64 protein-coding genes (2 of these 64 only partly in view) are annotated in these 57671 nt (G+C 31.1%); 36 read left to right on the top strand and 28 right to left on the bottom strand.

What is annotated here, in order from left to right; all coding sequences use genetic code 11:
- From TX50_RS02580 to TX50_RS02600, 5 genes are all read left to right on the top strand, one after another.
- Positions 1 to 901, top strand: the 3' portion of a protein-coding gene (locus TX50_RS02580) for a phosphotransacetylase family protein (protein WP_011132114.1). It extends 209 nt beyond the left edge of the window; the window shows 901 of its 1110 coding nt (coding positions 210–1110); its start codon lies beyond the left edge, outside the window; it ends in the stop codon at positions 899 to 901.
- A gap of 25 nt (positions 902 to 926) precedes the next feature.
- Positions 927 to 1439, top strand: coding sequence for a hypothetical protein (locus TX50_RS02585; protein ID WP_011132115.1), 513 nt, complete (start codon positions 927 to 929; stop codon positions 1437 to 1439).
- Between the two features lie 67 nt (positions 1440 to 1506).
- Complete coding sequence (locus TX50_RS02590) at positions 1507 to 2004, top strand: YajQ family cyclic di-GMP-binding protein (protein ID WP_011132116.1); 498 nt, start codon at positions 1507 to 1509, stop codon at positions 2002 to 2004.
- 24 nt (positions 2005 to 2028) lie between these two features.
- Complete coding sequence (locus TX50_RS02595; protein ID WP_036930899.1) at positions 2029 to 2232, top strand: hypothetical protein; 204 nt, start codon at positions 2029 to 2031, stop codon at positions 2230 to 2232.
- 117 nt (positions 2233 to 2349) lie between these two features.
- Positions 2350 to 3156: a prohibitin family protein gene (locus tag TX50_RS02600; RefSeq protein WP_011132117.1), complete on the top strand. Its 807-nt coding sequence runs from the start codon at positions 2350 to 2352 to the stop codon at positions 3154 to 3156.
- A 4-nt stretch (positions 3157 to 3160) separates the two neighbouring features.
- On the opposite strand, the gene hemL is transcribed toward TX50_RS02600, so the two are convergent.
- Both hemL and xth read right to left on the bottom strand, forming a co-directional pair.
- The gene (gene hemL / locus TX50_RS02605; protein WP_011132118.1) at positions 3161 to 4462 is read right to left on the bottom strand and encodes a glutamate-1-semialdehyde 2,1-aminomutase; all 1302 of its coding nucleotides are present in this window, start codon (positions 4460 to 4462) and stop codon (positions 3161 to 3163) included.
- Between the two features lie 227 nt (positions 4463 to 4689).
- Positions 4690 to 5535 (bottom strand): exodeoxyribonuclease III, encoded by an 846-nt coding sequence (gene xth, locus TX50_RS02610; RefSeq protein WP_011132119.1) that lies wholly within the window; start codon positions 5533 to 5535, stop codon positions 4690 to 4692.
- Positions 5536 to 5607: 72 nt separating this feature from the next.
- Here xth and TX50_RS02615 point away from each other — a divergent pair, with 72 nt between their 5' ends.
- The 4 genes from TX50_RS02615 (at position 5608) to TX50_RS02630 (ending at position 8792) form a co-directional block, all read left to right on the top strand.
- Positions 5608 to 5904, top strand: a complete 297-nt coding sequence (locus TX50_RS02615; protein WP_011132120.1) for a hypothetical protein — start codon at positions 5608 to 5610, stop codon at positions 5902 to 5904.
- 45 nt (positions 5905 to 5949) lie between these two features.
- On the top strand, positions 5950 to 6549 hold the full coding sequence (locus tag TX50_RS02620) for a hypothetical protein (protein WP_011132121.1): 600 nt from the start codon (positions 5950 to 5952) through the stop codon (positions 6547 to 6549).
- 66 nt (positions 6550 to 6615) lie between these two features.
- On the top strand, positions 6616 to 7839 hold the full coding sequence (gene larC, locus TX50_RS02625; protein ID WP_011132122.1) for a nickel pincer cofactor biosynthesis protein LarC: 1224 nt from the start codon (positions 6616 to 6618) through the stop codon (positions 7837 to 7839).
- A gap of 8 nt (positions 7840 to 7847) precedes the next feature.
- On the top strand, positions 7848 to 8792 hold the full coding sequence (locus tag TX50_RS02630; RefSeq protein WP_011132123.1) for a lysylphosphatidylglycerol synthase domain-containing protein: 945 nt from the start codon (positions 7848 to 7850) through the stop codon (positions 8790 to 8792).
- On the opposite strand, the gene TX50_RS02635 is transcribed toward TX50_RS02630, so the two are convergent.
- From TX50_RS02635 to TX50_RS02650, 4 genes are read right to left on the bottom strand one after another with little or no spacing between them, the layout of a single operon-like run.
- Positions 8789 to 10384, bottom strand: coding sequence for an ABC transporter permease (locus tag TX50_RS02635; protein ID WP_011132124.1), 1596 nt, complete (start codon positions 10382 to 10384; stop codon positions 8789 to 8791). The two genes, TX50_RS02630 and TX50_RS02635, sit on opposite strands and share 4 nt — an antisense overlap.
- Complete coding sequence (locus TX50_RS02640; RefSeq protein WP_011132125.1) at positions 10347 to 11441, bottom strand: CobW family GTP-binding protein; 1095 nt, start codon at positions 11439 to 11441, stop codon at positions 10347 to 10349. The genes TX50_RS02635 and TX50_RS02640 overlap by 38 nt, the downstream gene beginning before the upstream one ends.
- Before the next feature lie 45 nt (positions 11442 to 11486).
- Complete coding sequence (locus TX50_RS02645; RefSeq protein ID WP_011132126.1) at positions 11487 to 11777, bottom strand: 4a-hydroxytetrahydrobiopterin dehydratase; 291 nt, start codon at positions 11775 to 11777, stop codon at positions 11487 to 11489.
- Positions 11778 to 11783: 6 nt separating this feature from the next.
- Positions 11784 to 12269, bottom strand: a complete 486-nt coding sequence (locus tag TX50_RS02650) for a secondary thiamine-phosphate synthase enzyme YjbQ (RefSeq protein WP_011132127.1) — start codon at positions 12267 to 12269, stop codon at positions 11784 to 11786.
- Positions 12270 to 12378: 109 nt separating this feature from the next.
- Between TX50_RS02650 and TX50_RS02655 the strand changes: the two genes are divergently transcribed.
- The gene (locus tag TX50_RS02655; protein ID WP_011132128.1) at positions 12379 to 13884 is read left to right on the top strand and encodes a carboxypeptidase M32; all 1506 of its coding nucleotides are present in this window, start codon (positions 12379 to 12381) and stop codon (positions 13882 to 13884) included.
- A gap of 62 nt (positions 13885 to 13946) precedes the next feature.
- Complete coding sequence (locus tag TX50_RS02660; RefSeq protein ID WP_011132129.1) at positions 13947 to 14534, top strand: inorganic diphosphatase; 588 nt, start codon at positions 13947 to 13949, stop codon at positions 14532 to 14534.
- Positions 14535 to 14540: 6 nt separating this feature from the next.
- On the opposite strand, the gene hemC is transcribed toward TX50_RS02660, so the two are convergent.
- Both hemC and rpoD read right to left on the bottom strand, forming a co-directional pair.
- Positions 14541 to 15491, bottom strand: coding sequence for a hydroxymethylbilane synthase (hemC, locus tag TX50_RS02665; RefSeq protein ID WP_011132130.1), 951 nt, complete (start codon positions 15489 to 15491; stop codon positions 14541 to 14543).
- 94 nt (positions 15492 to 15585) lie between these two features.
- Positions 15586 to 16776 carry an RNA polymerase sigma factor RpoD gene (rpoD, locus tag TX50_RS02670; protein WP_011132131.1) on the bottom strand — a complete coding sequence of 397 codons (1191 nt, stop codon included), beginning with the start codon at positions 16774 to 16776 and terminating at the stop codon, positions 15586 to 15588.
- 328 nt (positions 16777 to 17104) lie between these two features.
- Between rpoD and priA the strand changes: the two genes are divergently transcribed.
- The gene (gene priA, locus TX50_RS02675; protein WP_011132132.1) at positions 17105 to 19381 is read left to right on the top strand and encodes a replication restart helicase PriA; all 2277 of its coding nucleotides are present in this window, start codon (positions 17105 to 17107) and stop codon (positions 19379 to 19381) included.
- Here priA and TX50_RS02680 read toward each other — a convergent pair whose 3' ends face one another.
- Genes TX50_RS02680 through TX50_RS02690 form a run of 3 tightly spaced genes read right to left on the bottom strand, consistent with a single transcriptional unit; the run spans position 19382 to position 21887 of the window.
- Positions 19382 to 20488, bottom strand: a complete 1107-nt coding sequence (locus TX50_RS02680; protein WP_011132133.1) for a DUF3153 domain-containing protein — start codon at positions 20486 to 20488, stop codon at positions 19382 to 19384.
- 2 nt (positions 20489 to 20490) lie between these two features.
- On the bottom strand, positions 20491 to 21342 hold the full coding sequence (gene argB, locus TX50_RS02685) for an acetylglutamate kinase (protein ID WP_036930895.1): 852 nt from the start codon (positions 21340 to 21342) through the stop codon (positions 20491 to 20493).
- 14 nt (positions 21343 to 21356) lie between these two features.
- Positions 21357 to 21887: a DUF2854 domain-containing protein gene (locus TX50_RS02690; protein WP_011132135.1), complete on the bottom strand. Its 531-nt coding sequence runs from the start codon at positions 21885 to 21887 to the stop codon at positions 21357 to 21359.
- A gap of 30 nt (positions 21888 to 21917) precedes the next feature.
- Here TX50_RS02690 and TX50_RS02695 point away from each other — a divergent pair, with 30 nt between their 5' ends.
- Positions 21918 to 22100: a hypothetical protein gene (locus tag TX50_RS02695; protein ID WP_011132136.1), complete on the top strand. Its 183-nt coding sequence runs from the start codon at positions 21918 to 21920 to the stop codon at positions 22098 to 22100.
- A gap of 2 nt (positions 22101 to 22102) precedes the next feature.
- Here TX50_RS02695 and TX50_RS02700 read toward each other — a convergent pair whose 3' ends face one another.
- The gene (locus tag TX50_RS02700) at positions 22103 to 22552 is read right to left on the bottom strand and encodes a single-stranded DNA-binding protein (RefSeq protein WP_011132137.1); all 450 of its coding nucleotides are present in this window, start codon (positions 22550 to 22552) and stop codon (positions 22103 to 22105) included.
- A gap of 29 nt (positions 22553 to 22581) precedes the next feature.
- Between TX50_RS02700 and TX50_RS02705 the strand changes: the two genes are divergently transcribed.
- Both TX50_RS02705 and cutA read left to right on the top strand, forming a co-directional pair.
- The gene (locus TX50_RS02705; RefSeq protein ID WP_011132138.1) at positions 22582 to 23391 is read left to right on the top strand and encodes a precorrin-6A/cobalt-precorrin-6A reductase; all 810 of its coding nucleotides are present in this window, start codon (positions 22582 to 22584) and stop codon (positions 23389 to 23391) included.
- Positions 23388 to 23714 carry a divalent cation tolerance protein CutA gene (gene cutA / locus TX50_RS02710; RefSeq protein WP_011132139.1) on the top strand — a complete coding sequence of 109 codons (327 nt, stop codon included), beginning with the start codon at positions 23388 to 23390 and terminating at the stop codon, positions 23712 to 23714. The genes TX50_RS02705 and cutA overlap by 4 nt, the downstream gene beginning before the upstream one ends.
- Here cutA and TX50_RS02715 read toward each other — a convergent pair.
- The 4 genes from TX50_RS02715 to TX50_RS02730 all read right to left on the bottom strand — a co-directional run bounded on the left by TX50_RS02715 (position 23694) and on the right by TX50_RS02730 (position 28387).
- Positions 23694 to 24710 (bottom strand): adenosine kinase, encoded by a 1017-nt coding sequence (locus TX50_RS02715; RefSeq protein ID WP_011132140.1) that lies wholly within the window; start codon positions 24708 to 24710, stop codon positions 23694 to 23696. The two genes, cutA and TX50_RS02715, sit on opposite strands and share 21 nt — an antisense overlap.
- 18 nt (positions 24711 to 24728) lie before the next feature.
- Positions 24729 to 26039 (bottom strand): adenylosuccinate synthase, encoded by a 1311-nt coding sequence (locus TX50_RS02720; RefSeq protein ID WP_011132141.1) that lies wholly within the window; start codon positions 26037 to 26039, stop codon positions 24729 to 24731.
- 81 nt (positions 26040 to 26120) lie between these two features.
- Positions 26121 to 26558 carry a photosystem II protein Psb27 gene (gene psb27 / locus TX50_RS02725; protein ID WP_011132142.1) on the bottom strand — a complete coding sequence of 146 codons (438 nt, stop codon included), beginning with the start codon at positions 26556 to 26558 and terminating at the stop codon, positions 26121 to 26123.
- A gap of 26 nt (positions 26559 to 26584) precedes the next feature.
- Entirely contained in the window at positions 26585 to 28387 is a 1803-nt protein-coding gene (locus TX50_RS02730) for a proline--tRNA ligase (RefSeq protein ID WP_011132143.1), read from the bottom strand.
- A 176-nt stretch (positions 28388 to 28563) separates the two neighbouring features.
- On the opposite strand from TX50_RS02730, the gene TX50_RS02735 reads away from it, so the two are divergent.
- The 5 genes from TX50_RS02735 (at position 28564) to lepB (ending at position 30867) form a co-directional block, all read left to right on the top strand.
- Positions 28564 to 28914 carry a hypothetical protein gene (locus TX50_RS02735; RefSeq protein ID WP_011132144.1) on the top strand — a complete coding sequence of 117 codons (351 nt, stop codon included), beginning with the start codon at positions 28564 to 28566 and terminating at the stop codon, positions 28912 to 28914.
- 86 nt (positions 28915 to 29000) lie between these two features.
- Entirely contained in the window at positions 29001 to 29255 is a 255-nt protein-coding gene (locus TX50_RS02740) for a hypothetical protein (protein ID WP_011132145.1), read from the top strand.
- Entirely contained in the window at positions 29245 to 29793 is a 549-nt protein-coding gene (locus tag TX50_RS02745; RefSeq protein ID WP_011132146.1) for an inorganic diphosphatase, read from the top strand. Before TX50_RS02740 ends, TX50_RS02745 begins: the two co-directional genes overlap by 11 nt.
- A gap of 1 nt (position 29794) precedes the next feature.
- Positions 29795 to 30151: an arsenate reductase family protein gene (locus TX50_RS02750; RefSeq protein WP_036930971.1), complete on the top strand. Its 357-nt coding sequence runs from the start codon at positions 29795 to 29797 to the stop codon at positions 30149 to 30151.
- A 29-nt stretch (positions 30152 to 30180) separates the two neighbouring features.
- Positions 30181 to 30867, top strand: a complete 687-nt coding sequence (lepB, locus tag TX50_RS02755) for a signal peptidase I (protein ID WP_011132148.1) — start codon at positions 30181 to 30183, stop codon at positions 30865 to 30867.
- Here lepB and TX50_RS02760 read toward each other — a convergent pair.
- The gene (locus tag TX50_RS02760) at positions 30830 to 32083 is read right to left on the bottom strand and encodes a dihydroorotase (protein ID WP_011132149.1); all 1254 of its coding nucleotides are present in this window, start codon (positions 32081 to 32083) and stop codon (positions 30830 to 30832) included. The genes lepB and TX50_RS02760 overlap by 38 nt on opposite strands.
- 2 nt (positions 32084 to 32085) lie before the next feature.
- On the bottom strand, positions 32086 to 33414 hold the full coding sequence (locus tag TX50_RS02765; RefSeq protein ID WP_011132150.1) for a histidine phosphatase family protein: 1329 nt from the start codon (positions 33412 to 33414) through the stop codon (positions 32086 to 32088).
- A gap of 117 nt (positions 33415 to 33531) precedes the next feature.
- On the opposite strand from TX50_RS02765, the gene TX50_RS02770 reads away from it, so the two are divergent.
- From TX50_RS02770 to tal, 4 genes are all read left to right on the top strand, one after another.
- A complete protein-coding gene (locus tag TX50_RS02770) occupies positions 33532 to 34890 on the top strand; it encodes a CPBP family intramembrane glutamic endopeptidase (protein WP_011132151.1) in 1359 nt (452 codons plus the stop codon).
- 85 nt (positions 34891 to 34975) lie between these two features.
- Positions 34976 to 35407 (top strand): hypothetical protein, encoded by a 432-nt coding sequence (locus tag TX50_RS02775; RefSeq protein ID WP_011132152.1) that lies wholly within the window; start codon positions 34976 to 34978, stop codon positions 35405 to 35407.
- Positions 35407 to 37158 carry a peptidoglycan D,D-transpeptidase FtsI family protein gene (locus TX50_RS02780; protein WP_011132153.1) on the top strand — a complete coding sequence of 584 codons (1752 nt, stop codon included), beginning with the start codon at positions 35407 to 35409 and terminating at the stop codon, positions 37156 to 37158. The genes TX50_RS02775 and TX50_RS02780 overlap by 1 nt, the downstream gene beginning before the upstream one ends.
- 90 nt (positions 37159 to 37248) lie before the next feature.
- Complete coding sequence (gene tal, locus TX50_RS02785) at positions 37249 to 38250, top strand: transaldolase (protein WP_011132154.1); 1002 nt, start codon at positions 37249 to 37251, stop codon at positions 38248 to 38250.
- A 25-nt stretch (positions 38251 to 38275) separates the two neighbouring features.
- On the opposite strand, the gene TX50_RS02790 is transcribed toward tal, so the two are convergent.
- The 5 genes from TX50_RS02790 to TX50_RS02810 form a co-directional block, all read right to left on the bottom strand.
- The gene (locus tag TX50_RS02790) at positions 38276 to 39409 is read right to left on the bottom strand and encodes an NAD(P)/FAD-dependent oxidoreductase (RefSeq protein ID WP_011132155.1); all 1134 of its coding nucleotides are present in this window, start codon (positions 39407 to 39409) and stop codon (positions 38276 to 38278) included.
- Complete coding sequence (gene frr, locus TX50_RS02795) at positions 39406 to 39954, bottom strand: ribosome recycling factor (RefSeq protein WP_011132156.1); 549 nt, start codon at positions 39952 to 39954, stop codon at positions 39406 to 39408. Before frr ends, TX50_RS02790 begins: the two co-directional genes overlap by 4 nt.
- A gap of 28 nt (positions 39955 to 39982) precedes the next feature.
- Positions 39983 to 40687, bottom strand: a complete 705-nt coding sequence (gene pyrH, locus TX50_RS02800; protein WP_011132157.1) for a UMP kinase — start codon at positions 40685 to 40687, stop codon at positions 39983 to 39985.
- Between the two features lie 129 nt (positions 40688 to 40816).
- The gene (cobO, locus tag TX50_RS02805; protein ID WP_011132158.1) at positions 40817 to 41512 is read right to left on the bottom strand and encodes a cob(I)yrinic acid a,c-diamide adenosyltransferase; all 696 of its coding nucleotides are present in this window, start codon (positions 41510 to 41512) and stop codon (positions 40817 to 40819) included.
- Positions 41513 to 41542: 30 nt separating this feature from the next.
- Complete coding sequence (locus tag TX50_RS02810; protein ID WP_011132159.1) at positions 41543 to 42712, bottom strand: site-specific integrase; 1170 nt, start codon at positions 42710 to 42712, stop codon at positions 41543 to 41545.
- 65 nt (positions 42713 to 42777) lie between these two features.
- On the opposite strand from TX50_RS02810, the gene hemH reads away from it, so the two are divergent.
- The 3 genes from hemH to TX50_RS02825 all read left to right on the top strand — a co-directional run bounded on the left by hemH (position 42778) and on the right by TX50_RS02825 (position 46262).
- Complete coding sequence (gene hemH / locus TX50_RS02815) at positions 42778 to 43953, top strand: ferrochelatase (RefSeq protein WP_011132160.1); 1176 nt, start codon at positions 42778 to 42780, stop codon at positions 43951 to 43953.
- Positions 43954 to 44087: 134 nt separating this feature from the next.
- Complete coding sequence (gene ilvB / locus TX50_RS02820) at positions 44088 to 45851, top strand: biosynthetic-type acetolactate synthase large subunit (RefSeq protein ID WP_011132161.1); 1764 nt, start codon at positions 44088 to 44090, stop codon at positions 45849 to 45851.
- A gap of 57 nt (positions 45852 to 45908) precedes the next feature.
- Positions 45909 to 46262, top strand: coding sequence for a hypothetical protein (locus tag TX50_RS02825; RefSeq protein ID WP_011132162.1), 354 nt, complete (start codon positions 45909 to 45911; stop codon positions 46260 to 46262).
- Positions 46263 to 46268: 6 nt separating this feature from the next.
- Here the strand turns inward: TX50_RS02825 and pgeF are convergent, their stop codons facing one another.
- From pgeF to TX50_RS02840, 3 genes are read right to left on the bottom strand one after another with little or no spacing between them, the layout of a single operon-like run.
- Positions 46269 to 47051: a peptidoglycan editing factor PgeF gene (pgeF, locus tag TX50_RS02830; RefSeq protein WP_011132163.1), complete on the bottom strand. Its 783-nt coding sequence runs from the start codon at positions 47049 to 47051 to the stop codon at positions 46269 to 46271.
- Between the two features lie 10 nt (positions 47052 to 47061).
- Positions 47062 to 47967 (bottom strand): Tab2 family RNA-binding protein, encoded by a 906-nt coding sequence (locus TX50_RS02835; protein ID WP_011132164.1) that lies wholly within the window; start codon positions 47965 to 47967, stop codon positions 47062 to 47064.
- A complete protein-coding gene (locus TX50_RS02840; RefSeq protein ID WP_011132165.1) occupies positions 47964 to 49181 on the bottom strand; it encodes a S1 RNA-binding domain-containing protein in 1218 nt (405 codons plus the stop codon). The genes TX50_RS02835 and TX50_RS02840 overlap by 4 nt, the downstream gene beginning before the upstream one ends.
- Positions 49182 to 49244: 63 nt before the next feature.
- On the opposite strand from TX50_RS02840, the gene TX50_RS02845 reads away from it, so the two are divergent.
- The 6 genes from TX50_RS02845 (at position 49245) to folE (ending at position 54635) form a co-directional block, all read left to right on the top strand.
- The gene (locus TX50_RS02845) at positions 49245 to 50042 is read left to right on the top strand and encodes a creatininase family protein (RefSeq protein WP_011132166.1); all 798 of its coding nucleotides are present in this window, start codon (positions 49245 to 49247) and stop codon (positions 50040 to 50042) included.
- 111 nt (positions 50043 to 50153) lie between these two features.
- The gene (locus tag TX50_RS02850) at positions 50154 to 50870 is read left to right on the top strand and encodes an aldehyde oxygenase (deformylating) (RefSeq protein ID WP_011132167.1); all 717 of its coding nucleotides are present in this window, start codon (positions 50154 to 50156) and stop codon (positions 50868 to 50870) included.
- A gap of 109 nt (positions 50871 to 50979) precedes the next feature.
- Positions 50980 to 52020, top strand: a complete 1041-nt coding sequence (locus TX50_RS02855) for a long-chain acyl-[acyl-carrier-protein] reductase (RefSeq protein ID WP_011132168.1) — start codon at positions 50980 to 50982, stop codon at positions 52018 to 52020.
- Between the two features lie 3 nt (positions 52021 to 52023).
- Complete coding sequence (locus TX50_RS02860) at positions 52024 to 53031, top strand: acetyl-CoA carboxylase carboxyltransferase subunit alpha (protein ID WP_011132169.1); 1008 nt, start codon at positions 52024 to 52026, stop codon at positions 53029 to 53031.
- Position 53032: 1 nt separating this feature from the next.
- Entirely contained in the window at positions 53033 to 53740 is a 708-nt protein-coding gene (locus TX50_RS02865; protein ID WP_011132170.1) for an SDR family oxidoreductase, read from the top strand.
- A 154-nt stretch (positions 53741 to 53894) separates the two neighbouring features.
- Positions 53895 to 54635 (top strand): GTP cyclohydrolase I, encoded by a 741-nt coding sequence (gene folE, locus TX50_RS02870; protein ID WP_011132171.1) that lies wholly within the window; start codon positions 53895 to 53897, stop codon positions 54633 to 54635.
- Here folE and TX50_RS02875 read toward each other — a convergent pair.
- A complete protein-coding gene (locus TX50_RS02875) occupies positions 54632 to 55294 on the bottom strand; it encodes a phosphoribosylanthranilate isomerase (RefSeq protein ID WP_011132172.1) in 663 nt (220 codons plus the stop codon). The genes folE and TX50_RS02875 overlap by 4 nt on opposite strands.
- A 64-nt stretch (positions 55295 to 55358) precedes the next feature.
- On the opposite strand from TX50_RS02875, the gene TX50_RS02880 reads away from it, so the two are divergent.
- On the top strand, positions 55359 to 56576 hold the full coding sequence (locus TX50_RS02880; RefSeq protein ID WP_225866769.1) for a site-2 protease family protein: 1218 nt from the start codon (positions 55359 to 55361) through the stop codon (positions 56574 to 56576).
- A gap of 7 nt (positions 56577 to 56583) precedes the next feature.
- On the opposite strand, the gene TX50_RS02885 is transcribed toward TX50_RS02880, so the two are convergent.
- Positions 56584 to 57255 carry a lipoyl protein ligase domain-containing protein gene (locus TX50_RS02885; protein ID WP_011132174.1) on the bottom strand — a complete coding sequence of 224 codons (672 nt, stop codon included), beginning with the start codon at positions 57253 to 57255 and terminating at the stop codon, positions 56584 to 56586.
- A gap of 133 nt (positions 57256 to 57388) precedes the next feature.
- Between TX50_RS02885 and psaM the strand changes: the two genes are divergently transcribed.
- Both psaM and TX50_RS02895 read left to right on the top strand, forming a co-directional pair.
- A complete protein-coding gene (gene psaM, locus TX50_RS02890; protein ID WP_011132175.1) occupies positions 57389 to 57493 on the top strand; it encodes a photosystem I reaction center subunit XII in 105 nt (34 codons plus the stop codon).
- 89 nt (positions 57494 to 57582) lie between these two features.
- Positions 57583 to 57671, top strand: the beginning of a protein-coding gene (locus tag TX50_RS02895; protein WP_011132176.1) for a hypothetical protein. The gene runs 259 nt beyond the window's last position; the window shows 89 of its 348 coding nt (coding positions 1–89); its start codon is at positions 57583 to 57585; its stop codon lies off the right edge, out of view.

The following is a 57671-nucleotide window of genomic DNA, read 5'->3' on the forward strand; positions in this document are numbered from 1 at the left end:
TCTTCAAGAAGAAAACTTAATTCCTTCAGTAGGATTGTTAGATAATATATCTGCTGAGAAAAGAATTTCGAATAAAGATTTAAGTCCAGGTAAGGGGTTCGAACAAATAGAGGCATTAGTAAATGACGATTTTGATGGGTTAAATATTCTTGAAGCTGCAGGTAGCCTCAATGAAGGAATGATTTATGGTTTGAGTCTTCCACAACTTGCTAAACATTTAAATGCAAAAGTCCTAATTGTTAATCTATGGGAGGATAGTAAAAGTGTAGATGCTTTACTAGACGCAAAAAAACAATTAGGAGATCATTTCGCAGGAGCCATATTGAATGCTGTTATTCCTGAGGAAGTTGAAAAAATAAAAAATAAAATAATACCCTCTCTCCAGGAGATGAACATTAAAGTATTTGGGGTGATGCCCAAATCTCCTTTACTCAGAAGTGTAACTGTAAGGGAACTTATAAGAAGGTTAGATGCAAAAGTAATTTGCTGTCCTGAAAAAGAACAATTACTCGTTGAAACATTAAGTATTGGTGCTATGGGAGTCAATTCTGCGATGGAATTTTTTAGAAGAAGGAGAAATATGGCTGTCGTAACAGGAGCCGAAAGAACTGATATTCAACTTGCAGCTTTAGAAGCATCTACCCAATGTTTGATTCTAACTGGTTTAGGTGAACCTCTATTACAACTGATCCATAGAGCGGAGGAGTTAGAAGTGCCAATTTTAAAAGTAGACTTAGATACTCTTGCTTCAGTGGAAATTATTGAACAAGCTTTTGGACATGTCAGGATACATGAATCAATAAAGGCATCATATGCTGTTCAATTAGTTCAAGAACATGTAAATCTAAAAAATATTCTTGAAACTATAGATTTTCCCTGCAATTTTTCAAATAAATGCTAATTTCAAATGTAGTAACCGTTTTATTTTGAGTCGTTCTTTAGACCTACCCTCAACAGAAGGTGTTGATACCTTAGCTCAGGAACTTGCAAAACTTCAGGATAACGGGAAAAGAAGGATTGCTTTTTTGGGTAGTAGACATGTACCTGTAGTTGACATTCACTTGATCGAACTAATCGCAAGATCATTAGCGGAAGAAGGGCATACTATCCTTACGTCAGGATCTCAGGGAGTTAATGCCGCAGTAATAAGAGCTGTTTTAGGTATTAATCCGTCATTGCTGACTGTTCTTTTACCACAGAGCCTAGATAAACAATTACCTGAAATTAAAAACCAACTAGAGAGCGTTATTCATTTGGTTGAGAAAAGCGAAAATGATGAATTACCTTTGCCAATGGCAAGTAGTCTTTGTAATCAAGAAATTATCAATAGATGTGATCAATTAATTTGTTTCGCTTTTCACGATAGTGAAACTTTATTAAATAGTTGTAGATGCGCTGAAGAAATGGGTAAGGTTGTTAGTTTGTTATTTTTTGATTAAATTAACTCCTTTTATTTTTTTTTAAGTTTATTTGGGGTGATAATTAAATTAATTTAAGAATTAAGTAATGGCAGAAAATTTTTCATTTGATGTGGTTTCTGATTTTGATAGACAAGAATTAGTCAATGCTTTGGATCAAGTGAAGAGAGAGATTTCTCAAAGATATGATCTTAAAGGAACAGATACCTCCTTAGATTTAGAAAAAGACAACATTTTTATAACTACAAATAGTGAATTAACTCTAAATTCAGTGATTGATATTATTAGACAAAAGGCAATAAAAAGAAAACTCTCTATAAAAATTTTTGATTTCAATAGCATTGAAGTAGTAAGCGGAAATAAAGTAAAGCAAACCATTACTTTAAAGAAAGGTCTAAATCAGGAAATTGCAAAAAAAATTAGTAAAAATATTAGAGATGAAATTAAAAAGATTAATGTAAGCATTAATGGAGAAACATTAAGAGTAATGAGCAAAAGCAAGAATGATCTTCAATTGGCAATTAAGTTACTTGAGAATTTGGAGGAGACATATAAAATACCTCTGCAAACTAATAATTATCGATAAGATATTAATAATTAAGGCCTTATAATGACTGGTTATTCAAAATCTCTTCTTGATTCATTGTGCTTAAAAATAAAAGATTATCCACGTTTTTCGTTAACAGAAATCGAGAAATTTTGTTGGATGGCTGCCCATGAGCATAAGCATGGAGTCTTACCTTCTGAATACGATATAAGGGAAATAGATGAGGATCTTTATTTACAATTATTGCAGAAATTTAAAGCAGAGTAATTTATAAAATTCATTTGTTAATTACGTAAACTAATTATTAAAAAAATATTTTAATTAAATACTTAATCAATGCATTAATTAATTTCTTTAAATATAATTAACAAAAAACATATTTAAATGTCAACATCTTTCAAAAATGTCACCCCAACTGGTCCAGGAGGAACAGCTACGTTACTAATTGTTTTATCTTTTACCGGATTTCTTTTACTCACTCAATCTTTATTTGTTGTGCCTTCTGGACAAGTAGCTGTAGTGACTACTTTAGGGAAAGTAAGTGGTGGTTCAAGAAGAGCAGGTTTGAACTTTAAAGTCCCCTTCGTTCAGTCGGTTTTCCCCTTTGATATAAAAACTCAAGTTCAACCTGAGAAATTTGAAACCTTAACAAAAGATCTTCAAGTTATTAGAGCAACAGCTACTGTCAAATATTCTGTTAAGCCAAATGAAGCAGGTAGAATTTTTGCCACAATTGCTAGTAGAAATAGTGATGTTTATCAAAAAATAGTTCAGCCTTCTTTACTTAAAGCTCTAAAATCTGTTTTCTCACAATATGAATTAGAAACAATAGCAACTGAATTTAATGTTATTTCTGAAAAAGTCGCTTCTACCGTAGCTGAGGAATTGAATTCCTTCGATTACGTAGATGTTAAAAGCTTAGATCTTACTGGATTAGAAATTGCCGAGGAATATAGAGCAGCAATTGAACAGAAACAAATTGCAGGACAGCTACTTTTGAGAGCTAAAACAGAAGTTGAAATTGCTGGACAAGAAGCTTTAAGATACGAAACTCTAAACAAAGGCTTAAATGATCAAGTCCTCTTTAAACTATTTTTAGATAAATGGGATGGAAGTACTCAAGTGGTTCCTGGCCTTCCTGGAACTAGTGGATCAATGCCTCCGGTTATCGTAGGCGGACAAAGTAGATAATATATTAGTTTTTTATGACGCTAAATGATTGATCGAAGGCTTCTAGTGTTCGATCAATTTCTTCTTCACTATGAGCTAATGAAGTAAATCCAGCTTCAAAAGGACTTGGAGCTAAGTACACACCTCTTTTGAGCATTTCCCTATGGAGTTTGCCAAAGAGTTCTGAATTATTTGTTTTAGCTTCTTCGAAATTTCTTACCGGTCCTTCACATAAGAAAAATCCGAACATTGCACTTACGCTCCCACCATTTATTGCAATACCATTATTTTCAGCAGATTGAATAATACCCTCAATTAGTCTAGAGGTTGTTGACTCAAGTTTTTCGTAAGTACCTTCTTGTTTAAGTAACTCAAGAGTTTTAATTCCTGCTGTCATTGCTAGAGGATTTCCACTTAAAGTCCCAGCTTGATATACAGGTCCAGATGGTGCGACCATTGACATTATTTCTTTTTTCCCACCATATGCTCCTACAGGTAAACCTCCCCCAATCACTTTACCGAGAGTTGTTAAATCAGGCGTAACTCCGAACTTTTCTTGCGCTCCTCCATAGCTAATTCTGAAACCAGTCATTACTTCATCAAAAACTAGTAAAGATCCATTTTCAGTTGTTAACTCTCTCAATCCTTCAAGGAAACCAGGTTCAGGAGTAATAAATCCGGCATTACCAACTATAGGCTCAAGAATTACTCCTGATATTGCATCAGGATTCTCAGAAAATAATTTTTTTACGGCTTCAAGATCGTTGTAAGGAGCAGTTAGAGTGTTAGCTGTTGTAGTTCTTGGAACTCCTGGGGAATCTGGCAAGCCTAAAGTAGCTACTCCAGAACCAGCTTTTACCAAAAACATATCAGCATGACCGTGATAGCACCCATCAAATTTTATTACTTTATCTCTCCCTGTAAATGCTCTCATTAGCCTTAAAACTGCCATACAGGCTTCCGTACCACTGTTTACAAATCTAACCATTTCAACCGATGGAACAGCATCTATTACCATTTCTGCAAGTTTATTCTCTAATACACAAGGTGCTCCAAAACTAGTACCTTTTTCAATTGCTTCTTGCAATGCTGTAATCACTTCGGGATGAGCGTGTCCACAAATAGCTGGACCCCAACTACCTATGTAATCAATATACCTATTCCCATCAATGTCCCAAGCATAGGGGCCTTTTACTCTATCAAAAACGATTGGCTGACCACCAACAGACTTAAATGCTCTCACTGGGGAACTAACCCCTCCTGGCATTAGTTCTAAAGCTGAAGAGAATACTTCTTCAGAATAAGTAGTTTTTAATATGTCAGTCAAAATTTAAATGAGTGTAGTTTTGAGAAAATCTCATGATGTTCTAACTTATAAATAAGTAAAAATTTTGTCAATTAGGTAAAAATTCTACATCATGATATTTTTACTGCGATACTTTGGAATGTAAATAATTAATTTTGAGGAAAATTTGAAATAAAGTTGGTTTGTTTTTACATTACTCTTTAATATTAAGCGTTTTGAGGGTTATAAAAAATTAAGATCTTTTGTAATTATATTTCGAAAAGATCATCATCAACATCTAAGTAGTCTTCATAGTGACTATCGATCTCTAAATTAATTAATACTGGAGCATGATCACTAGGTTGTAAATTTTCTCTTTGATTCCTTTCTATTACACAACTTTTAAGTTTTGATGAAAGATTTTTACTGATATAAATATGGTCTATTCTCCAACCTTTATTTAGCTCATACGCATTATTACGGTAATCCCACCAACTCCAATGCCCAGTATTCTTCTCGAAAATCCGAAAAGAATCAATAAATCTTCCTTTAAGAACATTATTGAGTGCTTCTCTTTCAATCTTTGAAGCCATTATTCCCCCTTCGTATTTTTGAGGGGTATGTATATCTATTTCGCTTGGAGCTATATTAAAATCACCTACCAAACAGACTAAATCATCATTTTTTACCTGATCATCTAAGAATGCTGATAAATAATTTAACCATTGAATCTTATAATCGTATTTCTCAGAATCTATTGAAGAACCGTTTGGAACATAAACATTTATTATTTTTAACCCATTGATTTCTGCAGAAATTAACCGTTTTTGCTCATTAATGTCGATAGAAATCCCTCCTGTCTTATTCTCATTAGTAAATCCTTTCTTTACATTTTCAATCTTAAACTTACTTATTATTGCAACCCCATTGTAAGATTTTTGCCCATGGATAATAACTTCATAACCTAATTCTTCAAAATGCGATGAAGGGAAAGCATCGTCTATAACTTTAGTTTCTTGTAGACAAAGGATATCTGGATTTACCTCTTTAATCCAATTAATAATTTGAGAAAGCCTTGTTCTTACAGAGTTTACATTCCAAGTTGCTATTAACAATTTTTTACCAAATTATGTAAAATTAAGATAGCAAATAATTTTAAATCTTAAATTATTTTGAAATTAAACAAAATGAAATTCAAATTAAACAAAAAGATATCAAGTTTAGTGAAAATTTGCATTTTATTTGTTTCATTCATTAATATCAAATCGACTAAATTAAATGCAGAAGAGTCATACCTTAACGAAATTGAATTTGATAGCTCTACAAAAATTGACACAGATAGTTCAGCTTTACCTACTAACCCATTCGAATTAGTTGAGATGATTAGAAGGGCTAATAGTATGAATGATGCGACTAAACCATCTGATGCTATAGATGATGCATTAAAATTATTTAATAAGATTGAAGTAAAAGAAACCCCTTAATCCAGGAAATATCTTATTAAAAACATTTCTCAAACATAACTAAATATGATTAAAAATCCTATCCAAGAAGTTACAAATAAATTACAGTACAGGGCAATAGGTATTGTTAAAGGTATTTATAAGCCAAATAATATTGATCAATTAAATAGAGGAACATTAACTGATAAGGAAGGAAAAATAATTGAAACAGTTATTCTTGGTAAAGCTATAGCGCTGATAAAAAAATATATCAATTTAGAGAAGGATTATTTTTGGATTGTTTATCCCAGAAATAAAAACATTAATAATCTACATTTACAGGTAGCTGGTATATGGGATCCTTATCAGTTAAATCAATTTGATAAAAATAATTCTGAAAAGGATCCTAATCAGTTATTAGAAGAATTAAATTTAAATAATAATTATTTTTCAATAAGAGGAGAATTGGTCTATGTAAATATAAAAAAGAAAGAGATTGTTATCAAAATTTGTTCTTCTCCACCTTCAAAGAGGTCAAAATATTTAACTTTTAAAATTATTATTGAAGGAGAGATCCCTCTTCAATTTCTGAATAACTTTGTAAGCCTCGATGTGATAAGAGATGGAAATACTCTGAGAATGGCTAAGTACGAAATTATCGAAAAAATAAAACCTGAAAAAGTATAGAATTGATTATTATTGTCAATTTCTAATCACTTGAATTCTTATTTATTCAAAAATTTATAAAGGATTATGGAAGAAATTTTAATTGAGTGTTCTCCTGGGGTCTCTGGAGATATGTTATTGGGCGCTTTTTATGATTTGGGGGTGCCAAAAGATGAAATTGAGAAAAAACTCGCATGTTTTGGATTAGAAAATTTATATTATTTAAACTTTAGAGAATCTCAAAATTGTTCAATTCGAGGAATAAAGGTTGATGTTGAGAAATTTGATCAAAGTACTAAAAGAGATTGGAAAAGTATTAAAAATTTAATTCTGAAGACTCAATTAGAAGAACAATTAAAAAAAAGAATTTATGAAGTTTTCGAGTCTTTAGCTTTAGCAGAAGGAAGAGTTCATGGTATTAACCCAGAAGAAGTTCATTTTCATGAGATAGGTGCAATCGATTCCTTAGTAGATATTATTGGAGTCTGTACTTCAATTGAATATTTAAAGCCAAAGAAGGTTTTTTGTAATGAACCTACTTTAGGGAGAGGTTTTATTAAGGCTGATCATGGCAAATTATCAGTACCATCTCCTGCGGTAATAGAGTTATTAAGAAAAAAAAATATTAAGGTGATCTCAAATATTGATTCTATAGAGGGCGAATTGTCTACTCCAACGGGAATAGCTTTACTTTGTAATTTAGTTGAATCTTTCCAAATTCCTTATAAATATTCTATTGATTCCTATGGAGTAGGTCTTGGGAATTTAAATCTTCCATGCCCAAATTTGGTTAGGGTTTTAAAAATTAATTCTAGTGATGAGAATTTGATAGATCAAAAAATTAGTCCAAGATATGAGGAGATTTGTGTTCAAGAGGCATGGATTGATGATCAAACGTCTGAAGAACTAGCTAATTTAATTGAGCGATTTAGAAAAGAAGGAGCTTATGATGTTTCGTCTCAGTCTATTAATATGAAAAAAAACCGAATAGGTTTTTCTATCCAAGTTATCTTGCCTATTAAAAAGCAGGAGTATTTTAGGAAATTATGGTTTGAATTTTCTACTACTATAGGTTTGAGAGAAAGAATACAAGCGAGGTGGGTTTTACTGAGAAGAAAGGGGGAGTGTCTAACAACTTTTGGAAAAGTTAAATTTAAACAATCAATGAAACCTAACGGAACTATTTATATGAAACCAGAGAATGATGAAATTTTTAGATTGCAAATTGAGAATAATAAAACAGCTGAAGAAGTAAGAACTATCATTACAGAAACATGCAAGGAATTTAAAGCTTTTGAAGATTGGAAATAAGAATTAATATGCAAAAAGTTTATTTTATAAATCTTTTAAAGAATATTGACTTTGTAATCCTGAAGAAACTTTTTTTTCTTTTGAGTATATCTTATTTCTCTTTTTACTTTTTTAAAAGTTTTGATCAAATTTCATTAAATATTGATTTTGATAGAAATGGAAATTATATATTTTTATCATTTTTATTTTGTATATTAAGTATTTATTTTAATGGACTAGCTTGGAAAAATATAGTTGCTTGGTTTGGTAAAACCAAGATTAAAGAGAGTTTAATTTCCTTTTATGTCCTGACGAATATTCTTAAATATGTGCCAGGAGGTATTTGGCATTTCTTTGAAAGATATAACTTTCTAAAAGATATTAGTAATCCTCAATTAGCTTTTTATTCGACACTAATTGAACCTTATTTTATGTTGTGTGCATCTTTCTTATTGGCTTCAGTTGGTATGATTTTTTCCCCATTTTATTTTTTATTACTCATACCCTTAATATTTCTGAATAGAAAATTAATTTTCCATATTTTAGAAAGGTTAGAAACCTTAAAAGGTAAAACCATTAAATCTTTAAAAATTAACAATGAAAAGTATCGATTTGAGGAAAGAATAAAAATAATTTCTTTCTTTCCTGCGAGAGCTTTTTTGATTGAGATTCTTTTTGTATTATCAAAATTTATTGGATTTATTATTTGCTTTTATATAGTTAATTTAGATAATCAATATAGTATTTTTTATTTATTGGTAATTTTTTGTTTGTCCTGGGCTATTGGATTAATAGTACCTGCTGCCCCAGGAGGGGTAGGGGTATTTGAGGCTTGTTTTCTCTTTTTTTGTGGAAAAAATATTCCACACAATATAATTTTTCCAAGTTTAATTTATTTTAGATTGATATCTACCTCGGCAGATTTATTTTTAGGTCTTCCATTCTTATTAAGAAAATTTTTAAAGAAAATTTAGTCCTTTTTTTCTAAGCTTGGAATTAATGTACTTGATGCAATTAGACCCAAGACTGTTATAAAGAATGCAGGTAATAAGGCTTCTGCCATTCGCTCATCTCCAGCATATTGATATATCCTTACAGATAAAGTATCAAAGTCGAAAGGTCTAAGAATAAATGTAATTGGTAACTCCTTAATGGTGTCTACAAATACTAAAAGTGATCCAACAAAGATTGGACCTTTTAATAGTGGAATATGTATCTTCTTGATAACACCAAACCAATTAGAGCCTAGTCCCTTTGCGGCCTCATCAAGGGTTGGAGATATTCTTTCAAATCCAGAATCAAGAGAACCTTTTGAAATAGTTAAAAATCGAACTACGTAACCCCAGATCAGAAGGAATATAGGAATAAAATAGAACTTTGAATTGGAAATACTTATTAATGAGATAGCTAATACAGTTCCTGGGATTGCATATCCAATACCTGCTGGGAATGTTATTAATCTCATAAGTAAATTCTTATTCTGACGATTAGATAGCGTTAATATTAAAGAGAAAATTAACGCTACTAATGCAGCAATTATTCCAAGGCTAATAGTTCTTAAAGTAAGAGATATTAATTCTGTTGTGAATCCTTTTTTTAACTGATCAATATTTAATAGAAACCAAGAAAATGGAATTCCAATAGCAAATAATGGGGGTAATGAAGTAAATAAATATGCTATGTAAGACCTATTTCCTTTTAACTTAAATCCCAGAGAACTTAATGAGGCAGGATTTTCACTCCAACTCTTTGTCTTCCTTCTTGAAAGTTTTTCAAACAAAATTAAAGTAAAAACTATTATTAAAGCAACTAATGATAATCCAATAGCGCTCTTAGGATTACCTTCAATGATCCAATTTTCAGTAATACCTTTAGAAATACTTGGAATATTTAGTAACTCAACTGTCCCTAAATCATTCATAACTTCCATACACATAAGGCTGATTCCAGTTATTAATGCTGGGAAAGCCATTGGAAGAGCAATTTTAAAAAAGCTGCCCCATGGTCCAACTCCTAATCCTCTACTAGCATTAATTTGATTAACTCCAAATTTATTAAAACTTTCGTTAGCAAGTAAGAAAACATAAGGGTAAGTAGTAATTGAGAGTATAAGAACTCCCCACCAGAAACCACTTATTTGGTAACCTAAAATACTTCCTAAATCCTGCAATACTGCAGTTAACAAATATGCAGGAGTTGCTAGTGGAATTAGTTGAAAAATACGAAGAGTTTTCCTTAATCTAAATTCGCAATTTGATAGTAACCAGCCATTTAAGGTCCCTAAACCACCTCCTAGAAAACTAGTAAGTATTAAAAGTTTTAATGTGCCAAGTATTTCTTTTCTTCCAGAAATACCTAAAGAAAAATTACCACCTAAAATAAAATCTATTCCTTCAATTAAGAAATTAAAAATAGGTATTATAAGTGTAAATGCAACTATTAAAGAAGCAATATTTAAAGGTTTTAAATCTGATATTAAATTCTTTGTTTGTTTAATAAAAATTTTTCTAATATTAAATTGTACTTTATTATGCTTCTTCTCTATAATTAAATCTACAACAATCAAGCTGATTCTTAATAGTTTGATGATCTAAATCTTTTCCTATTAGAACAATTTTATTTGATTTTTTATTTTCCCATTCACAGTCATCAAGAGAAAAACGTTTACCAGATAAATGAAAAATATGTTTTCTTTCGCTTTCCATAAACCATAAAATGCCTTTAGCTCTAAATACATTTTGTGAGATTTGATTATCTAAGAAGTTTTGAAACTTTCTTAAAGAAAATGGTTCATTCGTCTTAAAAGAAATAGATGTAAATCCTTCTATGTTATTTATTAAATCATGAGAATGGGAAGAGTGATCATGAGAATGGGAAGAGTGATCATGAGAATGGGAAGAGTGATCATGAGAATGGGAAGAGTGATCATGAGAATGGGAAGAGTGATCATGAGAATGGGAAGAGTGATCATGAGAATCTTGATTACTAATCATTTTCTCTTTAAATTGAAAAGTATCTGTTTCGAAAAGTCCCACACTCATTATTGTTTGCAAACCAACTTCACTATTAATCGATCTCAAAATTCTTGGTTCTTTTTTTATCCCATTAATGTATTGTTCTATCTTTTTCAAATGTGTATCAGTTACTAAATCACATTTATTTAGTAGTAAAATATCACCATATAGAATTTGTGAGTAGGCAACATTAGAGTTTTTTAAATCAAAATCAAAGTTATCTGCATCAATAATAGTAATAATGGAATCTAATCTTACTTTTTCTCTAAGATCACCCCCGGCAAAAGTCATTGCTACAGGGAGTGGATCTGCAAGTCCAGTAGTCTCAACAATTAAATAATCTATTTTTTCAGGTCTATCTAATATCTTAGAAACAGTGTTTAATAATTCTCCGTTTATTGTGCAACAAATGCATCCGTTATTTAATTCGATCATATCTTCAGCAGTTTTTATAATTAATTCATTATCAATACCTATCTCTCCAAATTCATTAACTAAAACAGCCGTTTTAATTCCAACTTGATTTTTTAAAATATGATTTAAAAGTGTAGTTTTACCTGAACCCAAGAATCCACTAATAATCGTAATAGGGAGTAAATTTTCTGCCATTTTGATGGTTATTTTGAAACTAATATAGTTTTTATGAATTGTAAATTATTTTTCGAAAATATCATTAATTTCTGAAGCGATTGTTTGATCTAAATTAGTAATTCCGCCTAAATCATGAGTACTTAGTTTAATTATTACTTTTGAATAAACATTTTCCCAATTTGGATGATGGTTATGTTTCTCGCAAATTAAAGCAATCTTTGTCATAAAGGAGAAGGCTTCTACAAAATTACTAAAATTGAATTCTCTTTCAATATGATTTGTCATAATTCTCCATCCTCCTATTTTTGCAGATAGTTCTTTTAATTCCTCATGTTCTAAAAGGTATGGTTTCATAACTATTTATTGTGACTGTTTACTACTATAGATACTTGATTTTTTTTTTCCAATAATATGAACACTTATACTTCTTTTTTTTGTACTAAATCGATGTTCCCATAAATAAATTGCTTGCCAAGTGCCAAGTATGAGTCTACCTTTTTGAAAGCTTAAAGACAAATTAGTATTTGTTAAAGCAGTTTTAATATGAGCTGGCATATCGTCCTCTCCTTCTTGAAAATGTTCATAATATATCTCCTCTCTTTCTTTTGATAACGAGGTATAACAGTTGTACGGAACTATAGATTTAATGAACTTTTCTAGATCTTTAAGAACATTTGGATCTGCATTTTCATTAATAGTCAAACTACAACTTGTGTGTAGTGAGGTTAAGCAAAAAATTCCTGAATCAAAATTACTTTTTTGTATGAATAAATTTAAATCATCAGTAATATCAGTGAAACCCTCCCCGTTGGTTATAAAGTTTAATTTTGAGAAAATTTGTTCCATAAATATTTAAAGTCCTAATAAGCAATATCCTATTATGAATATAGTTTGAAAATTTTATACTTAGAAAAATATTTTGTCTTAAAATAATAAATAATTAAGTTAAATATTTTTGTCTGAAAAAGAATGGAATAAGCTTGGAGCTTATTTAAAAGAAACTCAAATATTAGGCTCAATACAGAGTACTCTATATTGGGATCAAAATACGGGTATGCCCAAAAAAGGAGCGTCTTGGAGATCTGAACAACTTACGTATATCGCAAAAATACTGCATAAGAGAAATTCCTCTGAAGAGTTTTCAGATTTAATTAAGGCTGCTCAGGATGAGTTTAGAGGTGGCTTAGACAAATCATTAAATCAAGAAATTATTCGAAGTAAAAAAAGAAACCTTGAATTATTAATCAAGGAATTTAATAGGCAAAAAAATTTAGATGCTAAACTAGTTGAAGCACTTGCTAAAGCTAAATCAAAAGGTTATGAAAGTTGGCAAGAAGCCAAAAGAAAATCCGATTTTGAGATTTTCTTACCAATTTTTAAAAATTTGATCGAATTACGTATTGAAGAGACAAAACAAATATCAGATAAATACACACCTTGGGAAACTTTAGCTCAACCTTTTGAGCCGGATTTAACTCTGGAGTGGTTAAATAAAATTTTCCAGCCACTTAAAGAAACTATCCCATCTCTAATAAGTGATCTCAATAAATCAGAAAAGTACCACTGGGATTTAAGTCCTAAATCTCAGCAAAATTTATGTTCTAAATTACTTGATGAGTTTGGGAGAGATGAAGATCTAGTAGTTGTTGCAAAATCTCCCCATCCTTTTTCTATTACTTTAGGCCCAGATGACTATAGGATTACTACTAGAGTTGTAGAAGGGGAACCCTTATCAAGTTTTCTAGCTACTGCGCATGAGTGGGGACATTCGATTTATGAGCAGGGTTTGCCATCTCAGAGTCATCAATGGTTTGCGTGGCCTTTGGGTCAAGCAACATCAATGGGTGTTCATGAAAGCCAATCTTTATTTTGGGAAAATAGGATAGTTAAATCAAAATCTTTTTCCAAAAGGTTTTTCAAACATTTTGTTTCTGAGGGTTGTTCTTTAAATAACCATTTAGAACTTTGGAAATCTATTAACCATTTGAAAGCAGGTTTAAATAGAGTTGAGGCAGATGAATTAAGCTATGGGTTGCATATTTTAATTAGAACTGAACTTGAAATAGATTTAATTGAAGGAGGTCTAGAAGCGAAAGATGTTCCATCAGAATGGAACAAAAGATATGAGGAACTTTTAGGGATTAGACCATCAAATGATGCTGAGGGTTGTTTGCAAGATGTTCATTGGAGTGAAGGAGCATTTGGATATTTCCCTTCGTACTTATTAGGGCATCTTATAAGTGCACAAATCTCTTCGCAAATGGAAAAGGAAATAGGATTAATTGATAATTTAGTTGAAGATGGGGAATATGAAAAAATAATTTTATGGTTAAAAAATAATATTCACAACTATGGAAGATCTGTTAACTCTATGAAACTAGTGAGAAATGTCACTGGAGAAGAACTAACATCAAAGTACTTTGTTAATCATTTGAGATCGAAAATAAAAGATTTCTGCTAAAAATTTACGTTTTAGAATTTGATTGAGTGTGAGGATGTAGGATAAATAAAAATAATTTTTTGATGGCAAACCTTAATCAACCCCCAAGTAGAGTTACCCCAAATTTATTGCATATTTTAGATGCTTTTACAGACAATACAAAATCAATCGTTAATACAATAGTTGAGTTAAATTCTAATACTATAAATAAGTATGAGTTAATTACTGAAACGGGACATTTGAAACTTGATAGAGTTGGTTATTCATCACTTGCATACCCTTTTGCTTATGGATGTATTCCAAGAACTTGGGATGAGGATGGTGATCCTCTTGATATTGAAATAGTTGGTGTTACAGAACCACTAGTGCCAGGTTCAATCGTAGAGTCAAGGATAATTGGAGTGATGAAATTTGATGATGGAGGAGAAGTTGATGACAAAGTAATTGCTGTCCTATCAGATGATAAGAGAATGGATCATATTCATACTTTTGAGGATCTTGGGGAACATTGGCTTAATGAGACCAAGTATTATTGGGAACATTATAAAGATCTAAAAAAACCAGGGACATGTACTGTTAATGGCTTTTATGGAATTGAAGAAGCTGTTAAAGTAATTCAAGATTGTGAATCTAGATACCAAAAAGAAATTGAACCTAAATTAGTTGATTAACAAAAATTACTTATCTCTAAATTGTTCAAATATTTCCGAAAGAATTTTATCAGCCCCCTGAAGTTTTAGCTTTTCAGCTAATTTCTTACCAACTTCCTCTGGATATTTAATATTTCCTATCGATTCATTTTTAATAAGTCTTTTCCCATCGATAGATGCGACCATTCCTATTAGGGCTATTTCATCATTTTGAATACTACTATTAACTCCTATAGGAACTTGACATCCCCCTTCAAGTTCTCTTAAAAAAGATCTTTCTGCTAAACATCTTTGGCTCGAAACCTTATCTTCTAGGACACTTATAATTTTAAGAACTTCTTTATCATCAGATTTACATTCAATTCCTAAAGCACCTTGGCCAACGGCATGAAGGGAAATCTCATTAGGAATAATTTGGTGAACTCTTGATTCAAATCCTAATCTTTTTAAACCCGCTGCAGCTAGAATAATACAGTCAAATTCTCCTGAATCTAGTTTTTCTATTCTTGTAATAACGTTACCCCTAATATCTTTGAAGTCAAGATGCGGAAATTTATATCTTAATTGAGCAAGTCTCCTTAAAGAACTTGTTCCAACGATTGAACCTGGAGGTAAACTTTCTAATTGATAAATTTTATTTTTTTTGTTAACTACTAAAGCATCTGAAGGGTCTTCTCTTTTTGTAATACATCCTAATGTGAGTCCATCAGGTAAATTAGTAGGCAAATCTTTCAAGGAATGCACTGCAATATCTGCATGTCCCACAAGCATTTGAGCTTCTAGTTCTTTTGTGAAAAGTCCTTTATCTCCTATTTTGGCTAAGGCGACATCAAGAATTTTGTCACCTTGAGTTGCCATGGCCTCTATCGATACTTCCAAGTCAGGAATATTTTTTTCTAATTGCTCTTTAACCCATAATGTTTGAACCATAGCTAATTTACTTCTTCTACTAGCTATCTTTAATTTAAATTTAGTCATTAAATATTGGTTTGATTAGTTTAAGATAAAGTCGCATTTATTTTAAACTAATAGTTGCTAACTTTTCAAAGCCGAAAAATTATATTTAACTTTTTTATTTAATATATTCTTTTAGAACTCCATTTCTGTTTGGATGTCTTAGCTTTCTCAGAGCTTTTGCTTCTATTTGTCTAATTCTCTCTCTTGTAACATCAAAAATTTGTCCTATCTCTTCAAGAGTCTTCATCCTTCCATCATCTATTCCATATCGCAGTCTTAGAACATCCCTTTCTCTTGGGCTTAAAGTCGCCAAAACCCCTTCTAAATCTTCTCTCAATAAAGTCTTAGATACATCTTGTTCTGGATTTTCAATATCAGCTTCTATAAAGTCTCCAAGCCTTGAATCCTCTTCTTTACCTATTGGTGTCTCTAATGAGATTGGAAGCTGAGCACTTTTAGCTATAAATCTTAATTTTTCAATTGTCATTTCCATACTCTCAGCTATTTCTTCTTCGCTAGGCTTTCTTCCAAACTCTTGACTAAGAACTTTTGTTGTTTTTTTTATTCTAGAAATTGTTTCATATAAGTGAACAGGCAATCTAATCGTTCTACTTTGATCTGCTATCGCTCGTGTTATCGCTTGACGAATCCACCAAGTAGCATAAGTAGAAAATTTATAACCTTTTTCATGGTCAAATTTTTCGGCAGCTCTGATTAAACCTAAGCTTCCTTCTTGTATTAAATCTTGAAAAGATAGGCCTCTATTCATATATTTCTTAGCAATAGAGACAACTAATCTTAAATTAGATTGAACCATCTTCTCTTTAGCTCTTCTCCCTAAGAGAAGTCTTCTTCTGAATTTAGAGAGAGGCATGTCGGTTAATTCAGCCCATTCTCTAACTGAAGGGAAATGTCCTTTCTCAGACTCGTATTGTGTAGCTAGCTCTTCAAGTTGGAGTAGATCAGCTATTTTTCTAGCAAGTTCAATTTCTTCATCAGGTCTTAATAATCTAATTCTTCCAATTTCCTGAAGATAAACTCTTATAGAATCTTCTGTGTATATTCCCTTTGGTCCAAGCTTTACGTTACCAATAGCTTTGGCCTCTTCATCAGAACCATTAAATTCATCTTTATTTTCAATACTGCCTTCATCATTAAGTGGCTTTTGTTTCGAGTTTTGAATAGGATCTTGATACTTGATACTTTCTTCTTCTCGATCGTTTTTAAAATTTGAATCAATTTTTTTATTAATTTTTTTCTTGGAACTAGGATTAGAACTTTTTGATTCTGTTGCGGCTGGACACATAGTGGACTCCTTTCTACGATGAATTTAACTAGGCAAAAATTTAATTAAGACGAATTTATACACTTAGTAGTAAAAGTTTGCCTTAAAGATTAGAAGAACTAACTCACAAAAATTGTGTTTAGATAAAGTTTTTTTTTAATTGTTGAAAAATTTAAATAGTGTTATAGATTACCTAAAGTAAAAAGTCTTAGGATTTCTCAGACTGGCAGATCAATTTTTGAATTTTAATTCAATGATCAAAGCTTCATGTCTCCCTTAAAAACTGAATACTTAAAATATGCAAAAGCACTTTGTGTAATGTTCAACAATCCAATACTAAGAAAAAGTTTTGATGCCGGCAAGTAATAATTTATCAAATACCCTTTATAAGTTTGATGTCTTGCTTGATATAGGTAGTCATACCAACGCTTTTTCTTATTTAGATGGTGATAATCTCGGAGTAGAAATTGGAGATATTGTTTCAGTAAGACTTAAGGGAAGACTCTTGAATGGGCTAACGATTTCTAAAAGTCCTTTTTTAAAGACAGATAAAAATAAAAAAGATTTTGATGAAGAATCTAATTTTGAATATTTATCTATACAAAGTATTGTCCAAAAAAAAGTGATTCAAGATTGGTGGAGAGAATGGTTGGAGGATCTAGCTTTATTTTATCGGGTAACTAGTTTGAAAATGTTTAAAACAGCTTTCCCCCCTGGATGGATTGGTAAACATAAAAAATTATCTCAAAATTTTAAATATCAAATATGGATCGAATCTCAAATAGATTTAGAATTTAATAATGATGACTTAACAAAAAGAGAACTTTCATTAATAAATATATTGCGTCTTAAAGGGAAATGGCAAAGCGAATTATTAAGGTTTGGTTTTAATTCCACAATTATAAATTCAATGGTGAATAAAAAACTACTAATAAAGGCTAAAAGAAAAAAAATAGTTAGTACCAAATTAAGTTCTTTTAAAAATGATTGTATTAAATTAAAAAGACCAAATCTTACTCAGGAACAAAAAAAAATATATGGGGAAATGCAAGAGATGCGACCCGGAGATGTCTGTTTGCTATGGGGAGAAACAGGTTCAGGAAAAACAGAAATTTATATGAGAATGGCTGAAGATCAACTACTTAATAAAAAGAGCTGTCTAATGCTGGCTCCAGAAATTGGCTTAATTCCTCAACTTATTGATAGATTCAGTAAAAGATTTCAAAATGAGGTTTTTGAATATCACAGTAATTGTTCTTCGAGGCATAGAACTTTAGTTTGGAAAAAGATAATAGATGAAGATGAACCTCTTATTGTTATTGGGACAAGGTCCGCAGTATTCCTTCCTATACAGAATTTAGGCTTAATAATTATGGATGAAGAACATGACGTTTCATATAAGCAAGACAGCCCAATGCCTTGTTACGATGCGAGGGATGTCGCTCTTGAAAGAGTAAAAAGAAATCCAGCAAAGCTAATTTTTGGAAGTGCAACTCCATCAATGACAACTTGGAAAAGAGTTGTTTTTGAAAAAAAGTTTAAGATGCTGAGAATGAAAGAAAGAATATCTCGTACTGAAATACCGGAAATCAAAGTTGTTGATATGCGTTGTGAATTTAAAAAGGGTAATACAAAAATCTTTTGTGGCGAATTATTAGAATTAATTTCTCAGCTTAAAGAGAATCAGGAACAAGCAATAGTTTTGATTCCTAGAAGGGGGTATAACGGTTTTCTAAGCTGTAGAAATTGTGGATTTATTATAAATTGCCCTAATTGTGATGTACCTTTATCTGTTCATGCAGGCTCAAAAGGTAAAAAGTGGCTTAGCTGTCACTGGTGTGATCATAAAGCAAAAGTTATCAATACTTGTCCAGATTGTGAATCAAAGGCCTTTAAGCCTTTTGGTATTGGTACTCAAAGGGTTATTGAATTCTTGAATAATGAATTTCCTGAACTGAGGTTACTTCGTTTTGATAGAGATACCACCTCAGGCAAAGATGGTCATAGAAATATTCTTTCAAAGTTTTCTAATGGAAATGCAGATATCCTTGTAGGGACCCAAATGTTAGCGAAAGGTATTGATATTCCTAATGTTACTCTTTCTGTGGTTATTGCCGCAGATGGATTACTTCATCGCCCAGATATTTCAGCTGAAGAAAAATCATTACAATTATTTCTACAATTAGCCGGCAGAGCAGGTAGAGCTAAAAAATCAGGAAAGGTTATCTTTCAAACGTATAAACCAAGTCATCCTGTGCTTTCCTATCTCAAAAATAGAAATTACGAGGGATTTTTACATGAAAGCTCTAAATTAAGAAAAGATGCAAAACTTTTTCCTTTTTGTAAAGTATGCCTTTTAAAGATTTCTGGGAAAAACTTCGAACTTACTGAAATAACTGCGACCAAGCTAGCGAAATATATGATAAGTTTTTGTAAAGATAATAAGTGGACAGTAATTGGTCCTGCTCCAAGTTTAATTGCAAAGGTTGGTAATAAATTTAGGTGGCAAATATTAATACATGGCCCAGAGAATTCGGAATTCCCTCTTCCTGATAGGTCTGATCTTTGGCAAAAAATTCCAAAAAATGTGTTTTTATCAATTGATCTGAATCCAGTAGAGTTATAGCTAATTAGATGGAAGTTCTGGGAAGTTAGATCCTATTTGGTATCTATAAAACCTTAAAAAATAAGCAATAGACATTAACAATAAAATAAGTAAAAATCCTAATAATAATTTGTTCCAATTCCAAAATGAGAACTCCAGGCTATTTAATTCTCCAGGGATTATTTGCCACTTTATAAAATTCTTAGATACTTCTACATTAGAATTTTCTAGATCTTTAACTCTTACTTTGTTTGGGTTAACAATATTGAGAGTTAGTTCTAAATCTTCCCCATATAAAAGATTTTGAAGATCAAAATCTATTCTGAAATTATATTTTTTTAAAAAGAAAAAATTATTTTCAATACTGTCAATTTTTAGATCAGTTGACTCTCCAAACACTTCACTTGCTATTTTTTGTATTTTGTAAAGAGTTTCTTGAGCAGTTTCCATACTTAGATTTTTATTTTTAAATGAAAAATCTAGTTCTCCTGTTGATATTTCTCCATCAGGAAAAATTTCTTTGATTTTTTGTTCGAAATTTATTTGCCAAGGAAATTTTTTAATATATTTGCTTTCAATTTCGAAATTATTATTTATTGCGTCAATCTCACTAATATCGAGAGTATCTTCAACTTTAACGCACCCGCTTAAGAGTGGAATTAGTAATAATAATAATAAAGAAATGATAAATATAAATCCTTTCTGAAATGGCTTTGTTTGACCAGTTGGAATATTTGATGTATCTATAAACTTTTTTTCCTTCTTATGATTATTAGGTTTTAGAGAGGAAAGAGATGTTTTGTCTAAGGCAGGATTACTTTCAAAAGTAATATTCCAATTCTCAGGTTTTTTAATTTCAGGAGAATCGATAATTTCCATTAAATACTTTGCATTTTCTCGCACTTTATAATCAAGAGATTTTAAAAGTTCTTTGCAAAATATTTTTGCCTCTTCCTTTTTATTAATGCCCGATAGGGCTGTAATTAGTATGGTTCGTAAATTTGCACCTTCTTTACTAGAGGGAGGGTAAGATTCGATTATTGGGTATAAATATTCAATACAGAAATTATATTCACCTTTAATAAGAGCTAACTCTGCCTTTTCAACAATTTGCTTGTATGAATCCATTCTCAAGCATTAATCATTGTTCCAATACCTGAATTTGTGAAAATTTCTAGAAGTAATGAATGTTCAATCCTTCCATCAATTATATGGGCAGCTTTTACTCCTTGAGCCAGGGCTCTAATACAACATTCCGTTTTTGGTAGCATGCCATTAGAAACAATATTTTTTTCAATAAATTTTCTGGCGTCTTTTAGATTGATTTGTTTTACGAGACTATTTGGGTTATCTCCCTCTTTTAGTATCCCTGGAGTATCAGTTAAAAGAATAAGTTTTTCTGCATTTATTGCAGCAGCAACTTCGCCTGCTACGAAATCAGCATTGATGTTATGAGAAATGCCATCTGCTGTAGATCCAATACTTGAAATAACAGGAATATATCCTTTCGCAATAAGAGGGTCTAATAACTCAGGGTTGATTTGTGTGACCTCTCCAACTAATCCATGACTTCCATCTCCTAATTCTCTTGACTGAATTAAGTTTCCATCGAGTCCTGAAATTCCTACAGCTAATGAACCTGTTTTATTGATCCCCCTAACAATCTGTTTATTTACTCTTCCCATAAGCACCATCTCAACTATTTCCATTGTTTTCTCATCGGTAACTCTTAACCCATTTTCAAATTTTGGTGATATTTCCAATTTGTTTAGCCAACGATTGATTTCGGGACCACCACCATGTATAACGACAGGGCATACACCAACACTTGATAATAGAGCAATATCTCTGAAGAAAGCTTCTTTTAATTTTTCATCTTCCATAATAGAACCGCCATACTTAACAACAATTTTTCTACCTGAAAACCTTTGTATGTATGGAAGTGCCTCGCTTAATATTGATACTCTTAGGGAATCGTCCATCATGAAAAGAATACTTAATAAAAGAAAATCAAATCGAATTCCTTTTCATTATCGTTGATAATAAATTCTGATTCAAGACCTTTGACGAAAAACCTGTTTAATCTCTCTTGTTTATCAATCCATTGTTCAAAGGGGACATCATTGATTTCAAAATGCATCTTAAAACCATTCTTTTCTTCTTTTGTAATTTCTTCAATCTCTTTAAGTTGTGGAGGATTATCTTCATTCCATAAATTTAAGGCCTCTAATGAAGATTCAAGATGCGCTTTTATTCCATACCTCCATCTGGTTACATCTCTAACTAATTCGGTTAATTCTTTGGGTCTATTAAATTTATTTTTCTTAAAATCATTTCTATTTACTAATTTAACTGGAGGTATTTCAGAAGTTTTCAAACCAAGTCCAATTAGTAAAATAGGGACTCCATAAAAAAAAGTAGGCACGCTTAGATTTACTGACTCAGTAAAATAAGCTGTCATCCCAATAAAAGCCAAAACACCTCCTGCGACTGTTATTATATTTGCAGGAGATAGGTATTTCTTCATTTTGTTTTATTAGAAAAGTTATTTTATATTATGCAAGATCATAATTCTACAAATCAAGAAGATTTAATTTTAAGACTTGATCAAGATAGAGCTTGGTTGTTAGAGAATCTTGATAAAGGTAAATGGTCAGAGATTAGGAGTGAACTGGCTGATCTTGAAAGAAAAATAAGCAAACTCATTATACGTGTTCAAGAATCAAATATTGAGACTTGATTTTAAAAGGGTATTTCGTCAACTTCAGGGACTAAAGGAGAGGTATTCCATTGTGAATTTTCAGTATTCCCCGATTTTTCTTCAGAAGAATTGCTATTGTTGCTATGAGAAATGTTAGTTTCTTTTTTCTCTGATGTTATTTGTACACCAGGACTTATATTATGAATTCTAGAAGCTGTCAGTTCAGGCTGCTTTTCCTTGGTGCCATCTTTTCTGGTTACTGAGTTCATTCTAAGACGTCCCTCAATAACTATGTTTTGACCTTCTTTTAATTCTCCCACCATTTCTTGTGCAATAGTACCCCAACCTAAAACTTTTAATTCTCTAAATGGATCTTCATCGCGTAATCCTTTGAAATTAACGGTCATTTCAGCAATGGGTGTTTTATTCTCTTTGGTATATCTCATCTGAGGAGCGCTATTTATTACGGCTTGAATTAAACAATGATTCATTAACTTTCTATTTAATTACAAATATCTTGATGCACAATTCAGAAAATTGCCACGAAAATGTTTGGATCCTTTCAGGAACTTCAGATGGACCAGTCATAGTTAACAAACTATTAAAACTTAATTATGTAGTATTTGTAAGTGTTGTCACGCATAAAGCAAGTAAATCTTACGTTGAAAATTCAAAGTTACACATCATTACAGGAAAATTAAATGATTCAAGTGAAATCATCAACTTTATTGAAAAAAATAAAATTAATTATGTAATAGATGCAACTCATCCATTTGCTTTAATTATTTCTCAAAATCTAGATGAAGCATGTAAAAAAATCAAAAAGCCTCTCTTGGCTTTTGAGAGGAAATCGGAAATAAAACCATTTAAAAACTTTAATTATATATTGGGTCTAAAAAATATAAACAAGGAAGTTTTAGTAAATAAAAATATTCTTTTAGCAATAGGATCTAGACTACTAAATGAGACGGCAAGTTATTATTTAAAATGTGGTGCAAATGTATTTACAAGAGTAATCCCAACATATGAAAGCATATCCACAGCTTTTGCCTCATGTATAAAAAATTCAAACATAGCAATACTTGAACCTAGTAAAAACAAAGGAATTATTTTAGAAAAAAAACTATGTGATCATTGGAAGATAGATTATATACTTTGCAGAGATTCTGGAAGTTATGCACAAATGAATTGGGAGGAAATTGTTTATAAAAGTGATATGAAGTTATTTTTAGTAAAAAGGCCAAACCTAAAATTTAGAAACTCGCTTATATTTTTTGATTATGATAAGTTGATAAATCAATTAACTGGTAAAAACAACACTTTAGGATGAAGAAAGTTTTACTTTTGGTAGCAACTGAATTAAATAAAAAAGCAGCTAAGAAAATAGCTAAATTATTACTCAAAAAAAAACTTGCAGCGTGTGTCTCATTAAAAGAGATTAAATCCATTTATGAGTGGAAAGGGAAAATTGAGGAGGTTAATGAGGTGGAAATTATAATAAAAAGTAAACCACAATTGAATCATGCTTTGGTAGTTTTCTTACAAAAGCAGATATCTTATGATCTTCCTCAAATTATTTATAAAAAGTTTAATTCTGAAAAAAAATATTCTAATTGGGTAAATAAATCTTGTTCAAATCAAGTGTTTCCGTAATAAATTTTGAAGATTAATATTAGATCTAGAACCTAACTGAGTAATTATTTGACCAGCGCATATTGAGCCTATTTCTCCGCACTTTTTTAAAGAATAATTATTAATTAGTCCATGAATAAATCCACCAGCATAAAGATCTCCCGCGCCGGTTGTATCAATAATTTTTCCTAATAGTTTTGGTTTTATTTCTTCAGACTTGTCTTTATTGACAACTAAAGAACCTTTACTTCCTAAAGTGATTATTACTAATTCACATATTGAAGAAATAGATTCTTGGCATCTTTGTAAATCATTTTCTTGAAATAGACTCAAAACTTCTGATTCGTTACAAAAAACTATATCAATGTAGTTTTCAATTAATTCTAAGAAACTTTCTCGATGCCTATCTACACAAAAAGAGTCCGATAATGAAAGTATTATTTTTGTATCGGATTCTTTGGCAAGCTTTGCAGCTTGAAGAAAGGCATTTTTGGCTAAATCACTATCCCATAAGTATCCTTCCAAGTATAAATATTTGCTATTTGCTATTAACTTATAATTTACATCTTTAGGTTCAAATTCAATTGAAGCACCCAAATATGTGCACATTGTTCTTTGCGCATCTGGAGTTATAAAAATTATTGAATGTGCACTTGAGGGCCCTTTATCTATAGGCGGCGTGTTAAAAATAGTATTACTTCTTTTAATATCAGTAGAGAAGAAATTTCCAAAATTGTCATTCTTTACTCTTCCAATAAATTGAACATTATTATCTAATTCAGCCAAGCATACGACAGTATTAGCAGACGACCCCCCTGATATTTTTTTAATTACTGTGCAATTTTTTAATAAAGCTTCAGATTCATTAGAGTTGATAAGATTCATAGATCCCTTTTTAAGGGTATTTATCTCTAAAAATTCATCATCCACATTAACAATAATATCAACTATTGCATTTCCTAATCCAATAAGGTCTATATCTTTTTTTAGATCAAAAAGGTTATTTTTTTCTATCATTGAGATCAGATTTCTTGATTATCTTAGAAGAGCTCTTTTAGGACCATGGATTGGGTCTTCAATTACTATAGTTTGATCTCTGTTTGCGCCTAATGAAACAATCGCAATTGGCACTTCCATTAATTCAGCAAGAAATCTGAGGTAATTCATAGCATTTTCAGGGAGATCAGATAGTTTTCTGCAATTAGCAGTCGAGCATTGCCATCCTTTTAATTTTTTAAAAATTGGTTTACATTTTTTTAGGTCATCAGAATTTGTGGGGAAATAATCTATTTCTTTACCATCTAATTCATATGCAATACAGACTTGAATTTCATCTAACTCATCTAGCACATCTAATTTTGTTACTGCCAAACAATCAAGACCATTTACATAAACAGCGTATTTGCCAATAATTCCATCAAACCAACCACATCTTCTTCTTCTTCCAGTTGTGGTCCCAAATTCACTCCCTCTATCACAAAGTTGATCGTTAATACTTCCTTGTAATTCTGTTGGGAATGGCCCCTCTCCAACTCTCGTAGTGTATGCTTTCGCTACTCCTATCACCCTATCTATTAAAGTTGGCCCAACTCCAGCACCAATACAAGCACCTCCTGATATCGGATTTGATGAAGTCACATAGGGATATGTTCCATGATCCAAGTCAAGTAATGTACCCTGTGCCCCTTCAAAAAGAATATTTTTTTTATTTTTTGCAGCAGCATGAATAGTTCTTGTACAGTCAACTACATGCTTTGATAGTCTTTGTCCATAATCAAGATATTCTTCAATTATTTCATCTTTATTAAGGGGAGCAATGCCATATATTTTTTCTAGAAGTCCATTCTTTTCTTTAAGAGGGATCTCAATCACATCTCTTAATCTATCTTCATTAAGCAAATCTCTTATCCTTATCCCATTTCTTTGTGATTTATCAGCATATGTTGGGCCAATCCCTCTCCCTGTTGTTCCAATTTTATTGGAACCTCTATCAGCTTCCATAGCTTCATCTAATAAACGATGATAGGGCATGGTGACATGTGAGGTTGATGAAATTTTTAATCCTGATATATCTATTCCATTATCAATCAACATATCTATTTCTTTTAGTAATATCTTTGGGTCTACAACTGTTCCCGATCCAATTAGGCAAATTGTTTCTCTATAAAGTATTCCGGATGGAATTAAATGTAATTTTAAAACCTTATCATCGACAACTATAGTATGTCCTGCATTTACACCACCTTGATAACGAACAACAACATCTGCCGAACGACTTAATAAATCGGTTATTTTACCTTTTCCTTCGTCACCCCATTGGGCTCCGATTACAACAACATTAGCCAATTTTAGAAGAGCATTATTTTTGTACGAATATATAATATATTCAAAATTATTGAATAACTTTAAAAAAGTAAATCATTTGTATTAACTTTCTCTTAGAACCATTTTTTCGGCAAGAGTGAATTCTTTAGTTAAACGCTCTTTAAGCTTATCTGGTAGAGGCCTAGTTGCAAAGTTTTTGTAATGACCTGCCATGGCATTTAATGCTGTCTGCATTGTAGTAAATGATTGAGTTTTATTAACCATACCTCTGTTTCTGTATCTAGAAATATAATCAGTTATTAGGGCAAGTGATTCATCTCTAACCTTATCCTTATCAGGAGAATCTTTTGGAGTTTCAACGGCAATTTGTAGGGTTTTAACAACTGATATTGTGTCTTTTGCATAATCACCTGTCATAGAAGTCTTTGCTGCATATGATGGAGAATTAAATAATGTAAAAAAAACAGATATACAAATAGCAAAAGATATCGCTTTTACAAAAAATCTAGAAAATAATTCAGTCATCTTTTTAACTAACATAACTTAACTCCTAATAAATTTTAGCTTTAAGAATTTTTATTGTACATTACTTTTGATTCGGAAATAAATTTCTCTAATAAATTTTTAGATGCTATTTTAATTTTACTTTTGCTTGATCTAGAGAAGAATTCTACTTCTTTATTAATTGAGTCTCTGCCAATAATTATTTGAAAAGGAATTCCAATTAAATCTGCATCTTTAAATTTGACTCCTGCTCTATCATCTCTGTCGTCAAGGAGAACATCGATTTGGTTGCTTATAAACTCTTCATAAATCTCTTGAGTAAGTTCTTTTTGAATGGGATCTTTCAAATTAGTTGGAATAATTAAAATCTCAAACGGAGAAATTTGAATTGGCCAAGAAATACCATTTTCATCATGATTCTGTTCAATTGCTGCCTGGGCTATCCTCGTTACGCCTATTCCATAACAACCCATCCATAAATTTTTCAATTGACCATTCTTATCAGAAAACTTTGCATTTAATTTCTCACTGTATTTTTGGCCTAATTGAAAAATATGTCCAATTTCGATACCTCTTTTTTCTTTTAATTCTTCATTACTTTCCTGGCTGATGCAATCTCCTTTTTTTGCATTCCTTATATCTGATATTAAAAACTTTTTCTCAATAAATGAAAACGCACGGAATACTTTGTGAAAATCAACTTTATTACCACCACTCACAAAAATTGAAAGACTACTGGCGGAGTAGTCAGCGATTCTTATCCAACTTTTATCCCAACTGGAATTAATTTTTATTGTTTCATCATTTATGTCTGGCCCAATAAAACCTAATGGAAAATTAATTAGATTTTTATTAATAATGGCATTGTCATCGACTATTTTTAGGTGAATCAAGTTTGAAATATATTTTTTGTTTATCAAATTAAAAAGCTTGACTTCATTAATATTTTGATCTCCTCTAATACATGCGAGGATTGGGACTTCAGATTTATCTTCAAATTTTGCAAGGAATATAACGACTTTAATTATTTGACTTGCATCTAAATTATTATTTTGACAAATATCAACAATCGATTTTTGATTAGGGGTTTCTATCCATTCTTCATGGGACCTTATTAAAGGAATCTCTTTGGAGGGTAAAGAAACCGCTTTTTCAATATTGGCCGCATATGACCCACTCTCAGTAAATAAAATAGAATCCTCCCCGGCATCTGCTGTTACCATAAACTCTTTAGATGCTGCTCCTCCAATTGCTCCACTATCGGCATCCACCCCTACTGTATCTAATCCACAATTTTTAAAAATATTTTCATAAGCTTTTTCCATTTTTTCGTAAAAAGAAGCTAAATCTTCTTTTGAAGAGTGAAAAGAATAAGCATCCTTCATTATAAATTCCCTACTCCTCATTAATCCAAATCTAGGTCTTATTTCATCTCTAAATTTTGTTTGTATTTGGTAAAAACATAAAGGCAGCTGTTTATATGAATTTATCATTTCTGATGCAATACTTGTAATGACTTCTTCATGTGTAGGTGCCAAGCCAAATTCTTTTCCTTGTCTATCCTTTAAATTAAACATTATGCCTTCTCCCGCAGTGTAACCTTCCCATCTTTCACTTTTTTTCCATAATTCTGCTGGGTGGAGTTGGGGTAAAAGTAATTTCGAACAATAAATATTATTAAGTTCCTTTTCAATAATGGTAGATATTTTTTCGATTACTCTAAGCATTATTGGCATGTATGCATAGATGCCACTATTAACTCTGCGAATATAACCACCTTTTAAAAGTAATTGATGAGAAATAATTTCTGCTTCAGAAGGAGTGTCGCGAAGGGTCCCCAGAGGAAATGAGGTAGTGACGCGCATAAAAGAAACTTATAAATTTAATCAATTTTATCAATTCAGGTGTAAAAAATATTTAAAGTGTCTTGAGTCCCTGAAGGCAGGTAGTTTAGATTTATCCTTTCTGCTAGTTTCTGCAATAATAAAACTTAAAATTTTTAAGTAAATTCATTAACCTGAATGACATTTTTAATAAAGTTATGGAAAATATAGATTCTAATATTTCTAGTTCAGAAGAATTAGTTGGTATTGATGAAGTTCAGAAATTCCTTAACCGATCAAGAGCTTCTGTTTACAGGTACACAAATACAGATCTAAGAAATTTAAATCCTAGCTTTAACCCGAGAAAATTAAATCCTGAATATAGAACTGATCAGAAAGAGCCATTACGTTTCCACCCTAATGAAATTGCAAGATTTGCTAAGGATATTTTAAGAATTAAAGAAGTTACTGTCGAAGTTTTTAATTCTCCATCTTCAGCTGCACAAAATACTCTTTCTCAAATCCTTGAAGAATTAAAAAGTATTAGATCTTTGCTAGAAAAAAATTAACTTTAAACTATATTTTGATTTATGTACTTTTTGATTGTAAGATTATTCTGTTAAGTTTATTACTCAACTTTTAACAAGTAAATCTCTTGAGATACACAAATTCAAAGCGGTTTGTCAAAAGTAATTTAAGCGAAAAATCTTCTCTTATTACTATTTCAAGTGAATTGGAAAGAGATGATGATGACCCCTTAAGTATTAGGAGTTTATCAATTTCGTTTCTTGGGATTATAATTGCCTCCCTGACAATATTATTGCCCTCAATTTGTATTTTGCTTGGTAGACCTTTATCTCAAGGAAATGAGATTACTTCTTTTCACTTAATTAAAAAAGATGGATCTTAGTTTGATACCTCCATCTCCAATGAAGGGCATAGTTAATTTAGTTGTTGAAATACCAGCTGGTAGCAGGAATAAATATGAATATTGTTCTCAAGCTGGAATTATGGAACTTGATAGGATTTTGCATTCTTCAGTACGCTACCCATTTGACTATGGCTTTGTCCCAAATACCCTCGCTGATGATGGATCTCCACTAGACGCAATGGTAATTATGGATGAGCCAACATTCGCAGGTTGTCTAATAAAAGCAAGACCTATAGGTGTTTTAGATATGCATGACTGTGGGAAATATGATGGGAAACTTTTATGTGTTCCTATATCTAATCCTAGGCAAGAAAATATAATTAGCATTAATCAAATAGCACCTAATCAATTAGAAGATGTTGCAGAATTTTTTAGAACAAGCAAAGGTTTAGATGGAAGGACGGTTCAAATAGATGGTTGGAGAGATTTTGAAGTAGTTGAAGAACTTTTAAGAAAATGTACACCAAAAAAAAAGAAATCCTTTAAAGTTTTAAAAAAATCATCAATTGTTAAATAAATTGAAAAGAGTAATTTTTTATAGCTATCCAAAATGCTCTACATGTAGAAAAGCATCTAAGTGGCTTGATCAAAATAATATTAATTATCAATTAATAGATATCGTTAAAGAACAACCTTCAAAAAAATTTTTGGAAATGGCATTAATACAATTTTCATTAGACATTAAGAAGATATTTAATACAAGAGGTAAGAGTTATAAGTCAATCGGTATTGATATTCTTGACTTAACCCAAAAAAAAATTATTGAACTATTGTCAAATGATGGAAAATTAATCAAAAGACCATTCTTAATTATTAATGAAAGTAAATTAATACTTGGATTCAATGAGTCTGAATATATCGCAAACCTCAAATAGATATTTAATTTTATGTTTTTGTAAATTTTATGAATTTCTCTTTTAAAAATATACTTCTTGAGTGGGGTCCATTAATTCTCTTAGCTTTTTTTGTCTCTTCTTGCAGATCTTTTTTAGCAGAACCTCGTTACATTCCCTCTGGTTCAATGCTTCCTGAATTACAAATAAACGATAGATTAATTATTGAAAAAATCTCCTTAAAAAATTCATCACCTCAAAGAGGAGATATTATTGTTTTTAAATCCCCTTTCTCTTTTGATGAAAAACTTGTTGCATCAAGATCTAATCCATTACCAAACAAAAGCTATTGTTTTTTTATGGGTTTTCCTCCAATGTCATTCATCCCTGGATTAAGAGATCAGGCTTGTGATGCTTATATAAAAAGAGTAGTAGCATTGCCCGGAGAATTAGTTAGTGTCAATATTAAAGGCGAAGTGATAGTTAATAATAAAAAGATTTTTGAGCCATATGTTATTAATTTTTGTTCAGAATCCTTTTTTAATAATTGCGGAGAATTTAAAAGTTTGAAAGTACCGAAGGATCATTTTTTGGTTTTAGGTGACAATAGATCAAATAGCTGGGATGGAAGATATTGGCCTGGAGGTAAATTTCTTCATAAAAAAGAAATAATTGGAAAAGCGTATTTTAGGTTTTGGCCTTTAAAGAATTTTGGGCTTTTTAAAAATCAAGCCCTACATGAATCACTTTCCCTTTGATTAATTTATTTTTCTTGGGAAAATTTGAAGGGGAATCATAACCTAAATTGATTTGATTATTTATCCATTTTGTATCAGGGTCAAATATAAGCCATCTTTTACTGCCGATAGATAATTTCTCTTGCATTATTCCTAATAAATTAGAGGGATTAAAACTTAAATATTTCCAAAGCATTGGGATTGGCCAATCTCGTTTGACTACAAATTCTTTCCACAATAATGGTAAAACTAATTCAAAAGAGCTTATCCCTGCGGGTCTATCATTTATGGGTATAAATATATCTTCATCGCTTAATGCCTTTGAGTTCACTGCAATTGCTTGAATTAAATCATTTTCTAAACCTTTTATTAAAAATTCTCTATTTTCCTGAGAGCCCAAAGGGGGATCTACTTTCCACCCAAGATCATCAAACTCGAGATTATTTGTATCGGCTATTAAGCTCCACCAACTTATTGTTGTTGAAATTGGAATAGCATGTTTTTCTATTTCTTTAAGAGAATTTGAATCTGAGATATTTTTAATTACTATATTTTTATCTGGGAAAATATTCTTGATTCCTAAAATATTTCTAACTTCTGCAATCTCATTATTATTGTCAATAATATAAAAACCTGATTGGAGTGTTTTTATGTCCTTATTTATAATTCCTTTCTGTAGTGAATTTTTTTTTGTTAACGAAAATAATATTGGTGATTTCTTCACTGCGTCTAAAGAAAGACCTTTAAAAATGATTGAGTTGTCAAAAAAGTTGCTAGTAGAGAGACCTATTGAACCTGATTTCAAAAGTTCACAATGGGGAGATAGTTTTTTGCCTTGATCTTCCAAACTTAAACTTCCCCAAAAATAAATATTTAAATCAAAATCATAATTTTTCTGAAAGGGTATTTTTTCAGGATTATCTCTCCAGTTATTACTATTTGGAAGAAAGGCGATTGTACCAAAACCTGATTTCTTTGCTCTAAACTTTAAATTTTCTAGGTTATCATCAACTCCTGTTAAGGGATCTTCTAAAAATGAGTGACTATCTACAAGCATTGGAGCCAATATTTTATTACCAGATTTAGAAATTTTAATATTCTTTTTTAACGCATCCTCTTTAGCCTTATTACCAAATGCTTCTATTTTGCCATCGATAATTAATAAATTATCTTTGATAACTGTCGCATTGGAGCCCATCAAAATATTTATATTTTCAAAAAAAAAGCTTTTCCCCATTTTTAAAGAGCCCCGGATGCTGTTGAGTCCAGTATCCCACCAAGATGTGTAGTAATATTCAAAGCACTAATTACATTATCTTTTTGAGGATCCTTAAAAAGATCAATAACAGTTATACCTCCATTACCTTGCTTTATCATCCAGATATTAGAAAAATCAATTCCTAATAAATTACAAATAAGGGTTTTATTTACTGCATCATGTGCGACTAACAAGGTCAAATCTTTATTCTTTTGAGCTAAACATATTTCTTCCCAAGCCTTAACTGATCTTTCAGATACTTCTTTAATACTCTCACCCTCGGGCATTAGCACTTCTTCAGGTTTTTCATGCCAATTTTTAAGTAATTCTGGCCATTGTTGCTTAATTTCATTTTCTAATTTGCCTTCCCATAATCCATGGCTTATTTCTACTAAATTTTCAATCTTTTTTATTTCTAAATCTGACTTGTTTTGAAGAATTATTTGTGCTGTTTCATATGGTCTATCCATTGAACTTGAAAAAGCTTTGTTGAAGTTAATTTCTTCTAAATATTTAGAGGCCTTTCCCGCCTGATCTTTCCCATTATTATTTAAAGGAATATTTATTTGTCCTTGAAATCGACCCTCTTTATTCCAGTTGGTTTCACCATGCCTAATTAAAAATATTCTTGAGTCTCCAATCTGATCAGGAATTCTTTTATCTAGATGAGAAGTTTGGTTTAAACATTCAATTTGTGTTTTATATGAATGTCTTTGCTTCACAATATTAAGGATGGAAAAAGAGGCATTATCTAACTTTATTTTTCTAAAACCTTTTTTAGGTTTTCCAATTAATAATAAAATTAAACATCTTAGGATTGCATTATGACCAATTATTAAAATATTTGCTTCTTGTTTTTCTAAATAGATTTTAAAAATACTTTTAATAAATTCATTTGCCTGCTCATATAATTCTTTAATTGGTTGATACGTTGAATTATGAATACTCTCTAAAGTCAAATTTTCAGGATCATTTTTCCAAAGAAGATAGTCTTCTGGATACTTTTTTCTTATTTCATTAATAGTTAAACCAGACCATGAACCAAGATCAACCTCTAATAAATTTTTATCGTAAATAATATTATTTTCTCCTTTTAAGTTTTTCTGAATTGTCTTTGCAGTCTCTGCTGCTCTTACAAGTGGGGAAGAATATATCTTGTCAAAATTAATCCCTGATAATGCCTCTCCAGATTTAAGTGCCTGTTCGTAGCCTTTATCGGTTAAATATGAATCATCTGTCCTACCTTGAACTAAGCCTTTTTCATTAAAACTGCTAAGCCCATGCCTAACTAAAATTAATCTAATGCTCATTATATAAATTTTAAATTATAGTATTTTTATCATCTCATGGCGTGATAAAAATAGGTATATGATTATTAGAAATTTCAATGAAAACTAAATTAGGTTTTATATTTTATTATTAATTACATGAATAAGAATATTTCTAAGACAAAACTATTTATAGCTTTTATTTCTCTAATCATAACTTTTTTTGTGTGGCAACAAGGGCTTCGAGATAGTCTCAGTCGACCATCAGTAAGCTTTGATATTAGTCAAAAAGAAAAAGAAATTACGGAATTAGCTTTACCTGCAATACCAATTAATTTAAGAAACCTTCTTATTATTAATGATCCAATTGAGGATATTAATAATTCTCTTTCTGAGATTTCTTTTGATCAATTAACAGAAAGGAATCAATTGATTTGGCTAATTTCTTACACGAACAATGAGATAAATATTAAAAAAGAGTACCCTAATACATTTGATAATAAAAATTATAAATTGGTAGTAGAAAATTTAAGTAAAAGTAATCTAGATAATTCATATAAGCCTAATGATAATTTATTAGAGCTATTTAAAGATGATAGATTTCTATACCATTTGTTGAGCAAAAGATTTTCTTTTGATGAGAGTCAATTAATAACAGATACACTTTCAAAAAAAATGTTTTTAAAAATAATAGCTATTAGATTATTACCTCTTTTAACAATAGTCCTTGGCTCTTTACTAGTTCTAAGGACATTATGGAGTGTTTTAGCTTCAAGAAAAATTGAATGGAAAGAATTTAAACCCCTAGATTTAGATTTGTTAGATATGGTTTTGTTGATATCAGGAGGATTTGTCGTTTTAGGAGAAGTTATTTCGCCATTATTTTCAATCACTTTAGTTGAATTAGTGGCCTCTAATTTATCAATCGAATTGACACAATCATTAAAAATATTTTTTGGCTATCTATTTATGGCAATACCCCCACTATTGATAATTTATTATCAAATAAAATCTTTTGAAAAAAAAATTATTTTTAAAAAAGATTATTTTCAATTCAATTTCTTACCGATAAAAGATTCTTTTTTTCAGGGATTTAAGGGGTTTTTAATGATAATTCCTTTTGTTTTGCTGGTGTCATTAATTATGAATCTTTTAGTTGATAATCAAAATGGGAGTAATCCTTTACTTGAGATCGTTTTAAATAGTAATAATTATGTTTCATTTGTACTTTTATTTTTAACAACTACATTTTTAGCTCCAATATTTGAGGAGGTTATTTTTAGAGGAGTTTTACTACCAATTTTATCAAGAGAATTTGGAATAATTTTAGGCATTACAATTTCTGCTTTTATTTTTGCTCTGGCTCATTTGAGTATCGGTGAAATGATCCCATTGTTTACCTTGGGTATAGGGCTGGGAACTACTAGATTTATATCAGGAAGATTATCCTCTTCTGTGATTATGCATTCTTTATGGAATGGGATGACCTTTTTGAATTTGTTTCTGTTGAGAACATAAAGATTTAGCTATATTGCTTGCGAATAAATTAAAAAAATGTTTATTTGATTTATAACACTTTTTATATTTCTATTAATTCTAAGAGATGAATATAAATAAGAATGAAAATTCTTTAAAAAAAAAACTTTATGATGCTGATAAAATTACTTCAAAAAAAATAAAATTTTTTAATTTAAAATTTATTCATAGAATATTTGATAGCGTAAATATATCTTTATTAATTTTGATTTTTATTTTATCTTTTATTTCTTTTAATAGTCAAAGGAAATGGACAAGCATTTATAAAAAATTATTAAAAACAAGAGCAAATAATAATAATCTTATTGACTATATTTCTAAGACTGAAGAATTTTATATTAATAAAATTGAGTCCCTTAATACTTTAAAAAAAACAACTCCAAAAGATTTAATTTATCTTGATAAGCAAACTATACAGAATAAAAATAATTATTTAAATAAAAAAATTAAATTTATTAAAGATGGATTAAAAGATAGTAAATATCAAAAAGGATATTAATGAAAAGAAGTAAGAAAATTGTTCATTTATTACCTCTCAAACCTCGAAGGTTTAAGGTTACTTATATATGTTGTTTATTATTGATTTTTGGACTATTTGGAAGGCTTGTAAATTTACAAGTTTTTAGTGCCTCTGACTTACAAAAAAAAGCGAGATTAATACAATTCACCAAGATTAGTTCTTTAAATAAGAGAAGATCAATAGTAGATAGAAATAATAGACTAATTGCTTATGATAAACCTCTATACAGATTATGGGCTCATCCTAAGTACTTTAACTTCCCTGGAGATCCAACTAATAGAGTAAGAACTATTGATGAAGTGGTTAATAAATTGACGCCAATTTTAAATGTAAAAGATGAATTGCTTCTATCAAAGTTTGAAAATAAAATGTTAGGAATTGAATTGCTGGATGAAATAACAGAGAATCAAGCAAAAAAGATCAAAAACCTTCATATTAGTGGTTTGGATCTCGTTAAATATTCTCAAAGATATTATCCTCAACGTAATTTGTATTCAAATCTTATTGGTTTTGTTAATTATGAGAATAAAGGTTCAGCTGGTTTAGAGCTGCATTTAGATAATCAAATCAAAGTACTTAACAAAAGTAATTTGATTAAGAAAGGAGGAGATGGAACACCTCTCCCGGATAATTCGGGACCAAGAGATTTTATTAGTGACTACAAGAGTTTAGGTTTGACAATAGATTCAAGATTACAGAAAGCTACTTTTAAAGCTTTAAGTAACCATGTAGTGAAGTGGAACGCAAAGAAAGGCTTCGCAATAGTAATGAATGTAAATAACGGAGAGATCTTATCACTAGCATCAATTCCATCTTATGATCCAAATAAATATTGGGATTATGATTCCGAAGTCTTTAGAGGTTGGTATTCTCAAGATTTATTCGAGCCTGGTTCAACTTTTAAACCAATAAATCTAGCCTTAGCATTAGAAGAAAAAGCAATCCAAAAAGATGGTTTAGTTGAAGATAGTGGGGAGGTTAATGTTGGAGGATGGAGTCTTTCAAATTGGGATAAAAAAGGAAATGGCTATATTGATTATCCAAAAGTTTTACAAGTTTCAAGTAATGTGGGGATGGTAAAAATAATGCAAAATTTGCCGTCTAAGACTTATTGGAATTGGTTAAATAAATTAGGTATTAATAAACGTTTGGAGACGGATTTATTTGAATCTACAGCTGGTCAATTAAAGTCAAAAAATATATTTGTTACTCAGTCAATTGAGCCAGCAGTAGCATCTTTTGGAAAGGGTTTTTCTATTTCTCCTTTAAAATTAGCTCAACTTCACGCTGTTCTAGCTAATGGGGGAAGTGAAATAATTCCTCATGTTACTTTCAATTTTAAAGCTCACCTTAAAAACTATTCTCCAAAAGAAATCTTTTCTAACGAGGTATCAAAAACTGTTCTTAAATGGATGGAAAGTGTCGTTGATAATGGCAGTGGAAAAGGAGCGAAAATTGATGGATACAGAATTGGTGGGAAAACTGGAACTTCTCAAAAGGCAGTTAATGGAAGGTATACTAATAAAAAGGTTTGTAGTTTTGTAGCTTCTTTTCCTGTTAATAATCCAAAGTATGTTGTCCTCGTTGTTATTGACGAACCTTCAAAGGCATACGCTTATGGTTCAACGGTTGCAGTGCCAATTGCAAAAGAAATCATCGAAAGTTTAATTGTTATTGAAAAAATACCGCCACAAATTGAAGAAAACAGGAAAGTTGTTAAAAAACCATGAAATTATTCTGGTTTTTAGTTAATTAGTTCATTATTTAATGATTTCATTTGAAATTGAAGCTATCGTATAAAAATATATTGTTATGTAAAAATGAAATCAATTTTAGAACAATTATCTTCTATTACTGTTGTTGTCGCTGATACTGGAGATTTAGATGCGATTAAAAAGTTTCAACCTAGAGATGCCACCACTAATCCATCACTAATATTGGCTGCGGCTAAGAATCCTGATTACATAAAATTAATCGATCAAGCTTTGGAAAGCTCAAGAAAATCCCTACCTGCTGGCTTTTCTGAAAGTGAATTAATTAAAGAGACTATAGATCAGGTTTCAGTATTTTTTGGCAAGGAGATTCTTAATCTTATTTCTGGAAGAGTATCTACAGAAGTTGATGCAAGACTAAGTTTTGATACTGAAGCAACAGTTACAAAAGCGAGAAAGTTAATAAATCACTATAAAAGTTTTGGAATAAATAAAGAAAGAATATTGATTAAGATCGCTTCAACTTGGGAAGGAATTAAGGCAGCTGAAATTTTAGAAAAAGAAGGTATTAAATGCAATTTAACTTTACTTTTTAACTTCTGCCAAGCTGTAGCCTGTGCTAATGCAAAAATAACCTTAATCTCGCCTTTCGTAGGGCGAATATTGGATTGGCATAAAGCAAAAACTGGCAAAGATAACTTTGCAGGGTGTGAAGATCCAGGTGTTATATCAGTAACCAAAATCTACAATTATTTTAAAGAAAAAGGATTTAAAACTGAAGTCATGGGTGCAAGCTTTAGAAATATAGATGAAATAAAAGAATTAGCAGGATGTGACCTTCTAACTATTGCTCCAAAATTTTTAGACGAACTTAATAGAGAGGAAGGGGAATTAATTAAAAAATTAGATGAAGATACTCAATCCCAAAGTTCTATTGATTATAAATTTGATGAGAAGGACTTTAGATTAAGTATGTTAGAGGATCAAATGGCAAGTGAAAAGCTTAGTGAAGGAATAACAGGCTTCAGCAAAGCAATAGAAGAATTAGAAGAGTTGTTATTAAAAAGACTTTCAGAAATTAATAATCAAAAATTAATTTCGACAACTTAGATTTAATTTTAATTAAAACATAAAATTAATCTTTGCTTTTGGTTAGAAGTCTCTTGATAACTCTCATCGCGATGTCTTCATAATTCATTTGACCAGATAATATTTGAGCAATACGTTGAGGGGCTGTTTTCCTTTTGACACCTAATTGATAGCCAGTTCTTGGGAATCTATAAAAGATTTGAGCAATTCTCTTTCCCCATGCCATGGATTTTCCCCATTCATTATTAATGTTTGTTGAATAATTATTTAAATCATTATTATTACTGGACAAACACTCGTCAATACTTTCTGCGGCAAAATAACTACTCATTAGTGAAGGTCTAATACCTTCGGCCAAAAAAGGATCGCAAAGTGAGGCTGCATCCCCCACCGCAATTACTCTATCTCCATTGAGCTTGTTTAGACCATTCCAAATTCTTAGTTTTTTATGAACCACCTTAAAAGATAAATCTTCAAATCCGAAACTTTTTATTACTTTATTATTAAGGTCTTTATTTTCTAGAAGTTTATTATTTATAAAAGTGCCTAAGCCAATATTGACACTGTCTTTTAATGGGAATGCCCAAGCAAATCCATACTTAACAAATCCAAACTCAAATCTAACTGAATCTTTAGGAATATTCCCTAATCCTTTTAACCTCAAGGCGATAGTATTGGCAAATTTTGGCTTTCTTGGACCTAAGTTGAAATATCCAGCCCATCTAGATTGTGAACCGTCGGCAATAACAAGAAATTTAGATTTATATGTAACTTTATTGTTGCATTTTATTATCCAAGTCTTATTTTGCTGCGTTATTTTTTCGACCTGTACTGGTCTTAGTATCTCACCGCCATATTTTATAGCTTCATCAAGTAATAATCTATCTAATTTTTCTCTTCTAATTATCCAAAAAGGTGATTCACCACTAAGGTCGGCAACAACATTATCAGATGACTCCCATCTGAATTCAACATTCCTGATTTTAGATTCTATTGATTCATCTATATCTAATGGGAGATATTTTTTCATTGAGGATGCCATCCCTCCTGCGCAGGGCTTTATATTTCCTGATGCCTCCTTCTCTATAATTAAGACTGAATAGCCTTTTTTTGATAAGTTAAGTGCTGTAGAAGATCCTGAGAGGCCTCCTCCAATAATTATAATGTCGAATTCCTTCAAACTTTTAGAATTTCTTTCTCCTTTTCAGATAATTTAGTTTCTATTAAAGAAATATATTTGTCAGTAAATTTTTGTATCTCTAATTGATTATCTCTTGATACATCTTTTGATATTAAACCTTCTTTCTCATCTTTTTTCTCTTTGTCAACAGCATCTCTTCTAATATTTCTTAGCGCTACTTTACCTTCCTCTGCATATTTAGAAGCTAACTTGCAAAACTCTTTTCTTCTTTCTTCAGTTAATGGTGGGACATTTATTCTTATCACCTTCCCATCATTGTTGGGGGTGATACCTAAATCACTAACTGAGATTGCTTTTTCAATAGTTTGTAGTGAAGAAATATCAAATGGTTGTATTGAAATTGTTTGTGAATCGATAGTTGATATTGAGGCAAGTGATTTGATGGGGGTTTCTGCTCCATAATATTCAACACTTATTCTGTCTAATAATGATGCGTTAGCCCTCCCCGTCCTAATGGTATTAAAGTTTCTTTGAGTGGCTTCAACACTTTTGTTCATACTAGATTGAATTTCTTGTTCTTTCATAATTAGAAATAATTAACTTAAAAAAGTTTTAACTTATTAAAGAGCCTATAGACTCTCCGGCAACAGCTCTGGAGATATTACCTTTTTTAAAAATATCAAAAACCATAATTGGAATATTATTATCTTTGCATAGAGCAATAGCAGTACTGTCCATCACAGCGATTTCATCACTAAGAACCTGTTGGTAAGTTAGAGAAGAATACTTTTTTGCTTCTTTGAATTTATTAGGATCACGATCATAAACCCCGTCAACTTTTGTCGCCTTCATAACAACTTCAGCATTTATTTCGGCGGCCCTCAAAGCGGCAGTAGTATCTGTAGTGAAAAATGGATTTCCACAACCACCACCAAAAACTACAACTCTTCCTTTCTCTAAATGTCTCATTGCTCTTCTTCTAATGTAAGGTTCAGCAATTTCTTGCATCTCTATAGCCGTTTGTACTCTAGTTTCAACCCCAACTCTCTCTAATCCATCTTGAAGGGAAATAGCATTCATCACTGTTGCTAACATTCCGACATAATCAGCTGTAGCTCTGTCCATACCATCCGCAGAACCTTTTAGTCCTCTAAATATGTTGCCACCCCCGACAACTATTGCAAGTTGAACTTTATTTGCAATTACCCTCTCAACATCTTCAGCTATTGATTGAACTATCGCAGGGTCTATACCGTACGGTTTATCTCCCATTAGTGCTTCACCACTAAGCTTTAAAAGTACTCTTTTGTAAGTCATTCAATAATCATACTTTTATGACCTTAGCAAGTAAATATACATTATTTCTTTTTTAGGTTAATAATACTTCCGTCTTTAAACAATTCTCAATCGAAAACCAGAAAAAACCAATAATGTTCCTTTAAAATTCTAAAACTCCACACATGCTTGAGCTTTTATTCCTTGCTCCTTAAAAGGATGCCTAATTAATTTCATCTCTGTTACTAGATCAGCTTGATTAATGATTGATTCGGAAGCTCCTCTTCCAGTTAAAACTATGTGATTTTTTCTATTATCGAGACTTTTTACAAATGTAATTATTTCTTCTGGAGAAAGATATCCAAGTTTGGTTGCAATATTAATTTCATCAAGGATTATAAGTTTGTATGATTCATCTTTTATGAATTTTTTAGCTACATGCCAAGCTTCTTTAACTAATACTTCGTCCCTTACTCTATCTTGTGTTTCCCAAGTAAATCCCTCTCCTAAAGCATGCCATGAAATATTTGATGATAAATTTTTAAGAGCTTTTTCTTCACCGGTAGTCCAACCACCTTTAATAAATTGAATAATTGCGACTTTATGACCATGTCCAATAGTTCTTAACGCCATTCCTAAAGAAGCAGTTGTTTTCCCTTTCCCATTTCCAGTAAAAACAATTAATAAACCTTTTTTTGTTTTCCTTACTTGTAATCTCTTTGATTGAATATCTTTTCTTTTTTGCATTCTTTTTTTATACAGATTCTCATCAGTTTCAGGAGATAACCTGCCTCCTATTCCAAGTTCCTTAGCCTGAATATCAAGACTAGTTATATTTTTTGAAGCGGGTTGTTTCTCATCAGCCATAAAATAACTTTTAACTTTTATTATACTGATTTAAAAAATTTCACGTTTTTTATATTTTGAAAGTGCATTATTAACAGCTTGTTGCTGATCTCGTTTCGTTATCCAGTGATGGTACGTTTGAGTATGTAGGCTGACGGAATGTCCCATCATTCTTGCGGCAACTGTATCAGGTAGATCATAGAAAATCGTCCTAACTGCCCAAGCATGTCTTAGGTCATAAGGTTTGATCTTAAGGGAATAACGTTTAAATTGATCAGTTATTTTTTTTCCAATATTTTGCAAAGTTGTAACTCTAAGATCTCTATTGATTTTTGGAAGTAATTCTGGATCTTTGCCTAATTCACAAAGTTCAAATTTATCTATCCATTTAGGATGAAAAGGCCAAACCTGATGTTCGCCTGTTTTTGTAGTAGGCAAAACTCTAATGATTTTGTCTCCAGAATTAGTTAAGGAGCTTAAATCACAAAAAAATACTTCATGATTTCTTAACCCATATGTAGCCATAAGCCCGAAAACATATTTCCATGATTTGTTTGGTATGTTTTCCCATAGATTTTCAATTATCTCGTCAGTAGGAAGATTCCTAAAGCTTGCTTTATTTAGACCATATCCCTTAGCCATTAATTTCCAATCTTCAGGAAGTTTATGTTCTAAAAATTTTGCTAAAACACTCAGGGAAGTAGCGCATTGTTTTCTGCTTCTGCTCCCTTCTTTATAAGTTTTTAATGTGGTTGTAAAAATATTATCTAAATTGTCAGTTTTCGTATCATTTTGGATGGATATCATTCTATTAATGTAGGGCTTATAAGAGCTTCTCCAAGTTGTTTTTCGAGTGCTTGTTAAGTATTCGTTTTTATTCTCCCTAAAAAAATATTTCTCAAAATCATTAAGTCTAGTTAAAAATTTAAATTCTTCTTTTTTTTCTTTTTTATCAGAAATTTTTACCCAATTGATCCAATCAAATTGATTTAACTCTAATTGCAAAGTTATCAATTGTAATTTTTTCTTGGCTTCTTCTAAGCCATTAAAATCTGCTTTGAGTCCAAGAGATATTCGTTGAACTGCAAAGTCATTTTTATCATTTTTTGAAGGTAGTGAACCTCTAATATTTAATGTCTCGCCTCTTTTTTCAATTCTAAGTTTGCTTCCTTTAGTAGCAAATTTATCATTGACATTATTAATTTCCTGAATTACGTTCATTAACTTATATAATTACCTTTATAATGACGTTCCAAATGTTTATTTTCAATCTCCATAAAATTTAAATGGAAAAAGTAGGCGTCTTATTAATGAATCTTGGCGGCCCTGAAAGGATTACAGATGTGGGTCCATTTTTATACAATTTATTTTCTGATCCCGAAATAATAAGGCTTCCCGTCCCAGCATTTCAGAAACCTTTAGCATGGTTAATAAGTACACTTAGAAGTACTACTTCACAACAGGCTTACCTTTCAATAGGTGGTGGATCTCCTATAAGAAGGATTACGGAACAACAAGCTAGAGAATTACAAAGCAAATTAAGAGATAAAGGTTTAAATGTAACAACTTATATAGCTATGAGATACTGGCATCCTTTCACAGAATCAGCCATCGCTGATATGAAAGCAGATGGGGTAGATCAAATTGTCGTATTGCCTCTGTACCCACACTTTTCTATAAGTACAAGTGGTTCGAGCTTTAGAGAATTAAAAAAATTAAGAGACTCTGATTCTGAGTTTCAAAAAATACCAATGAGATGTGTAAGGAGTTGGTTTAGTCAATCAGGTTACTTAAAATCCATGGTTGAGCTCATTTCGGAACAAATTTCACTATGTGAATCGCCTGATAGTGCACATATCTTTTTTACAGCTCATGGGGTTCCGAAAAGTTATGTAGAGGAAGCAGGAGATCCATATAAAGAACAAATAGAAGATTGTTCACTACTAATTATTGATGAACTTGAAAAATATTTAGGTCATACCAATCCCTACACTCTGTCTTATCAAAGTAGGGTAGGTCCAGTTGAATGGTTAAAACCCTACACAGAAGAAGTTTTGACAGATCTAGGCAAAGCTAAAGTAAATGACTTAATTGTAGTTCCTATAAGTTTCGTAGGAGAACATATTGAAACTTTACAGGAAATTGATATTGAATATAAAGAAATTGCTGAGAAAGCAGGCATTGTTAATTTTAGAAGGGTAAAAGCATTAAATACACACCCTACATTTATTGACGGTTTAAGTGAACTAGTTGTTTCTTGCCTAGAAGGACCGATAATTAATATAGAGAAAGCTTCTGAATTGCCTGAGAAAGTTAAATTATACCCTCAGGAAAAATGGCAATGGGGTTGGAATAATAGTTCAGAAGTTTGGAACGGTAGGGTTGCTATGATCGTCTTCCTTATACTTTTTATTGAACTTATCTCAGGTTCTGGGCCTCTTCATAAATTAGGGATTTTATAAATTTAATATTTTTAAAAAAGATCTAAAACTTTATTAAGAGCAATTAAATTTCTAAGTAATCTTTGACATTACATTTCCAAAATGGGCAATATTTTTTAATTAAGTTTATTATTTAAATAGATTTATTTTCTTTAGTGACGCTTACTTCGACATCTTTATCAAAAGATGATTCAGAAAAAAATTACCCCATATGGATTACAGGTGCTGAAGCACTAATGGATTCACTAAAAGTTCATGATGTAAAAGTGATATTTGGATATCCAGGCGGCGCCATACTTCCTATTTATGATGCAGTACATAAAGCAGAAAATGATGGATGGTTAAAACATTACATGGTAAGACATGAGCAGGGAGGATCCCATGCTGCAGATGGATATGCCAGGTCAACAGGTGAGGTAGGGGTTTGTTTTGGTACTTCGGGTCCAGGGGCTACGAATTTAGTAACTGGTATTGCTACAGCTCAAATGGATTCAGTTCCATTGGTAGTAGTTACTGGCCAAGTTCCAAGACCTGCTATAGGAACAGATGCTTTTCAAGAGACTGATATATTTGGAATTACACTCCCTATTGTTAAACATTCATGGGTTGTAAGAGATCCGTCTGATATAGCAAAAGTAGTTTCAGAGGCGTTTTTTATTGCTTCTTCTGGAAGACCTGGCCCAGTTTTAATTGATATACCAAAAGATGTGGGTCAAGAATTCTTTAATTATGAAAGAATTTTACCTGGTAAGATTATTCCTAAGGGCTTTAAAAGGAATGGAGAAATTAACGACGCTGATATCAACCAGGCTATTGAATTGATTCAAGAATCTTCAAGACCTCTGTTATACGTAGGAGGTGGAGCAATATCTTCAGGTGCTCATGAGGAAGTGGAAACCTTAGCTAATAATTATCAAATTCCAGTGACTACTACGTTAATGGGAAAAGGGGTCTTTGACGAAAGGGATGACTTATCAGTCGGAATGTTGGGAATGCATGGAACCGCATATGCAAACTTTGCAGTCACGGAATGCGATCTTTTGATTGCTGTAGGTGCGAGATTTGATGATAGGGTTACGGGGAAATTAGATACATTCGCCCCATCTGCAAAGGTTATTCATATTGATATCGATCCTGCAGAAGTTAATAAAAATAGACGTGTTGATGTTGCTATTGTTTCGGATGTAGCTAAAGCTCTTTCCAAAATTAATGAAAAATATTTTAATAATAAAACCTCCTGCAATACAAAAAATTGGCTAGAAAAAATTAATTTTTGGAAAAATAAGCATCCTTTATTTGTTCCTCCAGAAGAAGGTGAAATTTATCCTCAAGAAGTTCTTTTGAAAGTAAGGGATTTTGCTCCTGAAGCCTTCATCACAACTGATGTAGGTCAACATCAAATGTGGGCTGCTCAGTATCTAAGAAATGCTCCGAGAAGATGGATAAGTAGTGCTGGTTTAGGAACGATGGGCTTTGGATTGCCTGCAGCAATGGGAGTAAAGGCTGCTCTGCCTAACGAAGAGGTTATCTGCATAGCTGGAGATGCAAGTGTTTTGATGAATATACAAGAATTGGGTACTTTATCTCAATATGGTTTAAATATTAAATTAGTGATCATAAATAATCGCTGGCAGGGGATGGTAAGACAGTGGCAAGAAAGCTTTTATGAAGAAAGGTACTCCTCCTCTGATATGAGTTGTGGAGAACCTGATTTCGTTAAACTCGCGGAATCGTTTGGAGTAAAAGGTTTCTTAATTTCAGAGAGGAAACAATTATTAAATGAGTTTAAATCTGCTTTAGATTTTGATGGGCCAGCCTTAATAAATGTACGAGTGAGGAGAGGTGAAAATTGCTATCCAATGGTTCCTCCAGGTAAAAGTAATGCTCAAATGGTGGGTTACGTGAACAGTGAAAGCTGATTTTTGTATAAATATACAAAATTAAAATTATTAACTAAATTAATATAGATACTTAAATTGAAAAAAATAACTTCTATCTTAATTATTTTCTTTCTGATTGTTTTGTATCCAATTAGAACTTATTCTGCTGAAATTCTTCAGATAAATAACTCAAGTAGTATTTTAGTAGGAGATCAAAATAGAGATCTTCCAATCAAATTATTTTGTGTAGAAATTAACAATGAAGATGATGAAAAAATTGCTTTAAACCTACTTAAGAAAGAATTTCCGAGAGGAAGTAAAGTTAAAATAAAACCTATTGGTTTCAAAGAAAATATATTAACAGCTAGGGTTTTTAATATTAATGAAACTAAAGAAATGTCAGATTTATTAATTTCAAAAAATTTATCAAAGGAGACCTGTCAAAATTAAAATTTGCTAAGAACTTATAAAATTCCATTGCCGTAAAAATGTTTTAGTTCTTCTCCAAGAATGAAAGTTATGATTTGATTCATATGTACATAAGTTAGAGATATCAATATTTGTATTGGATATATTTTCTTTTAAAAGTTCAATATGAGCATACTTTTTAAGATTTAAAGGAATTAAATCGTTTTTTTGTAAATTTACTGACTCTTTTGATTTTAGTGATATCTCCATAGAATCTGAAAATGAAATTGATTCTTTAGACGCAGCTTTTTTATGAAAATTTTGAAGAGTTTTATTATCTATTAGATAATTTTTTTTTGATATTGATGGACCTATTGCGACAAGCATATCTTCTTTTGAACATCCTTTATCATAAAAGATTTTGATGAGTTTTTTTATTATTTTGTTTTCTAACCCCTTTCTTCCGCAATGTATTGCAGCAACAAGTCTTTTCTTCTTGTCAGCAAATAAAATAGGCATACAATCTGCGGTGTATATCCATAAATTTTGATTTTGTTTATCAGAAACTATTCCATCAGCCTCTACTCTTTCCTTCTCAAGAGTCTTTGATCCAACAACTATTTGATTGCTGTGTATTTGATTTAAAACGCAATTCTTATTGTTTAACTTAAGACGATTTGATAAAAGTGAAAGATTGATTTCAGAACTCGTTTTGGTAAAAAAACCATGTTTAAAGTTATTTTCAAGAAGAGTAGGAGATAAATAATATATTAATTTTTTGTCTTTTATCGCAAACTCATTTTCTTGAAAATATTTTTGGCTAAAAGACATGATATTAGCCTTATGAAATTAGTTCAACATCTTTTAAAATCCAAAAACCAGCGAATTTTTCAATAAATGGAGTTGCTTGTATGGATATAAACTGATAACCATAAGAATCTTTTTTAGATTGAGTGAATTTATCATTTAATACCTTAGCATCTTTTTCTTGTAAATCTGTTACTAACCATTTATCATCTTCTGAGGCTTCAAGTATAAGTTGGTTCTGTTTTATTAGCAGCTTGACAGGCTCTAAACTACTAAACCAAGCAGCAAGAGCAAGTGATCTGTCTTTACTAAAAAGTCTAAGGCCAGGTACTAAGTTGTCATTTTTTATTGAACTCTGGATTGGGAAAATATCTCCAAATTCAATAGGCCAATTTTTAGCTAATTTTAATTCCTCTATAGATATTTCCGAGATTGTTAATGCATCACCTCTCACAGCCTCAGGCAAAGGTTTAGGATCATTAAGAATATTAGATGTAAAGGTTGGAGCTAATACTCCTCTTACATATCCTTGCTCTAAAGGATATATCTCTCGTTCGAGAAATTCTATCCTGTCAAATAATTCATAAGTCCTTCTGCTAACAAGAGCCTCAATTCCTATATTTTCAATAGATTTTTTAATTATTGATTTCATTGATGCTCTCCAAAATCTTATTTTTAATGGCTTTGCCCAACCTTCTATTTCTGCATCATTTAGAGCTTCATTTAAAGCTTTTGTAAGCCATATTGAATTAACTTCGTTTGCTGGACATACTTTATTCCACAAAAATATTTTCTCTGTTTTAAAGCTTTTTGAAGATGAAATAATTAATTCCCATCTTTTTTTACCATTTGTTTCGATAATTGGCCTCGAATAAAAGTCCAACTCCCAATCTGATATTTTAAGTTCTTTATCCGAAATTATTTTTTCATTGATGGTCATTTTTCTAAATCTTTTTTATCAAAAAGTGACTTAGTTTTTAGAGACCTTTCAGAGGCTTCAATCATAACTTTTTCTTTATCAATGATTAATTCTCCAGGTGTGTTTTCTAATAAGGCTGTATTTAAACCAATTCTTCCTCTTTCCAAGTCAATTTCTGTTATTAGTGCCTTTATAACCTCACCCTCCCTGAAAATCTCTCTTAAATTTCGGATGGATCCATTTGTTATCGAGGATTGATGAAGAAGCCCGCTTGCTCCTCCTAAATCAACAAAGAAGCCATATGGTTTTATTGCTAAAACTTCACCCTCAATTAATTGTCCAAATTTTAGATCTGCAAATTTAGAAACTAATAATGCTTTTTTTTCTGATAAAACAAGTTTCCGTGTCTCTGGATTTACTTCTAAAAATGCAACTTTTAAATTTTTACTAACTAAAGATTGATAATCTTGACCATTTTCAAGTTGTGAACGTGGAATAAATCCTCTTAATCCATCAACATCGCAAGTAAGTCCTCCTCTATTAAAACCATTGATTGTAACTTGTATTAATTCTCCATTTTTCGCAGAACTTGCAACTTTTTCCCAACTTTGCCTAAGAATTAATGCTCGTGCACTTACTGTGACCATACCATCAGCATTCTGTTCTTTTATTACTAAAACTTCCATTTCTAAATCAATGGTAAATTTTTCTTTGAAATTTGTAATTACTCCTAATCCACATTCTTTTTTTGGCATGAAACCAGGTGCTTTACCACCAATGTCTATATACAAACCATCACTTTCTAATGCTATTACTTTCCCCTTAATTGTCTCTCCTGTTGCACCTATCGGCTCATTCTCGTTTAAGGCTTCTAAAAAGGCACTTTCGTCAAAATCAAATTCATCAACTTTTCTTTCTATGATGAAATCTTCATCTTCATCTTGAAAAGTTAAAGGTTTTTCTAACTCCTTATAACTTATATTTTCAAAGTTGATATTATTGGAATAACTTTCTTTTACTTCATCTATTGGGGCTTCAATAAATTTAGGCTTTACAGCACTTATGTCAGTTTTGACTTCTTTTGAAGAATTTTGATGACCATCAAAAACTTCTTCCTTATTACTAATAGTATCCTTTTTGCTTATGTGAAGGACCTGAAGCGGCTTCTTAAGATTGTTTTTGTCGCCCTTAATTTTCTTATTATTTTGGGCATCTTTATCACTAACTCCCTTCATAGGTAAAATAAGAGTAATTTAATATTAACTTATTCTAAATGTTAGTACTCACAATTAAAAATAATGAACTTTAAATCAATACCTAGCGAATTTGAGTATTTATCTTGGCCTGAAGTAAAAAATATTTCAAAAGATATAAGATCAACAATTATCTGGCCATTTGGAGCGGTAGAACAACATGGTCCTCATTTACCTTTGGGTACAGATAGTATTTTTGTTGATGAGATAATTTGCGAAGTTTTTAAATTAATTCCGTCTGACACACCTATAAAAAAACTTCCAACTCAATATATAGGTTTTTCTCCAGAACATAAGGGATTTGATGGAACTATATCTCTTTCTTCAAATTTAATAACTTTATTAATAAAAGAAGTTGGAATCCAATTAGCGGATATGGGGTTTAAAAGATTGATATTAATAAATGCGCACGGAGGTCAAATCTCTTTACTTAACACCGCTGCAAGAGAATTAAGAAGTGTTGCTCCTAAACTTTCAATCTTCCCTTGCTTTTTATGGAAAGGAGTTGATGGATTAAGTGAACTGTTAACAAAAGATGAAATTGAGAATGGATTACATGCATCCTTAGCCGAAACAAGTTTAATGATGGCCTTAAAATCTAAACTTGTGGGAGATGAAAGACCTTGTGAAGGTATTAAAATGCAAATCCCAAAGGGTTGGAGTTTGGAGGGAAATGCTCCAACTGCTTGGTTTACAGAAGATTTAAGTAAATCTGGAGTAATAGGGAATAGTAAAGGGTCAAATAAAGAGCTAGGAAATAGTTTAAAGAGTTTATTAGTCAATCACTGGTTTAAATTAATTATGAATCTTATGAAATCAGACTGGCCAAATCAATATAAATAATCATTATTAATTCAATAATATCGTTTAACAATTGAAACTATTTTCATCATATTTAAATAAACTCACTATAATTGTGTAAAACTTAGGCATAATGAGCTAAAGATTACTGACATGCAAACACTCGAATCTAATAAAAAAACTAATCTAGAAAATTCTATTGATTTACCCGATTTTACTACTGATTCTTACAAAGACGCTTATAGCAGGATAAATGCAATAGTTATTGAAGGTGAACAAGAGGCTCATGATAATTACATTTCCTTAGCAACATTAATTCCTAACGAATTAGAAGAGTTAACTAAATTAGCGAAAATGGAGCTTAAGCACAAAAGAGGCTTTACTGCATGTGGAAGAAATCTAGGTGTTCAAGCTGACATGATTTTTGCTAAAGAATTCTTTTCCAAATTACATGGTAATTTTCAGGTTGCGTTATCTAATGGCAAGACAACTACATGCCTATTAATACAGGCAATTTTAATTGAAGCTTTTGCTATATCCGCGTATCACGTTTACATAAGAGTTGCTGATCCTTTCGCGAAAAAAATTACCCAAGGTGTTGTTAAAGATGAATATCTTCATTTAAATTATGGACAAGAATGGCTAAAAGAAAATTTAGCGACTTGTAAAGATGAGCTAATGGAAGCAAATAAGGTTAACCTTCCATTAATCAAGAAGATGTTAGATCAAGTCTCGGAAGATGCTTCAGTACTAGCTATGGATAGGGAAGAATTAATGGAAGAATTCATGATTGCCTATCAGGACACTCTCCTTGAAATAGGTTTAGATAATAGAGAAATTGCAAGAATGGCAATGGCTGCTATAGTTTAATTTTTTTATAAATTTAATTAGTCTATTCAAAAATAATTTTTATCTATTTAGTTAATAGCTCTATGCTATTGTTCATATCAATATAAAGATTCCATTAATAAGTTATTCAATGTTTGGGCTTATAGGTCATTCAACTAGTTTTGAAGATGCAAAAAGAAAGGCTTCATTATTGGGCTTTGATCATATTGCGGATGGTGATTTAGATGTTTGGTGCACAGCTCCACCTCAACTAGTTGAAAATGTAGAGGTTAAAAGTGCTATAGGTATATCAATTGAAGGTTCTTATATTGATTCATGTTTCGTTCCTGAAATGCTTTCAAGATTTAAAACGGCAAGAAGAAAAGTATTAAATGCAATGGAATTAGCTCAAAAAAAAGGTATTAATATTACCGCTTTGGGGGGGTTCACTTCTATCATCTTTGAAAATTTTAATCTCCTTCAACATAAGCAGATTAGAAACACTTCACTAGAGTGGGAAAGGTTTACAACTGGTAATACTCATACTGCGTGGGTTATTTGCAGGCAATTAGAGATGAATGCTCCTAAAATAGGTATTGATCTTAAAAGCGCAACAGTTGCTGTAGTTGGTGCTACTGGAGATATAGGCAGTGCTGTTTGTCGATGGTTAATCAATAAAACAGGTATTGGGGAACTTCTTTTGGTAGCTAGGCAAAAGGAACCCTTGGATTCTTTGCAAAAGGAATTAGATGGTGGAACTATCAAAAATCTAGATGAAGCATTGCCTGAAGCAGATATTGTTGTATGGGTAGCAAGTATGCCAAAGACAATGGAAATCGATGCTAATAATCTTAAACAACCATGTTTAATGATTGATGGAGGTTATCCAAAGAATCTAGATGAAAAATTTCAAGGAAATAATATACATGTTGTAAAAGGAGGTATAGTAAGATTCTTCAATGATATAGGTTGGAATATGATGGAACTAGCTGAAATGCAAAATCCCCAGAGAGAAATGTTTGCATGCTTTGCAGAAGCAATGATTTTAGAATTTGAAAAATGTCATACAAACTTTAGCTGGGGAAGAAATAATATATCTCTCGAGAAAATGGAGTTTATTGGAGCTGCTTCTGTAAAGCATGGCTTCTCTGCAATTGGCCTAGATAAGCATCCAAAAGTACTAGCAGTTTGAATTATGCCAAGACGTTATCTTCTTGATTTTGAAAAACCTCTTGTAGAGCTTGAAAAGCAAATAGAGCAAATAAGAGAATTAGCAAGAGATTCAGAAGTAGATGTTAGTCAACAATTACTACAACTAGAAACACTTGCTACAAGAAGAAGAGAGGAAATTTTTAGATCCCTAACACCTGCTCAGAAAATACAAGTAGCTAGACATCCACAAAGACCAAGCACTTTGGATTTTATTCAAATGTTTTGTGATGATTGGATTGAGTTACATGGAGACAGAAATGGAGGAGATGATATGGCTTTAATTGGAGGTTTAGGTTCGGTAAATAATCAACCTGTTCTTTTATTAGGTCATCAGAAAGGAAGAGATACTAAGGAAAATGTAGTTAGAAACTTTGGAATGGCAAAACCTGGAGGTTATAGAAAAGCTTTAAGGTTAATGCAGCATGCTGATAGATTTTCATTGCCTATTCTTACTTTTATTGATACTCCTGGGGCATATGCTGGTCTCTCTGCAGAAGAACAAGGTCAAGGAGAAGCTATAGCTAGAAACCTAAGAGAAATGTTCGGTTTTAAAGTCCCAATAATTGCTACTATTATCGGCGAAGGCGGGTCTGGTGGAGCTCTTGGAATTGGGGTAGCTGATAGGCTATTGATGTTTGAACATAGTGTTTATACTGTTGCTAGTCCAGAAGCATGTGCCTCAATTCTTTGGAGAGATGCTGCAAAAGCTTCTGAAGCTGCAACTGCGTTAAAAATAACTGGAAAAGATCTTCTTGAGTTAGGTGTAATAGATGAAGTTTTATCAGAACCAGCAGGTGGTAATAACTGGGCTCCTATAGAGGCTGGGAATACTCTAAAAGGTGCTATTGAGAAGCACCTTAATGAATTATTGGAATTGAAGAAAGAGGAACTTTTAGAACAAAGATATTCAAAATTCAGGGTTCTGGGAAAATTTGTTGAATCAAATAATTTTGAAGAAATTCAGGAACAATTACCTCAAATAACAGAATAAATTGAAATTAGCATACATTACAGGAGCCACTAAAGGTATTGGTAGAGCTACAGCAGTAACTTTCGCAAATGCTGGTTGGGATTTAATTTTACTCGCAAGAGATTTAGAGATGTTGGAAATACTAAGAGATGAACTATCAGATACAGGGTCAACAATAAATCTTGTAAAGTGCAATTTATCTAATGCAAATGAAATAAATAATTCAATTAACGAATCAATAAAAAAATATGGGTGCCCTTCCGTTTTAATAAATAATGCTGGATGTGCTTTCAATGGAAATTTAGTTGAAATGTCTTTGACAAAATGGCAAGAAATAATTCAAATTAATCTCACAAGTATATTTCAAATATGTAGTTTAATTGTCCCCAAAATGAGAAAAAATGGAGGCTTGATTATTAATGTCAGCAGTCATGCTTCTTATAATGCTTTCCCTCAGTGGGGTGCTTATTGCGTATCAAAATCTGCTTTAGCGATGTTTACAAAGTGTCTTAGAGAAGAAGAGAGATCTAACTCGATAAGAGCATGCACAATTACTTTAGGTTCAGTTAATACCCCTCTTTGGGAGACGGAATCAATAAAATCAGATTTCGATAGATCATCTATGCTTTCTTCTACAAACGTCTCAAATACAATTTTATATATTGCTGAACAACCAGAATCACAATTAATTGAAGACTTAACTCTTATGCCTGCAGGAGGTGCTTTTTGACCCTAGTTTATCAAGTCGCAATAACGATAAAGTGATTTTTTTTAGGGATTGAAGAACCCGATTGAACATAAGAATGTGATATAGTGTGTAAGCAAATAAGCTCAAGAAAGTTACAGTAAATCAAGTTTGCATACTATTTCCTGTTTAGAATTTTATGACTTCTACATTACCCAACGATAATATTAAAAATATTGATGAAAAGATTTCTAATAAATTAATCTCCGAGATAATAAGGGACCGTATCAAAAGCAAAGGTACAAGATTCAGTGCAAATGATAATATCGCTGACTTTATTAATCCTGGTGAGCTAAAAGTTCTAGAAAAGGAGGTGGCTTCCAGAATTAAAGATTTACTTAAGTCTTTAGTTATTGATGTGGATAATGACCACAATACTCAGGAGACAGCAGAAAGAGTTTCAAAAATGTACCTAAACGAAGTTTTTAAAGGTAGATACCATGAACAGCCAAAGGTTACAAGTTTCCCAAATGATAAAAACCTTGATGAAATTTATACTGTCGGACCAATAACAGTGAGGTCCGCTTGCTCTCATCATTTAGTTCCAATTTTAGGAGAATGTTGGATAGGAATTAAACCAGGTAGTAAAGTTATAGGTCTTTCTAAATTCGCTAGAGTAGCGGATTGGGTATTCTCTAGACCACATATACAAGAAGAAGCAGTAATGATTCTTGCAGATGAAATAGAAAAACTATGTGAACCCAAGGGGCTAGGCATAATAGTCAAAGCTCAACATTACTGTATGAAGTGGAGAGGAGTTAAAGAGCCGAATACTAGCATGATAAATTCAGTAGTTAGAGGAGATTTTAGACATGATATAAGCCTAAAACAAGAATTTTTTGAGCTAGTAAGACAACAATCTTCTAATAATAATTACTAAAAATTAGTATTTTTTATTTCTTTAATAATTAAACCAACTTTATGAATATCTTTTATTCCTGGGGAGGTTTCAACACTGCTCGAAATATCAATACCATTTGGTTTTATATTTTTTAAAATCTCAACTATCCATTCAGTGGAAACGCCTCCTGCAATCCACCAAGGTTTGCTAAAACTTAAATCTTCTAAATATTGTTGTTTTATTCTTTTTCCCGAACCACCATATGTTTCTTTATTCCATGAATCTAAAAGTATTGCATCTATAAAGTTTTCATAAGGTTTAATCTTTTCAAGATCTTTTTTATTTTTTATTCTAAAAGCTTTCCATAAGCCAACGTCTGGAATCCGTTTTTTTAATTTTTGACAATAATCAATATCCTCATCTCCATGGAGTTGAATTATAGTTTCGTTTGGTTCTCCTAAAAAACCTTTAATAATAGAATCAATAGGACTATTTTTTACAACTGAAACTCTCTCAACATTTGGATATAAATCTTTTAAAGTTTTGAAGATTATTTTTTTCTTTTCTGGGGAAATATATCTTGGAGATTCATCTACCGAAATGATACCTATTGCATTAGTTCCTAATTCGGCTACTTGAACAGCTTGTTCAATGGAAGTTATTCCGCAAATTTTAACTAAAGTTTTGGTCTCAAGCATATCTTTATCTTATAGGTAGAATTAATATTATTTGTAAATATAACGGAGATTATTTTTGAGGAGTTTGCAAATTTTTAAAGTAAAGGGAATTCCCTTTAAATTACATCCTTACTGGTTTGCAATCCTTTTTTTATTTTCATGGAGTATTTCTAATCAAGTTAATTTAACTTCTGGTGAAATTTATAATATTAAGGAGGCTTGGTTAATTGGTTTCTTAACTTCTTTTTTTTTATTAAGTACGATCATATTCCATGAGGTCATACATACTTTTGTTTCGTTAAATCAAGGAGTAAAAATAAAAAATATTACCTTTTACTTCTTAGGAGCAGTTTTGCAAATAGAAAAGGATTGTCAAACAGCTTTGGGTAATATAAAAATCTCGATAGTTAGGCCTTTATTATGTTTCTCGACGGCATTAATTCTTTTTCTCATTATTAATCCTACTGAATCCAACGAACAAATATTTACAAATATATTGAGCAGACTAGCAATATTAAATCTTTTTCTAGGCTTTTTAAACTTAATTCCTATTGGATTTTTAGATGGAGGTAATTTGTTAAAGAGTACTATTTGGTATTTTTCAGGAAGTAAAAATAAAGGAAGAAACTTTTTAAATAAATTAACTTTAACATTATCAATTTTAGTTTTTCTTTTAGGAATTATATGTTTATTTAGTTTCAATTTTTACTATGGTTTATTACTTACTTTTTTGGGATTATTTGGTATTAATTCATCAAAGTCTGAAAATCAATTTTTTAAAATTGAAAATATTTTAAAATTAAGTAAAGTTTCTGAACTTAAATTTAAGCCATTAAGAAAAATAGAATCCAATTCAAATTTTGTGCAGTTAAATAATGTGGTTAAAAGTAAAAAAGATAAACAAGATAAATATTTGTTTTTAACTAATAGTGGAAGATGGGACGGCTTTATTGAGGAAAAAATTTTAAAATCTGTTTCAGTAAAAAAATGGGAACGTACTTTTGTTGGGGATTTTAAAAAGTCCATTAAGAAATTTGAGAGTGTCAATTTTAGTACTGAGTTATGGAGAGCTATTGAAAAGATAGAGAAATCTAATGAAGGTATAGTACTCGTACTTAATTCTGCTGATATACCACTAGGAATTATTGACAGAAATAAAATTGGTTATTTTGTGTTTAATAAATTAGGTTTAAATTTACCTTCCAATCTAATCAGTAAATTTAATAATAAGGATCAGTATCCACTGGGTATTCAATTACCCAAAATTATAAAATTAATGAGAAAAAAAGGAGAAATTGAATAAATTCAAGTCACAATAATTCTTTAATCTTATCTGTTTTATAGTAGATTTTTTCAATTTTTATATTTGACTTCGATTCTAGAAATGAATTAATCAAATATTTAATTATTTCGTCATTAGTGAGATTTAAATTAATTTTTTTGGGAGGCTCTTCTCCAAATAATCTGAACCACAAGTCTCTTGGGGGGTTAAGCTGAATTTCCCCATGCTGAAGAAATGCCCCTTTCTTTCTGTATTGGGCGCTTCCTATACGTTTAAAACCATATTGATCAACTAAATCAGACACATAAGATGATTCAAAACAGTTCTCTTTAATTATTGATTTTTTTAAAGTTCCTCTTTTTAAACTTAAACCTAAATCATTAAAACTTTTAATTAACCAATTATTTACTAGCTCATAACTAAAGATCTTATAAGAAGGTTTTTTAAATGTTAAAGCGTATGTGATCCCTCCAGAATGAAGTACTGCACCGCCTCCTGAGGGTCTTCTTACTACCTTAATGATGCCATCCTCTAAAAGCTTTTCCCAATGAGGTGGAATTGCTTTTTGATGATAACCAAGAGAAATCCAATTTCCCTCCCAATGATAGAACCTTAATGTAAAAAGAATTTCAACTTTGGAAATAGTTTTTTCTAAAAAATGTAAATCTAGAGCCATTTGTTCAACTCCAGTTAATTTCATTGTTGAAATGATTAAAGCTTGATTATCTATTCTCAAAACTATTTTTTGATTTAATTACGTAACAGCATTTTGTAATAGTCTATCAATTTTTCACTTTTGGGTAGAGAATATAGAAAATAAATATGTATTTATTATGGAGCCATCTCAATCAATCAATTTAATAATACTTGGTCTTATTGTGGTAATGCATGCAGGTGTATTGGCTTTAAGACTTGGCATAAGTTTAGCTAGAACATAAAAAACTAATTTTGATTATAAAAAACTTTATGTTATTAATTAAAGAAGACTTTTATTCTTGAGTCTTTTATCTAATTTCTTAAAAATAATTTGCCTAGACATTACCGTAAAAGTACTTCTACGGACAAAAGATCTTTAGCATCTGCTATAGAGATAAACTATAAAGAACAAGAAGATTT

The organism is Prochlorococcus marinus subsp. pastoris str. CCMP1986, assembly GCF_000011465.1.
GTDB classification, from domain to species: Bacteria; Cyanobacteriota; Cyanobacteriia; order PCC-6307; family Cyanobiaceae; genus Prochlorococcus_A; species Prochlorococcus_A pastoris.

Bases quoted from the DNA above. Each gene is read 5' to 3' on its own strand.
- TX50_RS02590 (WP_011132116.1), top strand. From the start codon at position 1,507: ATGGCAGAAAATTTTTCATTTGATGTGGTTTCTGATTTTGATAGACAA.
- TX50_RS02595 (WP_036930899.1), top strand. From the start codon at position 2,029: ATGACTGGTTATTCAAAATCTCTTCTTGATTCATTGTGCTTAAAAATA.
- TX50_RS02600 (WP_011132117.1), top strand. From the start codon at position 2,350: ATGTCAACATCTTTCAAAAATGTCACCCCAACTGGTCCAGGAGGAACA.
- TX50_RS02615 (WP_011132120.1), top strand. From the start codon at position 5,608: ATGAAATTCAAATTAAACAAAAAGATATCAAGTTTAGTGAAAATTTGC.
- TX50_RS02620 (WP_011132121.1), top strand. From the start codon at position 5,950: ATGATTAAAAATCCTATCCAAGAAGTTACAAATAAATTACAGTACAGG.
- larC (WP_011132122.1), top strand. From the start codon at position 6,616: ATGGAAGAAATTTTAATTGAGTGTTCTCCTGGGGTCTCTGGAGATATG.
- TX50_RS02630 (WP_011132123.1), top strand. From the start codon at position 7,848: ATGCAAAAAGTTTATTTTATAAATCTTTTAAAGAATATTGACTTTGTA.
- TX50_RS02640 (WP_011132125.1), bottom strand. From the start codon at position 11,441: ATGGCAGAAAATTTACTCCCTATTACGATTATTAGTGGATTCTTGGGT.
- TX50_RS02645 (WP_011132126.1), bottom strand. From the start codon at position 11,777: ATGAAACCATACCTTTTAGAACATGAGGAATTAAAAGAACTATCTGCA.
- TX50_RS02650 (WP_011132127.1), bottom strand. From the start codon at position 12,269: ATGGAACAAATTTTCTCAAAATTAAACTTTATAACCAACGGGGAGGGT.
- TX50_RS02660 (WP_011132129.1), top strand. From the start codon at position 13,947: ATGGCAAACCTTAATCAACCCCCAAGTAGAGTTACCCCAAATTTATTG.
- hemC (WP_011132130.1), bottom strand. From the start codon at position 15,491: ATGACTAAATTTAAATTAAAGATAGCTAGTAGAAGAAGTAAATTAGCT.
- rpoD (WP_011132131.1), bottom strand. From the start codon at position 16,776: ATGTGTCCAGCCGCAACAGAATCAAAAAGTTCTAATCCTAGTTCCAAG.
- TX50_RS02680 (WP_011132133.1), bottom strand. From the start codon at position 20,488: ATGGATTCATACAAGCAAATTGTTGAAAAGGCAGAGTTAGCTCTTATT.
- argB (WP_036930895.1), bottom strand. From the start codon at position 21,342: ATGGACGATTCCCTAAGAGTATCAATATTAAGCGAGGCACTTCCATAC.
- TX50_RS02690 (WP_011132135.1), bottom strand. From the start codon at position 21,887: ATGAAGAAATACCTATCTCCTGCAAATATAATAACAGTCGCAGGAGGT.
- TX50_RS02695 (WP_011132136.1), top strand. From the start codon at position 21,918: ATGCAAGATCATAATTCTACAAATCAAGAAGATTTAATTTTAAGACTT.
- TX50_RS02700 (WP_011132137.1), bottom strand. From the start codon at position 22,552: ATGAATCATTGTTTAATTCAAGCCGTAATAAATAGCGCTCCTCAGATG.
- TX50_RS02705 (WP_011132138.1), top strand. From the start codon at position 22,582: ATGCACAATTCAGAAAATTGCCACGAAAATGTTTGGATCCTTTCAGGA.
- cutA (WP_011132139.1), top strand. From the start codon at position 23,388: ATGAAGAAAGTTTTACTTTTGGTAGCAACTGAATTAAATAAAAAAGCA.
- TX50_RS02715 (WP_011132140.1), bottom strand. From the start codon at position 24,710: ATGATAGAAAAAAATAACCTTTTTGATCTAAAAAAAGATATAGACCTT.
- psb27 (WP_011132142.1), bottom strand. From the start codon at position 26,558: ATGTTAGTTAAAAAGATGACTGAATTATTTTCTAGATTTTTTGTAAAA.
- TX50_RS02730 (WP_011132143.1), bottom strand. From the start codon at position 28,387: ATGCGCGTCACTACCTCATTTCCTCTGGGGACCCTTCGCGACACTCCT.
- TX50_RS02735 (WP_011132144.1), top strand. From the start codon at position 28,564: ATGGAAAATATAGATTCTAATATTTCTAGTTCAGAAGAATTAGTTGGT.
- TX50_RS02745 (WP_011132146.1), top strand. From the start codon at position 29,245: ATGGATCTTAGTTTGATACCTCCATCTCCAATGAAGGGCATAGTTAAT.
- lepB (WP_011132148.1), top strand. From the start codon at position 30,181: ATGAATTTCTCTTTTAAAAATATACTTCTTGAGTGGGGTCCATTAATT.
- TX50_RS02760 (WP_011132149.1), bottom strand. From the start codon at position 32,083: ATGGGGAAAAGCTTTTTTTTTGAAAATATAAATATTTTGATGGGCTCC.
- TX50_RS02765 (WP_011132150.1), bottom strand. From the start codon at position 33,414: ATGAGCATTAGATTAATTTTAGTTAGGCATGGGCTTAGCAGTTTTAAT.
- TX50_RS02770 (WP_011132151.1), top strand. From the start codon at position 33,532: ATGAATAAGAATATTTCTAAGACAAAACTATTTATAGCTTTTATTTCT.
- TX50_RS02775 (WP_011132152.1), top strand. From the start codon at position 34,976: ATGAATATAAATAAGAATGAAAATTCTTTAAAAAAAAAACTTTATGAT.
- TX50_RS02780 (WP_011132153.1), top strand. From the start codon at position 35,407: ATGAAAAGAAGTAAGAAAATTGTTCATTTATTACCTCTCAAACCTCGA.
- tal (WP_011132154.1), top strand. From the start codon at position 37,249: ATGAAATCAATTTTAGAACAATTATCTTCTATTACTGTTGTTGTCGCT.
- frr (WP_011132156.1), bottom strand. From the start codon at position 39,954: ATGAAAGAACAAGAAATTCAATCTAGTATGAACAAAAGTGTTGAAGCC.
- pyrH (WP_011132157.1), bottom strand. From the start codon at position 40,687: ATGACTTACAAAAGAGTACTTTTAAAGCTTAGTGGTGAAGCACTAATG.
- cobO (WP_011132158.1), bottom strand. From the start codon at position 41,512: ATGGCTGATGAGAAACAACCCGCTTCAAAAAATATAACTAGTCTTGAT.
- TX50_RS02810 (WP_011132159.1), bottom strand. From the start codon at position 42,712: ATGAACGTAATTCAGGAAATTAATAATGTCAATGATAAATTTGCTACT.
- hemH (WP_011132160.1), top strand. From the start codon at position 42,778: ATGGAAAAAGTAGGCGTCTTATTAATGAATCTTGGCGGCCCTGAAAGG.
- pgeF (WP_011132163.1), bottom strand. From the start codon at position 47,051: ATGTCTTTTAGCCAAAAATATTTTCAAGAAAATGAGTTTGCGATAAAA.
- TX50_RS02835 (WP_011132164.1), bottom strand. From the start codon at position 47,967: ATGACCATCAATGAAAAAATAATTTCGGATAAAGAACTTAAAATATCA.
- TX50_RS02840 (WP_011132165.1), bottom strand. From the start codon at position 49,181: ATGAAGGGAGTTAGTGATAAAGATGCCCAAAATAATAAGAAAATTAAG.
- TX50_RS02845 (WP_011132166.1), top strand. From the start codon at position 49,245: ATGAACTTTAAATCAATACCTAGCGAATTTGAGTATTTATCTTGGCCT.
- TX50_RS02850 (WP_011132167.1), top strand. From the start codon at position 50,154: ATGCAAACACTCGAATCTAATAAAAAAACTAATCTAGAAAATTCTATT.
- TX50_RS02855 (WP_011132168.1), top strand. From the start codon at position 50,980: ATGTTTGGGCTTATAGGTCATTCAACTAGTTTTGAAGATGCAAAAAGA.
- TX50_RS02860 (WP_011132169.1), top strand. From the start codon at position 52,024: ATGCCAAGACGTTATCTTCTTGATTTTGAAAAACCTCTTGTAGAGCTT.
- folE (WP_011132171.1), top strand. From the start codon at position 53,895: ATGACTTCTACATTACCCAACGATAATATTAAAAATATTGATGAAAAG.
- TX50_RS02875 (WP_011132172.1), bottom strand. From the start codon at position 55,294: ATGCTTGAGACCAAAACTTTAGTTAAAATTTGCGGAATAACTTCCATT.
- TX50_RS02885 (WP_011132174.1), bottom strand. From the start codon at position 57,255: ATGAAATTAACTGGAGTTGAACAAATGGCTCTAGATTTACATTTTTTA.
- psaM (WP_011132175.1), top strand. From the start codon at position 57,389: ATGGAGCCATCTCAATCAATCAATTTAATAATACTTGGTCTTATTGTG.